Source organism: Chlamydia abortus (genome assembly GCF_002895085.1).
In the GTDB taxonomy this organism is placed as follows: domain Bacteria; phylum Chlamydiota; class Chlamydiia; order Chlamydiales; family Chlamydiaceae; genus Chlamydia; species Chlamydia abortus.
Window position 1 is genome coordinate 230,687 of the sequence record NZ_CP024084.1, and the last position, 57,671, is coordinate 288,357.

Consider the following 57,671-nt stretch of genomic DNA (forward strand, 5'->3'; position numbering starts at 1 on the left):
CTGGTTCCACATCGATATTTGCTGCAAAGTGCGGAGCCAAGGTTTGTCACGTAGATGCTTCGAAACCCGCGATAAAGTGGGCGCAAAAGAATGTGGAAAATAATGCTTTGCCCGAGAAAAGGATATTTTGGGTTGTTGAAGATGTGTTTTCTTTTTTGCAAAAAGAAATACGTAAAGGGAAAAAGTACGATATCATCCTACTTGATCCTCCAACCTATGCTCGTGGACCTAATGGAGAGATTTTCAAAATAGATAAGGATTTCTTTTCCTTATTAGTTTTGTGCTCAAAATTACTTTCAGATTGTTCTTCTTATGTTTTGATCACGTCGCATACTCCCGGTCATACGCCTGCTTTTTTGCAGAGTTTAGCTATGCGTGCCTTTGCTTTAGATAAACAGTTTTGGTCCTCAGGAGAAAGTTTTTGTGGCTTAGGAGATCAAGCTCTACCCTCAGGAGTGTTTGCTAAATGGAGTTTATAGGAAAAAATAACCCTAAGGTAAAAGAAGCTGTCGCGTTAAAACATAACCGCTCTCGTAAAGGCCCGGTCTTTCTTTTAGAGGGGTTTCGAGAGATTCAAAAAGCTCTAGCCTCGGGATATGAGTGTGAACGGATTTTTTGTGGAACACGTATTTCAGAAAAAGAACAAGCTTTTTTGCATACTATCCAAAAATTACCTTTAGAAAAGGTCTACTGCACAGAAGAAACGCTTTCTAAACTTTCCTATAAAGAACATCACGACAATTTTATTGCTGTAATGAAGAAACGGTGGTGGTCTCGAAAAGAGTTTTTAGCTCAAAAGAGAAATCCTCTGCCGTTTTATTTGATTATAGAACAGGTAGAAAAACCTGGCAATGTCGGGGCCATACTTAGAATAGCCGATGGGGTAGGGGCGGATGGCGTGATTCTATGCGATCCTATCGTCGATGTCTATAATCCTAATGTTATTCGTTCTTCCTTAGGTACCGTATTTACCTTACCTATTTGGTCGGCCACTTTGGATCAGGTACAGCAAGTCATTCTTGAGGAAAAATGGCATGCCTTTGTTACCTCTCCTAGAGCACATACCATGTATTTTTGTGAAAATTACAATCAACCGCTAGTTTTGGTTTTTGGTTCTGAAAAAGATGGACTCACCGCATCTTGGCTCAGGGGAAATTTTTCAAAAATATCCTTACCCATGCTAGGTCAAGCGGATTCTTTAAATTTATCTACGGCTGTATCCGCAGTGGCTTACGAAGTGGTTCGGCAGCGTTGGGAAGCCTAGTCGAGTAGATCATCGGAAGAAAATATCGTTTACAAAATCAAAAATAGTTTATTTTGTTTATCACCAGAAAAGGATTAAATTAAAAAATATATGTGATTTTTATATATAAAATTTTTTTAATTTTTCTATGTAAACTTGATTCTTAATGTTTTTTATGAGATGCTTGGTGGCTCCAGGATGCGGCGGAGATTGTGGTTTTAAACAATCATAATTTTCTGAGTGGATAATCAGTGAGTTATAGAAGTTCGATGAAAACGCGCTTTCCTTCGCCCTTTTTTATTTTTTATCGCCGCTTAACCGTAGCTATTAGCTTGGGGAAAATCCTGGGTTGGGGGTGTTTTGGGAAACTACTTTCTTGGATATTCGCCGCCACCGTAAGCTTTCGACGAAAAGTATTGTCTTCAGCTCCCCATCGCGTGTCTTCTACCGTAATTAGTGTGGGGAATATTGTTCTCGGTGGTTCAGGTAAGACACCCACAGTATTGTGGTTGGCTGAAGTTCTAAAAGCGCGAGGATATTCCTGTGCTATTCTTTCTCGCGGATATAAAGGAAAATGTAGTGGTCAGAGAAAGTTGACTATAGTCGATCCTGAGATACATGACGCTGCTTATGTAGGAGATGAACCGTTGCTTATGGCGGGGAAACTCTCCAAGGGTGCTGTTTTTGTACACAAAGATCGTCGGCTCGCGGCTAAGGAAGTCGCTAAGAATTTTGACATTTTGCTTTTGGATGATGGTTTCCAAAATAACAAACTACACAAAGACGTGGAAATTGTCGTAGTTAACGGTCAAGATCCTTTAGGAGGAGGAGCTTTTTTCCCTCGAGGGCGACTTCGAGATTCCCCTAAAAGATTGCAGGAGGCCGATTTTATCATAGTTAATGGTTCTTGCGGTTTAGAGAACCAGAAGCTTTTGCATACTTGGTGTACGTCACCAAAAATTTTTGTTGAACCACGCATTTCTCAAGTACTTTGGGATTCGCGAGGGGAGAAACTTCCTTTGGATAGTCTGTCTGGGCTAGCCGCCGGTGTGTTCTGTGGTCTAGGATTCCCGCAGGGCTTTCTTGATATGTTAAAACGTGCCGGAGTGAAAATCGTAGGAACGTATTTGTTACCTGACCACGCAGGAATAACGAAAAAAGAATTGCACTACTTCTCTTCAATGACAGCGATGCGTCAGGGAGAGGGGATATTGTGCACAGAAAAGGACGGCATAAAACTCGGAAATTTGATTCACGAGCCGGGGATTCTTCCGATAGGTAAAGTGCAAATGGAATTTGATTTTACCCATCAAGAGGATGCTACAGCCGCCTTACTGGATAAAATAGATCGGATACATAATGGTAAGAGGTAACTAATGAAACTATGGATGAAAATCTTTATAGGATTATTTGTTGGGGTTACCCTAGGTTTAATTTTAGAAGATAAAGCCATCTTTTTTAAACCTATAGGAGATATTTTCTTAAACCTATTGAGCATGGTTGTCTACCCTCTGGTATTTTGTTCCATGGTGTTGGGTATCGCTTCTATTAGTGATATGAAGAAGCTAGGACGCATAGGAGTGAAAAGCGTCGCCTTATATTTAGGGACAACATGTCTAGCTATTGTTATAGGCTTATGTTTTGCTCAATTTTTCAGTCCTGGAGAGGGCTGTGACTTGTCTCAAAATGTCACGGAAACGCAGATCGTGGCTCCTGAGAGAAGTAGTACGTATTTCTTGTCTTTGATTTCTCAAATTTTTCCTTCAAATCCTGTGAGATCTTTCGTTGAGGGAAATATTTTACAAATCATAGTTTTTGCTATTTTCTTAGGAATCGCTATGCGTCTTTCTGGAGAACAGGGACGTCCAGTAGCTAAATTTATTGAGGGTTTTTCTGAAATCATGTTGCGCATGATCAATATGATCATGACCTTTGCGCCTTACGGTGTCGGGGCGAGTATGGCATGGATTTCTGGAAGTCACGGTTTGGTTATTCTCTGGCAATTAGGGAAATTTGTTTTCGCCTACTATCTTGCATGTCTATTTCATGCTGTGCTGGTTTTTGGTGGTATCATCCGCATGGGCTGTAGGATGTCCTTCTCTAAATTCCTTTCTGCCATGATGGATGCCATATCTTGTGCAATATCCACTTCTAGTAGTTCGGCAACACTGCCTGTGACTATGCGTTGCGTATCTAAAAATCTTGGAGTTTCTTCGGAAGTTTCTGGTTTTGTTTTGCCTTTAGGTGCTACTGTCAATATGAATGGTACGGCGATATTTCAAGGTATGGCGGCAGTATTTATTGCTCAGGCCTATAACTGTCCATTACCCTTCAGCAGTTTGTTGTTAATCGTGATCGCAGCGACTTTCTCTGCGGTCGGTAGTGCGGGAGTCCCTGGAGGAGGCATGATTACTCTGGGATCTGTATTAGCCTCTGTAGGGTTGCCTATTCAAGGCATTGCTGTTTTAGCAGGCATTGATAGGTTGCGAGACATCATAGGAACGCCTATGAACATCCTTGGAGATGCTGTAGTCGCTGTTTATGTGGCTTCCGGAGAAGGTGAGTTGTCCACACCTTTGGAAGAGAAAAAGGTACTTTTGAAAGATGAGAGTACAGAGACAGTGTAGGAGAGTTTGCACATGTTTGAATTTCGATTTCCGAAAATAGGCGAGTCTGGTTCTGGAGGGTTGGTAGTTCGTTGGCTCAAGCAGGTGGGAGAGAACATTGCAAAAGATGAGCCGGTAATTGAAGTATCTACTGACAAGATTGCTACAGAGTTAGCCTCCCCTAAAGCAGGGAAATTAATGCGTTGTCTCGTCAAAGAAGGTGATGAAGTTGCTTCCGGAGAGATTATAGCCTTAATAGATACGGAATGTGCTGTCGAGGAAGAGGTAGTTGTAGAAGAACCGTCACCTCATGCTTCTTGTCCTCAAGATTCTGGGAAGAATGCGGCATGGTTTTCTCCGGCAGTTCTGAGTTTAGCACACCGTGAAGGTATTTCTATCCAGCAACTACAGCAGATTTCTGGAACAGGAAATGACGGTCGTGTCACGCGTAGGGATTTAGAAAACTACATTCTTGAAATGCGTCAACCTTCGTGCCCACATATTGCGAATGCGAATGAAAATCGTATTCCTATGTCTCCGCTACGTAGAGCTATAGCTTCCTCGTTATCTAAATCTTCAGATGAAGTGCCTCATGCTTCTCTTATTGTGGATATTGATGTCACAGATTTGATGAATTTAATTGCTGAAGAGAAGGATAGATTTTTTGCCACGCATGGTGTGAAACTGACAATTACGAGTTTCATTATCCAGTGTTTAGCAAAAGCTTTGGAGCAATTCCCGCTATTGAATGGGTCTTTAGACGGCGATACGATTGTTGTGAAGAAATCCATCAATGTGGGTGTGGCTGTGAATTTGAATAAAGAGGGCGTTGTTGTTCCTGTTATTCATAATTGTCAGGATCGTGGTTTAGTAAGTATTGCGAAAACTCTTGCTGATCTTTCTGCAAGATCTCGGGCAAATAAACTTGATCCTTCAGAAACGCAAGATGGTAGTGTTACGGTGACCAATTTTGGTATGACAGGAGCTTTAATTGGCATGCCGATCATTCGTTATCCTGAAGTCGCTATTTTAGGCATAGGAACGATACAAAAACGTGTGGTTGTGCGTGATGACGATTCTTTAGCTATTCGCAAAATGGTGTATGTTACCCTAACATTTGACCACCGGGTACTTGATGGTATTTACGGTAGTGAATTTTTAACCTCATTGAAAAATCGGTTAGAGTCTGTTACGATGAGCTAACACACAACGATTTTTCTGAGGACTCAAGGGATGCGCTCTCCCACAACATCTATTGATCTATGCCAAGATATTGTCAGTAAGCAAAGGGAATCTTTAGAACGTTTTTTTGGTGCTTTTCAGTGTGAGGATACTTGGGTATTAGCTGAGAAGATATTACATCACCAGGGTTCGATATTTTTTTCTGGTGTAGGAAAAAGTGGTTGTATCGCAAGGAAAATCGTCGCTACTTTACAGTCTTTTGGAGAGCACGCTCTTTTCCTAGCTTCTGGCGATCTCCTACACGGGGATCTTGGCGTTGTTCGTCCTGGAGATATCGTCTGTCTTTTTTCTAAGAGTGGAGAAACTCGCGAGCTTTTAGAATGTATCCCTTATTTAAAGGAGCGAGGCGTATTTATTGCAGGAATTACCTCAGCGACTTATTCGAGTTTAGCCGTTCTTTGTGATCACGTCGTTATCTTACCTATGATCGAAGAATTAGATCCTTTTAATCTTGTGCCTACAACATCAACGACATGCCAACTACTTTTTGGTGATCTTTTAGCGATTACTTTATTGCGTAGTCGGCAAATCTCTCTCGCTGATTACGGGAAGAACCATCCAGGCGGTCAGATTGGTCTTAAGGTTATTGGTAAAATTCGGGATTATATGTTCCTAAAAACAGAAGTTCCTTTTTGTTCTCCTGAAGACACCATCGCAGATTCTTTGGACATCTTTTCTTCTTATGGTTGTGGCTGTGTGTGTATAGTGAACGAGAAGTTTGAAATATTAGGGATCTTCACAGATGGAGATTTACGCAGAGCATTAGCGCGTCATGGAGGCGATATTCTCTCTCAGAGACTTCAAGATGTCATGACACCAAATCCTCGAGTGATTAGTGAAGATGCTGATGTGCTTCTTGGCTTACAAATGATGGAAACAGGGAGTCCTGTGACCATTTTACCCGTAGTAGATGCTAAGGATCAGAAGTATGTGGTAGGATTGCTTCAGATGCATACCTTGGCAAAAGCAGGTCTCATCTAAAAAATAAAAATATCGGAAGAGAGGGTAAGCTGGATTCTGTCTACAAGATGAGAAAACTCATCTTGAGGGCAACCATTCATCTAGGGGATATATTACTATATCCCTCAAGCGATTATGAAAAAGTTCATGAGGGATACCCTCCCTCTCATTATGCAGAAACAAAAACTTTTTCTCTTGCTTCAGATAGGGTTTGCATGTCTACTAAGTCACCTTAATAGCTCCTATTCTTAAAATAGGAATTTTCAGCCTGTCTATAAAAAGACCCTTTTATAGCGGAATGTTTTCTGTTGCACTTTCCGTAGCCTTACGGCCCCTGGAGTTTCTCCAGTATCTTTTCTTATGAAGTCCAGACTTTCCTCTTAATCTACCTTAGTTAAGGTACAAAAAGCGGTTGCCTTTCTCTTCCGATGAACTTGTTTATACAGCAGCACGTCTGCGACGACGTTTAGCTGCAGAGCTGTCGTTAGCAAGAGCGTCTGCTTCTCGCCAGTATAAAATTCTAGAACAATGTTCGCAGAAAATCAGTCGATCTTTCTTACGGACTAAGTTTTCGTGCTGGGGAGGAAGAACAATATGACAACCGCTGCAAACACGATTATCTATCGGAACAACAACACGATCTTTTTTGTTGTTTAATAAACGTTCGTAAATAAGGAACATTTCTGGATCCGTAGTTTCTTTTAATTCACTACGTTGCTGTAATAAGGCTCTGCCTTCTTCGTTAATCTTTTTAATACTTTCGCAGATCTCTTTTTCAATAGCGAAACTACTGTTCTCTGTTGAGGTGAGACTTTCTTTTAAAGAGACAATCAGATCCTCACTTCCCGCCTGCTTATCCATAAGGTCACTCAGTTGGTGCTCTAACGCACGGCGCTCCTTATTTGCTGCTGTCATTTCTTGAGTGAGTGCATTAAACTCATCCATCTTTTTCACAGCTGCTTGTTGACCTTCTAATTTGTTAATTTGATCAGAAATCTCTTGAATCCGATTCTCGCCTTCTTTAATCTGATTCTTTAAGTTTTCCATCTCCAACTCTTTCTCCTGAACTTTTCGACGAATGTCAGATTTAAGAGATTGGACTTTAGCGAGCTCTTTCTGATGCTCTTTCTTGACTCGCATTAAGCGAATCATTTTAATATCGAGCTCTTGAATGGCTAAAATACTCTGGAGTGCTTCATGCATGAAAACTATTCCTTGCTTGGCTTAGTGGTTTCTAAATACGGATGCGAAATCATAGAATTTAGGAATGAATACATCTGAAGAAGAAAGCAAGTTTACTGCTTTTTTAGCAAGAAGTAAAGAACGTTTTTTTCAATAAAAGAAATTCCTAAGGAACAGCAACTTAAGAAGGGCGAAAAGTTTCACCACCGTGACGAGTATGTAAATGAATTTTTACCAGTCCTAGCTCAAGAACGAGTTTGAAAGATGATTTACATTTGTCCGCTGATCATAAGGTAATTCCCTACTTCAAAACTCTCACACTTTTCTTTCCTAAATACGGAGTTCACAAGGTTGTTGTATTCAAATCTAACAGTAGGTTAATGACGTTAGAAAAAAAATAAAAGGTTCTTTTTAAAAATAATGTATTTACATAGAAGAGGAGAGGATCCTGATAGGGAAGTCTCCTCTTTTTACTCTCTACTTTAAGCCAGCGGGGCAAAGGGATCTTGTAAGAGTACGAGGAGTCTTAAAGAATGGGGATTAGAGCGAGCGGTTTTATCAACAGCTTTAATCAATGCTTTCTTACACAGCTGATGACAATCCAAAATCCATGAATAATTTCTATTGGGTGTTGGCTGTTCGTTTCTATGCTCTAATTCATAAACCGAGGAGAACAGAGGAACGGAAACAATAGAGCAGCCTTGGTTGATCGCCTCTTCTAAACAGTTCTCGTAGGCAAAAAGTGCTCGGTTATAATAGTCGTGTGCGACTTCGTCATCTTCCCCAGAGAACTCTTCAAGCCGTGGCCCACGAACATGTCCTATGTATTCTGGGAAACTTTCTTTTTTAGGATGTGTCATAGTCGGGCTGTCTTTGATGCTTAATTTTGTCGAGCGCACTTCAGTAGGCCCGAAGGGGAGCTTAACGATGTGTCTCCTTGGTACTGAGCGGCACTCCATTTGCCCAAGACTTACGAGTTCTCTAAAGAATAGTCGAGATTGATTTGAGTTTTGGGAGATTAACGTCTGTGCAGCAGGAAGGAGAGCATTGAATGCGATTCCGCTTTGACTTGTGACTGTTTTGAACGTGTTGGATCTGGGGAGCGCAAGGAATTTGATGGTAAATCCTGGTGTAGTGCTCTCCTGAATACCGAGTTTTACCCCGGGATTGTGCTTGTTTTGATGGAAAGATAGGCGGGCTCCCGGACTGACTAAGAAGTTCGCTTGTGCTGATGGCTCTGGGAGTGTTCTGAAGGATTGGTCTAGAGCTCCAGACCAATCCCCATCGGCTTTTTGTTGGAAGTATTTGTACGCCCCTACGGTAACTATAGCTAACAGTACTGAGGAGACCGCTAGTAAAGCCAGGACGGGCATGCCCAAAACAATAGCTAAGGTAATCCCTGCTACTCCGGTCCCAATCGTTAGTGTACCGAGAATAGATAAAGAAGTGATTTTCAATATCTTATCCCATTTTTTTGTGGAGACTTCTCTTGGTGAGAATAGGGGACTTACCTCTGTGGTACTTTGGTTGTGTAAGGGGTTCGTGTTAGCCATAAATTATAATTATCTTTAGTTTTGATAATTAATTTTATAAAAAATATATGGCTTTTTCTAGACGTTTTATTCTTCTTCTTTTTTACTTTGTAACATAGTTATATTAAGAAGCTGATTTTCAGCGGGATAAACCCGAAGGGTGATAAATAATTCCCTAAGTTTAACACCACCTAAGAGCCTAAGGGAGACATATACTGGCGTAATGGCTAATAGAAAAACAAAAAACAGAGGGTGGACGCAGCAGCCTACAACCGTGATCCCGGTAATTAGCATGATGAGAATGATGACTTGCATGATGCAGTGGACAACAACATGCGTAAGTTGGCTTCTCCTAACACTTCCTTTAGAAAATAAGTTCAGAGGTTCTTGGCATGTGGAACTTTGTGCTGTTGTTGCTGAAATTAGCATGCAGGATACTGTAGAATAAAAGCTTAAACTCCGAAAGATTTTACTTGTAGAAACAGTTTTTTGTCATCAGCTTTCGGTAAGGCTGTCTTTTTGCAGAAGTTCCCCAGGATGATTGTACATTTTCTTAAATTCTTTAAGTGTGATGGGGCCTTGGCAGATGTGTATTCTCCTTGGGAGCTCGGGGAAGAGCTTAGCATACGCCCTAACTCCAGAGGGACTGGTTAAAATGACACGGCTGCATTGCTTGAATACAGAGAGGGGAAATTGACGTTCTCGAATGGTATAGTGGGCATAGGCAAAAAAGCTTCGGTGCTCTTTTTGTAAAAAATCTTTAATTACAGGACGCGACAAGGCGGAGTGTGGGTAGAGGATACGAGCGTGTTTAGGTAAAGAGGCGATCAGGGGGATGACACCTTCTCCTGTTTCCACGGTCGCTAAGGAATAATGGGCTTTGGGGAGAAGCTTTGTAAGGCGACGTGCTGTGATTTCTCCTAAACACAGGTAATGTTTGGTAGATAATGTCTTTTTGGAATTTTTTTTACGCATTCTAGAGATAAATAGTGATGTTGACGAGGGGCTGGTGAGCAGAACATGAGAAGTTTTCTCTAGGTAACGCTGAGCGTAGCGTAGTTGAGGTGAGCTTCTTGCAAAGGGAACAATCTCAAGAATCGGAACAAAGCGGGCGTGGTATCTGTTTGCTGTTTCTTGATTTAATCCTAGGTATAGGGTCATCGCATCCTCTTTTTCTAGAATGTATCCCATAAGTGTAGTTTAAATAGGGGGAGTTTGTTTCGCATCTAGAAAATCGTTCCGATAATTACAGAGTCCACATCAACGTATACTACTTGTTTTTAGCCGTATTTAGGTTGTATGAGGAGCTGATTGACATTTTTCGATGTGCAAGCTAGGATGTCCATTTTTGGATCTTAGCTTTTTCCCTAATGAAAAAATCGTAAGAGTTTTTGACTTTTCTTAGGTTAGACGCAGAGAGCTTCGCTTTGTATTATAGTTTTTCATTCGTAGAGTTGATAATAGAGGTTCGGCAATGGTTTCATTGTTGCATAAATTTTTAGAAAATGCTTCGGGGAAGAAGGGGCAGGATCTAGCTTCTACCGCATACTTAGCTGCATTAGATCATCTTTTACATTCTTTTCCTTCGATTGGGAAAAGCATTATCGATGAATTGAAGAGTCAGCGTTCACGCTTAAAGATGATTGCTTCTGAGAATTATGCTTCTATTTCAGTTCAGCTTGCTATGGGGAACTTGCTTACAGATAAGTATTGCGAGGGGAGCCCCTTTAAGCGGTTCTATTCTTGTTGTGAGAATGTAGATGCTATCGAGTGGGAATGTGTGGAAACGGCTAAAGAACTTTTCGGAGCGGAAAGTGCTTTTGTACAACCACATTCGGGTGCAGATGCGAATTTATTAGCCATCATGGCAATTATTACGCAGAAAATTCAAGGGCCTGCCGTTAAGCGTTTGGGATATAAAACGATTAATGATCTTACGGATAAAGAATATACGGAATTAAAAGCTGAGATAGGTTCTCACGTCTGTTTAGGACCTTCGCTGAACTCCGGAGGGCATTTAACCCATGGAACTGTACGTTTAAATATCATGTCCAAGTTGATGCGTTGTGTGCCTTATGAAGTGAATAAAAAGACGGAGTGTTTCGATTATTCGGAGATCGCACGTTTAGTACGAACATATAAACCTACAGTACTCATTGCTGGGTATTCTTCATATTCCAGAAGATTGAATTTTTCCACCCTAAAACAAATAGCTGATGATTGTGGAGCTGTTTTATGGGTAGATATGGCGCATTTTGCTGGTCTGGTTGCTGGCGGTGTATTTATCGAAGAGGAAAATCCGATTCCGTTTGCCGACATTATTACTACGACAACTCATAAGACTTTGCGAGGACCTCGTGGAGGTTTAGTTTTAGCATCCAAAGAATATGATGCAGTGATTAATCGCGCTTGTCCTTTGATGATGGGAGGGCCTTTGCCGCATGTTATTGCAGCCAAGGCTGTTGCGTTAAAAGAAGCGCTAACTGTCGACTTTAAAAAGTACGCGCATCAGGTTGTGGACAACGCGAGAACTTTAGCTGAGCATTTTCAAAAACAGGGATTACGCTTGCTTACTGGCGGTACAGATAACCACATGTTAATTATAGATCTAACTTCTCTAGGGATATCTGGACGCATTGCTGAGGACATATTAAGTTCTGTAGGTATTGCTGTGAATCGCAATACCATACCATCGGATGCTGTAGGGAAGTGGGATACCTCAGGGATACGTTTGGGAACACCTGCTTTAACAACTCTCGGTATGGGCAGTGATGAGATGGAAGAAGTTGCGAATATTATTGTGAAAGTATTGCGAAATATTACTTTGAGACGTAATGCTGATGATAGTTTTAGTAAAAGTGAAGGAGAGCTTCCAGAAAACATTGCTGAAGAAGCAAGAGCTCGAGTCGCAGGCTTATTATCGCGGTTCCCGCTTTATCCTGAAATCGATCTGGAAACTTTAGTTTAGTTAGGAGATATGTTGTTCTATGGCTGATGGGGAAGTAGAGAATAAGTTACGAGATGTTATAGAGAGAAAAATCTTAGATGCCCGTCGGGTATTTTTTTCTGAGCCTGTAACGGATAAGAGCGCAGCAGATGCTATTAAGAAGTTATGGTATTTAGAACTTACCAATCCTGGTCAACCTATAGTATTCGTAATTAATAGCCCTGGAGGTTCGGTAGACGCAGGATTTGCAGTGTGGGATCAGATAAAAATGATGACATCCCCAGTGACTACTGTAGTTACAGGATTAGCTGCTTCTATGGGATCGGTATTAAGTTTATGTGCAGCTCCAGGACGTCGTTTCGCCACTCCTCATTCGCGTATCATGATTCACCAGCCATCTATAGGCGGGCCAATCACTGGACAAGCTACCGATTTAGATATTCATGCTCGTGAAATCTTAAAAACAAAGAAACGTATAGTTGATGTGTATTTAGAGGCGACCGGGCAGTCTCGAGAAGTGATTGAAAAGGCCATCGATCGAGACACTTGGATGACAGCAGACGAAGCCAAAGATTTTGGTTTATTAGATGGCATCCTCTTCTCATTCAATGATTTATAAGCCTAGCTTATATTCTGGGGCAGGGAATCGCTTTATCCTAAGTGAAACTTGTCCCGATATGACAATACTTCCTAGTCTATGTAAGGAATATCAAGTAGATGGGTTTTTACTTGTTCTCCCTTCTTCTGTTGCTGATGCTAAACTGATTATTTTTAATGATAACGGTTCTCGCCCTCCGATGTGTGGGAACGGTTTGCGTTGTGTTATCGCTCATGTCTCTCAGGTAGGGAAAAAAGACCACATCTTTGTAGAGACAGATTCGGGTATATATTCTGGGAGGTTTGAGTCTTGGGAGCGGGTTATTGTAGATATGACTCTTCCGGATTGGCACTACACTCGTCACCTCCTTTCACACACACTTCCGGGAGTTCCTAAAGAAGTGTTTAGTATCAATACAGGGGTGCCGCATCTTGTTGTTTTTGTCGAAGATGTCTCATGTGTTCCTGTAGATTTGTGGGGGAGTTTTCTACGGTATCATGAAGACTTTGTGCCCCAAGGGACTAATGTCAACTTTATCCAGGAGATATCAACTGGAGAATTTCGCATACGCACGTATGAACGTGGCTTGGAAAGAGAGTCTTTAGCTTGTGGTACGGGAGCTACGGCAGCGGCGTTAGTTGTAGCTCGACGTTACGGTTTATCCAATACCCAAATACGTATACGGACCTGGAGTGACGTGTTGATGAAAATTTCTTTAGATAGTGATCGAGTGTATCTTGAGGGCCATGTGGATAAGGAAATGCCCGACTAGAGCATATCGAATTTTTTATTGAATTTGAATAAAAATAGATTCAAAAATCCTTAAAGGAAGGAAAGGGATTGGAGGTTTTTTAAGGATAGACCTCTTGCCCTCTAACTCCAATTCTTTTATAATCTTGATTTATGACTACGTATCCTGTACCACAAAATCCTCTTTTATTACGCGCTTTGCGTCTTATGGATGCATTCTCTAAGTCGGATGACGAGAGAGATTTTTATTTAGACCGAGTTGAAGGGTTCATTCTCTACATTGATTTGGATAAGGACCAAGAAGATCTAGATAAGATCTATGAAGAATTAGAGGTGAATGCAGAACGCTATTGTCTCATTCCGAAGTTGACGTTCTATGAAGTAAAGAAAATCATGGAAACGTTCATCAATGAAAAAATTTATGATATTGATACAAAGGAAAAATTTCTTGAAATTTTGCAATCCAAAAATGCCCGTGAGCAGTTTTTGGAGTGTATCTATGATCATGAATCTGAGTTAGAGAAGTGGCAGCAATTTTATGTAGAGCGTTCTCGTATACGTATTATTGAGTGGTTACGTAATAATAAATTTCATTTTGTTTTCGAAGAGGATTTAGACTTTTCAAAGCATATTTTAGAGCAATTTAAAATACATCTTTTTGATACTAAAGTATCCAAAGAACTTGCACAAGCGCGTCAGTTGCTGGTGAACAAGGCTAAAGTCTATTACTCTAATGAAGCATTGAATCCTCGTCCTAAGCGGGGGCGTCCTCCGAAACAGTCAGCGAAAGTGGAATCCGAGACTACAATATCGAGTGATATTTATACTAAGGTACCGGCGGTAGCGCGACGTTTCCTTTTCCTTCCGGAGATTACTTCGGCATCTTCGATTACATTTTCTGAGAAATTTGACACTGAAGAAGAATTCTTAGCTCATTTGCGTGGTTCAGGTCGTGTTGAAGATCAGTTAAATCTTGCAAATCTTTCTGAGAGATTTGCTTCGTTGAAAGAACTTTCGGCGAAGTTGGGTTATGACTCCCTATCTACAGGGGACTTCTTCGGAGATGACGACGACGATAGTGATGATGAGAAGCCGGCACCGAAGAGTAGTAAAACTTCGGCTAAACGTGGTCGTAAGAAATCCTAACGGTCTAGATCTTTTTCAGTATCCAAATAGTCGCGGCTCCGAAAGCGAGCTTTCGTTTTTTCCTTACTTGGAATTTAGCGCTACTGAAGAGTTGTTCCAGGTAGTGATCGCTAGGTAGTTGTCTAATGCTTTCTGCTAGGTAGGCATAAGCTTGTCGATTTTTAGAGTAAAGTTTTCCTATCCAGGGAATGATAAATTTCAAGTATAGTCGGTGTAGTTGGTATAGGGGATGATTATGGGGAGGAGAGGTCAGCTCCAAAATGCCTAAAGTCCCTTGGTGTTTTAATATACGATGGATGTTTTCTAGGGTATCTTTAGGGGTAGGGAGATTTCTTAATCCATAGGCCATAGATACGAGTGTTTGCGATTCTTCACGTATAGGAAGTTGAGCAATATCCCCTTCGATAAAAGTAAAAGGAGCTGTAGGGTAGCGTTGTTTGGCTATATGAAGCATGTTTGCTGAAAAATCAACGAGAGTGGCTGTCGCTCCCGGGTAATCACGGATATACCTATAGGCAACTTTTCCTGTGCCAGAACAAAGATCGATCAGATGATCAGACTTTCCCAACATTTTTGAAAACGTACGGTTCCATACATGATGCATGCCGAAAGATAAGATAGAATTTATCTTATCGTATTTCAGGGCTAGAGAATCAAACATCTCCTGCAGGTTAGGCTTATGGGTAGAGGGTAGCATGATATTCTCGGAATTTTTCTATGCCTTCGTAATCTTCTTCTCTTAGGCGATAACGGCATAAAGAATAGTAGTCCTTAAGTAAAACTTCAGAAAGCTGGGTACGTTCTACAGCTTTTGCTATGGCTGCTTCGGGATGGGCTTCAAAATGGCTTAGAGAGTTTTCTAGAGCTTCTTGGATGGTATGGCTGCCTTCAGGATGATTAGAAAGAACAACAGCAAAGACAAAAGGCAGTTGGGTAAGTTCATACCATCCTTGAGCAAGATCGTACGTTGCAAACCCGCGAATATGAGGATGATGTAAGGCTGTATCACCGATTAAGAGTAGCCCGTCATAATTTTCTGCTTTTTCTATAACATCATCAGAAGAGAGTTGGATAATTTCCGGCATAGGAGTATTCCATAAATGTCGGCAGAGGATATGGAGTAGCATGATCGAAGAGCGACTTTCTTTTGTCGCGGCGATGCGGAGTTTTTCAGCGGTGAAAAATGTCGGGGCTGCGTAAAGATTTACACTGAGGATTTTCTTATATGCGGCTATACCAAATCCAGGAACTGTACCGAAGGGATGGGTGAATAACCCTACGGCAGAGGTAAGAGCAAATTGTAAGTCTCCATGGAGAAGACATCCGAGTAAATCTGAGGGTGGTGCAGTGTGAAGAAGAATATCGTCTCTTTTTGCAAGCTCTAAAGAAAAAGGGAAAGCATTGATGTAGCTTACACAACCTAAAGTTAAACGTCTTTCGAATTTGTCAGACATGGTATGCGTCCTAGTTTCGTTATGAGGCTTGCCATGCCCTCAATATCCATTTTTATACTTTGGTTAGAAGAGGCCATTTGAAATACCTTTTCTCCAAGGTGTGTGGAGGATAAATCGTTAGCTCCACAAGATAGCAAGTGTAAAGCTTGCTCGATTCCTAAGTAATTCCACAAGGCTTTTATGTTTCTGAAGTTATCCAGGAAGAGTCTGGCAACCGCAATGATCGATGCGGGTGGGATATGATGAGAAGTTCCTAATTTGCGTAGTCTTTTCCCTAGAGCATTATTTTCTGTTGCGAACTTCAATAATATAAAGTTTTTAAAGCCTAAAGTATCATCTTGAAGGTTCCGTAATTTATCCATATGTGTGACGATATCTTCGGGACGTTCCCTATGGTAGCATAACATTGTACTGTTAGTGGGGATATCCAGACCATGTGCGGTTCTATGAATTTCTAAGAACTCTTGAGAAGATAAACGCCCTGGAGCGAGTTTTTGACGTATTTCATCCACCAGAATATCGAATCCTCCTCCGGGAATGGAATCTAATCCTGCATTTTTTAGGGTTTGTAATACCTCAACAACAGGAATATTGTGAAGGTTAGCCAAGTAGGCATATTCTATTCCTGTGAGTGCTTTGACATGGAGGTGAGGGAAGTGAGCTTTAATTTTGCTAAATAGTTCTGTGTAGTAGTCTAAATCGCAGTCTGGAAAGCATCCTCCAACAATATGTGTTTCTGTAATCGGGACGTCTAATTCCTGGATTTTTTCTATGAGTTGGTCTGGTGTATGAAACCATCCCTTAGGATCTCCAGGCTTCGCGTAAAAAGCACAAAATGTGCAGTTAAATTCACAGAAGTTGGTAGGATATAAATAAAATGTGGAGGAGTAGTAGACAACATCTCCGACATACTTTTGGCGTACTAGATCAGCAAAAGCCCATAAAGCACGCTGGTCAACTTCATCTTCTAAGAGGAGTAGACGCAGGGCATCTTCTTTAGAAAGACGAACTCTTTCCATGTACTTATCGAATACATGTTTCATCCAAGAATTTTTAGGCAGAATGCGAGGGGGTGTTATCGTCATGGGGTGATGCCTTGGTTGTAGAGTCCGGTGGGGTTTGTTTATCGCATGCTTTTTTACGGCAACAGTCTGATTTTCCACAACCTTTAGATAAAGGTCTTCCTAAGAGATAAGAACCTATGAGTAAAATGACTATGCCTACTCCCAATAATGCCGTAGCACAACAAATAACAAGAAAAAAAGTCATCATAAGAAGATCAGCCTAAGAGAAAAAGGGTAATATTAATGAAGATCTACCCAAATAGGCGAACTCCATGCCATAGCTTGGTCTACTTGAGTTACTCTTAGGTAATAGAAGGCAAAAGGAATCTTTCCTTTAGGATCTTTAAGAATGACTTCAGATAGAGGGTCCATATCATCGTATTCATAATCTAGGTTACTACTCTCAGGGAAGAAGGTTTTGATGACTTCCCCATTACGGATAATCTCAACAGTTTTGAGTTGAGCTGTTCCTGCAACGTATCCTGAGATATGACGATTTACGGCAAGGCCAGGTTTCGTAGTTGTTGATAACTCAGAACCCATAGGAGCTGAGGTAATGTTAAAGCTAACGATAATTCTTGGTCCTGTAGTTGCATAGCAATGACGTTGATATAACGCTTCTATGAGAGATTCCCGACTATATTTATTACATATAATCGCGGTCAGACCTGGAGTATATTGCTGTTGGTTAGCATCGAAGAACTTGCTATAGATACCGCGATCGTCCAAACCTCCAGCAACAAAACCAAAGCGGAGGTTACGTTTTAACGCTTCGACTAATGTGCCGGATTCTACTTCAGAATCACTTCCTTTGATAGGGAAAAGATTCCCTTCTTTTTCTGTTCTTTCTGAACAACCCCAAGAGTTATAAATTTCAACAACACGTTCAAATTCCGGATAGAAGTTGTTGAAATTGAAACCGTAATGTTTTGAAGCAGTGAAACAAGGTATCGAAATAATCTCGTGACTAGAAGCACTTTTATAGAGTTTCGATAAAGAAGAAATCTTGCAGTCTTTGTGTTTAGAACATGCTTTATTTTCTTTGATGTAGAGAATTTGTCGAATGCCTTCTTCTCCAGGTTCTCCACAGTACTGCACCCCTGATAAGGAAACGAAACGATCTTCTTCGTTAAAATCTCCAATTGTTTGGGTAATCATTTTCCAAAGATCAGGAGTTAGTCCTTCCTGATTTTCGAAAGATGACGATGCATAAAAGTTTAATGCGCAATCGTCTCTGAAGTGTCGCAAACAAGCTTCAATATTTTCTTCAGAATCCACGCGTTCTGATTCTCCGTGCAGTAGACCCCACATGAGGTTGGGCGCAGTGTCAGAAAAACATTTTATAGGGGCGGAGACGAAGAGCTCATTAGTTAAAAGATTTTTTAGTTGGATTCTATAGATCCCAGGTTCATTGAAATAGAGATTGGGAAGAATAACGAACCCGGTTTCAGGAATGAACAATTGCCAATTCAGGTTTTCTCTTAGGTGTTCGTAAGAGAGTTCGATACGTGTATTTTCTGGGGAGAAGTTTGTGAGATTGTTAAACTCATCTTCAAAGCGTACGGTAATATCAAAACGTTTGTTTTTTACAACGTAGGAGGGGGTAAAAATTTGAATATGTTTAAGAACGTTACCACGAATATCCATGGAAAAGACATCGGGTTCATCATAGTTCCCCTTGCCTTCAGGATCTACATAGAGATAGAAGGGCTTACGGCGTTGCGTAAATAGTTGTGCTCCATTTCCGGCTTCATCTGTTTGTGGGTAATCGGGGGAGGGCCCGAGCACAATCGTGAGGGTTTCTCCAGCTTCTAATTCGTAGGGGAGGGTAAATTCATACTGTGGCACAGGACTATGGGGAATAGGAATGGCTACAGCAGAAAAAACATCTCCTTTAGGTGTTTCCAAGTAGATTGTATTCCGTGGTTGTTGGAGATCTGTGGAAGGAATTTCCCAGTCTATAGGTCTACCTTGACAGCCTAAGTCAAATTTCAGTTTTGTTCCTTCGGGGAGGTAGTCGACTAAAGAGTAAAGAAACTTCCATGTGGATATTTGCCCAGCTCTAGCTACGGAAGGATTAACATAACAAACAGATCTGCGCATAGTACATACAACATAGCGGGTTGGAATCAACTAAAGGCATTAGCATACACGAGGAAAATGTTTTTCTCAATCTTCGTCTTTGCTTAATGCTTGTAATGCTTCCTGCACTGTATTGAACATTTTGAAATATGAGAGGAATCCTGTAACATATAGAGTTTGTTCTATAGTTTTAGGAACGCAAGTAAGGACGATTTTCCCTGCGTGTTTGCCGACTTGATGGTAACTTTGTAAAAGGACACGAATGCCCGCACTGGACATATAATCCAAGTTCGTGCAATCAAGAACGATATTTTTGATTCCCGAAGATAGGGATTGTGAGATGTTTTCTTGTACTTCCGGAGAAGAGATCCCGTCAAGTTTTCCTTGAAGATGTAAGACAGCAGTGATTCCGTGCTCTTCTTTTTGGATGTTATTCATTATCAATAATGCTCCCAAACCTATGATGATTTCTCAAGACCTAACTCTGGTAAATCTATAGGTTTTTTGCAAAGAGATTTTTCTATTCTTTTGTTTCTCTGTATGTTGTAGGGGTTTACGAAGGAGATAACTTCTTTTTTCTTGGGGTGATTTTGAGTTTACCTACGCTGCGTTCTGAGCAGGTGATAATCTCGATATCAAAGTTTTCGTGATGGATTTTCATCCCTTTTTGTGGAACAGCACCGACTTTATGAAAAACGTGTCCTCCTAGTGTGTCGTAGCTATTTTCATGGTGGATCTTGAGATTAAAGTATTCTTCGGCATCGGAGATGTTCATACGTCCATCTACGATCCAAGAGTTCCCTACTTTTTTATAGGGAATATCTTCTTGCACATCATATTCATCGGCAATTTCTCCGAAAATTTCTTCAATGATATCTTCCATGCTGACGATGCCCTCAGTGATACCGTATTCGTTGACGATGATGGCGAGGTGGCGATGTTTCTGACGAAATTCTTGGAGTAATGAGGACACCTTTTTAATTTCCGGGGCATAGAGGGGAGGTTTAGCAACTGAAGAAACAGGGAGTGAAGAGTTTACGGATTTAGGGTAGATGGCGAGTAGATCTTTGACTAGGAGGACTCCGGTGATATTATCAATGTTTTTCTTGTATAGAGGAATGCGGCTATACCCTTCTTCTATGATTGCGGGAAAAGCGTTACGGATGGGGGTGTCTTCTTGAATGGCGAAGATATCTACCTTAGGGATCATGATTTCTCGAACAATCAACTTATCAAATGACGATACGGCCTCAGAGAGTTGATTTTCCATTTCTGAGTTGCCTGTTTTAGACTGCTCATCCCTGCGGTGCATATAGCGTTGGAGGGGTAGAAAAAACGCCTGAAGTAACGAGGAGATAAAACAGAGAGCTGAATGTGTTCCTTTGTGAAGTTTGATACAATAGGGAAGACAGCCGTAAGCCAAGGGGGCAGCGAGTATATATGTTGCCCAAAAAACCAAAGATAGACTTTTGGTTTTCCATGTGTATTGGGAGTAGAGGGCAACGCCTAGAATTCCATAAAAACTGAGTAGTACGGCAGCGAGAAGAGCGGGGGTATGCGACTGTTTAGGTTCTCGCTGAGGTGTGTCAGTATTTTCTTGTGAGGTGTTTGTCTTCTGAGACAGTGCCGTGGAGAACAAAAGAAAGAGGAGAGTAATGGCGAGTAGGGAATAAAGCATTTTAATCTGATAAAAGCGCGTGTTTTTCTCTCAACATACATAGCGCTTGATTTTCTTTACCTCTCATTTTTTTTCTTTCCTCGGGAGTTTGATCATCATATCCGAGCATGTGTAAGAGAGAATGGACAACGTAGCGAGAAATTTCTTCGTATAGTAGGTCGGTATCTTCAGCACGGTCTTGTAAAAAACGTATGGCTGCTTTAGGACTGATGAAAGCTTCGCCAAGAATGTGTGGGTGCGCAGTACTTTCTGGAGAATCTATAGGTAGTGTAATCGTATCTGTTAATGAAGGATCTGCAAACACCTCATCGTGAAGCTGGGCCAGAGCTTCGTCATCTAAAAAGTACACATACACTTGATCTGTGGAAACTTTCCAGCACTGCAAGCAGCAAAGAACCAACTTTTTTACTGATTGTATCCGAATAGGAACATCACATTGCTTGTTAGAAACACAAACTTGTAAAGGAACCTTTTTCAAGATGAGAGCGCAAACTTTTTATTTTATTACAGGAGTTTTAGGAAGCCCGGTAGCTTTTTTTGCTGTAGTATCATTCCAACGGCTTAACTTACGCAAAAGATCTATCCGTTCAAAACGCTTGAGAACGTTTCTTTTCGTTTCTCCTTTAATGGATTTACCGTAACTACGATGTCGTGACATAACTAATACTCTAGTAATTAACTAATTTGCGGAATAAAAACACTTTCGCTGTTTAAAGCGTTTTTGTGTGCTTTATAGGCGATTTTTGGAGCAGGTTTTGGATGAGTAATCGCATAAATAGGTTTGCGTTTTTTGGGACTCATTGCTCTTCGACGAGCTTGTTTACTCATGCGTGTCATAAGATCACTCGATATTTAACTTTTTAATTCTCCGCAGTGTTTGAGAAGAAGGTCGGAGAGTTATAATTAAGAGAAAGAATAATCAAAGAAGCGTTTTTTTTCAATAGAATGACCCATTTATTCCTGGGGATTCTGTTTTCAGGCTTCGGTAATCGGGGAGCAGGAGGTTGTCGATCCTGAAGTTAGCACGCCACAGGAGATAATATATTTGAAAGCGTCTTCGATTTTCATATCCAAAAAAGTGATATCAGATTTTTTAAACAGGGTGAGAAAACCGGAAGTGGGGTTAGGTGTTGTGGGGATGAACACGGTGATCATAGGGTTGTGGGGATCATCGGAGCAAATATGGGGAGCGTCTCCTGCGACTAGGCCGATGCAGCGTGTTTCTGCGTTAGGGAAGGGGACCATAACCACTTGTTTAAAGGATCCAGATTGGGATCCAAAGATCGTTGTCATGACTTGTTGAGCAGCTTTATACACAGTTTTTATGATAGGGATTTTGTGAAGGACTTTGTCATAGATTGAGAGTAGGGATTTAAAGATCATCAAGCGGGCAAGAAAGCCTAAAAGGACGGTAGCGAAGAATAATCCAAATAGCAAGATGATTTGTAAAACGAATTTAAGCAGAGCTTTATGTTTGGAATAAAAGCTAATACGTTCGAAAAATCCTGAGACAAGACCAACGAAGGGTTGTGTGAGGAAATTCATGATCATCCCGACAACAGCCAGAGTGATTGCTAAGGGGAGGAGAATAACCAAGCCTGTAATAAAGTGTTTTTTCATAAATCGCTATTGTTGTGTTAGGGAATTGCTAGTTAGTTGAATCTAACATACACGTAGAGTTTACGGTAGGACTCCTGAGTATCTTAGTAGATTTTTTTGTAATTTCAGTAACTAGAGTGCTTATACTCCTTATTTTTAATTTTTTTAACTATTTGCCGTGCTTTTTTCTAAAAAACATTTTTAATTTTTTATGTGGAGTAAGAACCTCCAAGGAAGATCGCGGTATTCTTGAGCATAGTCTATGCCTATACGTGGTTTTTGGGTAATTGTTCCTGAAAATTTCTTTTTGCTAATGTGGATTTGGGGAGAGGAAAGGGAATGCGTGTTGTATTCTAGGGTGAGGTTGAGAGCTTGGCAGACTTTTCCCGGTCCGTTAGTGAGGAGGTGTTTGGGTTTATTTTGCCATTGGCGTCTTAGGACCATGATATCTTCGCCTTCGTAGGGAAGGATAGCGCGAATCAGTACGGCATGGGGAAGATCTTGATGTCCGGTTACGACATTAAACAGGGAATGCATGCCATAGCAGCGGTAGATATACGCGATACCCCCACGGCTATACATAGGGAGGTTTCTTTGTGTTTTTCTATAGTTGTAGGCATGACAGGCTTTATCCTCGGGCCCGCGATAAGCTTCGGTTTCTATGATAATTCCTGATGTTCTTTGTCCTTCTAGGTGAGTGACGAGAACATGACCTAGGAGTTCTTTGGCTAAATACAGAACATCATCGTTTAAGAAGAAGCTCTCTGGAAGCATTATTCTGTATTCCTTTTTCTGCGAGTTCTTGGTTTCTTATTTTGAGTTTTTTTCGTACTCGTGGGTTGTTTTTTTACTGTGTTTGGTGTTTTCGTTACCAATGACCAAGTAATCACTTGATTGAGGAGATTGACTTCGGAGAGTTTGACTTGTATGGGGGCTCCTGGGCGCATTTTAGGAGGTAGATCATTGGGGGATGTTTTCTTTTTCAACGAGAATTCTTTAGGTAACTGTGCGGAGGGAATAAAGCCTTCTTGGCAGAATTCCGGAACGGTAAATGAGAGACCTTCGGGAGTGATTGTGATGATGTAACCTTGATAAATTGTGTCTGGTTGTTCTTTTAAGAACTTATGTAAAAAACGGTTTTTTTTAAGGTTTTCAAAAGCAAATTCAGCTTTTGCGGCTATACGCTCTTGAGTAGAGCACGCTCTTACAATATGTTCTAGGCGTGTTTCTTCTATAGACATAGGGTGGAAAAGGAGTCGGTGAACAATAAGATCGATATAGCGACGGATTGGGCTAGTGAAGTGGGTGTAGAAATCCAATTTGAGACCATAGTGACCTTTATTTTCGGTTGAGTACGAGGCGGTTTTCATACTACGAACAAATTGTGAATGTAGAATGGGTTCTAGAGGATGTCCTGCGGAGCTCTCTTGTAATAGATATTGGAAATCCGGTTCTTGAGCTGGGGTCATGATAATATCAAAACCCATAGCTTTGGCGATCTCTTGGAAGGAGAGCAAACTCTCATCATTCGGAGATTCGTGGATTCTAAATGGAAGAGAAACGCCTTGGTGGGAAATATGGTAAGCAACGACTTCATTAGCTTTGAGCATAAACTCTTCGATGAGTTTATGTGATAGTGTTTGTCGTGTTTCTATAAGGGTAACAGGTTCTTGTAGGTTATCTAGAGACATGGTGAATAAAGGAAGAACAAGACGTATGCACCCACGTTGTTCTCGGATATCGGAGAATTTTTCGCTGAGTTCTGCCATAGCGAGAAGAGTTTTTGCTATGGGGTGGGGTTGTTTATTTTCTACAATCTCGTCCACTTCATCATAGGTCATGCGGTATTTACTACGGATGACACTACGGAATATTTCATAATCGGATAAGTGACCGGATTTTGTAAAGGTCATGAACACAGAAACGGCGAGTCGATCGACGTTAGGTTTTAAGCTGCAGAGATTATCCGAAAGAGCGGGGGGAAGCATAGGAATCACTTTCCCGGGAAAGTAGATAGAGTTGCACCGTTTACTTGCTTCTTGGTCTAGAGCAGAGTGGGGTGTGACGTAGTGGGAGACATCGGCAATATGGACACCCAGGATGTAATTGTCGTTATTGTCATAGGTTAAGGATACGGCATCATCGAAGTCTTTTGCAGTTATGGAGTCGATAGTAAAGCATAAGAGATCGCGAAGATCTTTTCGTGATCGTAGTGCTTGGCTAATGTGTTTTTGTGAGAAATGGTGAGTTTCTTCGATAACGGCTTCTGGGAATTCTTCGTTAATTCCGTATTCAGCTTTTATACAGGGAAAATCGGACTTAGCGTTGGAGATATTCCCGATAAATTCGAGCATTTCTAATGGAGGAGGTTCTTTGGATTCAGGTTTTGCGTTCCATACAGGAGTGCTGAGGAGTAAACGATCGCCGATTTTATACGTTCGTTTAGGAATAAGTTTGGCTTTTACGGGGATTTCTGGGCCTAAAGCATTAACACAGACGAATGCCGTTGAGGTGTCAGTGAGCGAGGTTATTGTTCCTACAAGAACAGTTTTTCCTCGAGAGATGACTTGGTGAATACCACCTTTTCTTTTTTCTCCTTCTTTAGAATTGGGGAAAAGAGAGACGACAACGTGATCTCCATCTAAGGCTCCTTTAAGGTCTCTTGCGGGAATAAAAATATCAAAAGGATATTCTTCTGGGTGGTCGGGTGTTACAAACCCGAAACCTTTTTTCGCATGAACAAATAGGACGCCGGAAATGAATATTTGTTTCGAGTTTCTTCTAAAGCTTTGCGGTCGTTTTTTTCTGATTCTCTTCACCAACTCTGATCCACCTCTGGTATTATGATTTTCATGGGTTCACTTAGCCTTTGTTGGATGTTTTTAATTTAAAGATATTTTTATGGATAGGATTAAAAAGGAAATTCCCTATCCCTCTTAGAGAAATAGGGAACCAAAGATAAGATTTTCAGGATATTAATCGTTAGGTTTATCTACGATTTCCACATCGGCCTCTTCAATGTTTTCGTTGTTAGCGCTTGAAGAAGAGTTTCCTGTTGGTGGTTTCGTACTGAAACTATGTTTTTTCAGATCTTCTGTATTGATGTTTGGCCCATCTTGAGCGTTTGCTGCAGCTGATGCGGATTGCGACTGCATAGCTTCTCCGATCTTTTGCATATGACGACTCAGTTCGTCAGAAGCTTCTTTGATTTTCTCTGTAGGCGCATCTTCTTTAAGAGCTGAGCGTACTTTTTCTATGCGCTCTTCGATTTCTTTTGTTAGAGATTCGGGTATATTCTCTTTGTAATCGCTGATCGCTTTTTCCGCTCTGAAGATCATACTGTCAGCTTCGTTTCTTACGTCAGAAGCTTCGCGGCGTTTTTTATCTTCTTCTTTATTTTTCTCCGCATCGTTGATCATTCTTTGGATTTCATCTTCTTTTAATCCAGAGCTTGCTTCGATACGAATTTTTTGCTCACGGCCACTAGCAGCATCTTTTGCAGATACGTGAAGAATACCATTCGCATCGATATCAAAGGTCACTTCGATTTGAGGATGTCCTCGAGGTGCGGGTGGGATATCTGTAAGATCAAATCTTCCAATTTCTTTGTTGTCTTTTGCCATAGGACGTTCCCCTTGTAAGACAACAATAGTTACTGCGGGTTGGTTATCGGCAGCTGTGGAGAAAATTTGTTTTTTCTGTGTAGGGATCGTGGTATTTCTCTCTACAAGGGGAGTCATAACACCTCCGAGAGTTTCGATACCTAAGGAAAGAGGAATTACGTCGAGTAGTAAAACGTCTTTCACTTCGCCGCCGAGCACACCCCCTTGAATTGCTGCTCCAATAGCAACAACCTCATCAGGGTTGACTCCTTTATTTGGTTCTTTACCGAAAATAGATTTTACCACTTCTTGTACTGCAGGCATTCTGGACATACCTCCAACGAGCAATACGTCATCGATATCGCTTGCGGCAAGTTTAGCGTCTGCCAAAGCTTTTTGGCATGGAGCTTTTGTACGTTCAATGAGGTTAGATGCGAGCTTTTCAAAGTGGGCACGTGTGAGTGTTAAGGTTAAGTGTTTAGGTCCGTTAGCATCCATAGTGATGAACGGTTGGTTAATTTCTGTGGAAGACATGCCAGAAAGTTCGATTTTTGCTTTTTCAGCAGCATCTTTGAGTCTTTGAAGAGCCATGTTGTCTTTGCTGAGATCGATGCCTTCTTGTTTTTGGAATTCTTCGATCATCCATTTAATGATGACTTCATCAAAGTCGTCTCCGCCTAGGTGGGTATCCCCATTTGTAGAGAGCACTTCGAACACGCCATCGCCAATTTCTAAAATAGAGATATCAAAAGTTCCTCCTCCAAGATCGAAAACGGCGATTTTTTTATCCCCGGCTTTATCAATCCCGTAGGCAAGAGCTGCAGCTGTAGGTTCAGGAATGATACGTTTGACATCTAGGCCGGCGATACGCCCAGCATCTTTTGTAGAAGCTCTTTGTGAGTCATTGAAGTAGGCGGGAACAGTAATCACTGCTTCTGTGACAGGCTCTCCTAGATAAGCTTCTGCGGTCTCTTTCATTTTTATAAGAACTTGAGCACCGATTTCTTCGGGTGTGAACTGTTTCCCATCAATAGGGAAGACAACATCACCATTAGATCCTGAAGCCACTTGGTAGGGAACTGTTTTAATTTCTGATTCCACTTCAGAATATTTTCTTCCGATGAAACGTTTTGTAGAAGCGAGGGTTTTGGCAGGATTGGTGACTGCTTGTCTTTTTGCAGGAATTCCGACTAAGGTTTCGTTTCCTTTGAATGCCACGATCGATGGTGTTGTACGTGTTCCTTCTGAAGAGACGATGACTTTCGCTTGCCCACCTTCCATTACGGATACGCAGGAGTTTGTGGTTCCTAAGTCTATCCCTATAATTTTACTAGATTTTTTTTGTTCGCTCATAATTCTTACCTAATTTCTAGGGGGTTTATTCGTTGTTGTTTTCTATTTCTGCTTCTGTCCCTTGGGGTGCGGGTGCTTTGGATACTTTGACTTTCGCAACGCGTATAGGACGATCTCCGATTTTGTAGCCTTTAGAAAATTCCTCTACGATGGTACCCTCAGGGACTTTTGTCGTCTCTTCTGTTTCTACTGCTTCATGTAAAAATGGATTAAATTTTTGTCCTACAGAAGAGTATTCTACGATGCCTTTCTCTTCAAATACCTGTTTAAATTGTTGTAGGATCATATTAAATCCTAGGGCCCAATTTTTAACCTCATCTGACATCTGTGAGGCAAAACCTAAAGCTTTTTCCATACTTTCGATAGGAACCAAAAAATCTATGAGAGCATTTTCTACAGCATATTGCATCATCTCCTGACGTTCTTTCTGCATGCGTTTTCGGGCATTTTCTGATTCCGCAAGAACCATTAAGTATTTATCATTTTTTTCTTTTAGTTCAGCTTTTAGTGTAGCGATTTCTTGTTGGAGATCCTGAATCTCGTTATCGGGGGTAGGAACTGTTGGATTTTCTGCCTCGTGTGCGTTAGAGGAATCTGTCATGACGTCTCCTTAGGGGGTAAGAGTTTTATAGAAGAGTACCTTGCTAACAACGTAGGTTCTTTGGAGAGTTTAGGATCGGAAGGGCAAGGTCTCCTGAAGGATAATTTAAATTTATAAAAACTTTGCGTCAGGCTTTCTTTAACTTTATCTGCAAATATGGTGAGGGTTTTATAAATCTCCCTATAGGGAAGATTTATGGGTCCCAACACGCCAAAAGCCCCTAATGGAGTGCGATTCATGTAGTAAGGAGTCGTGATAACAGCACAATGGGGATTAGGAGTACCAAAAATGTCGGAAAGCTCGCTTCCAATAAATGCCGTAGGGCGGTCTCTGTGCATACCAATATCTAAAAGTTTGCACATATGGCAACGACTCTCGAAAAATGATAACCCTAGAGCTAGCATATCGGGGTCTTTGAAGGCGTCGTATTTCAGAAGTTTAGATAATCCTGTTTGGTATAAATCTTCTTCGCTGAAATTGCAGTAACGTGTGAGGTAGCGGACTACGACTTCGTTATAGAGGGTCATCCCAAGATCTTCTTCTTTTTGTGAGAGGGTCTCTGAGGGAGGTTGTTTACGCAGGTAATTTTGAAGAAACGTTTCAATACGCTTTAAAGACGCGTAGTTGGATGTTTCCGCTAACCAGAGGGTATCTGTAAATATCTGCCCAAATTCGGTAGATAGAATAACCACAACGCGTTGTTCGTCTACCAAAGAGAGTTGGATATTGGTTACAGAGTCGTTTTCGAATCTCGGAGAAGAGAAACATGTAGGTAGCTGTAAAGCTTCTCCTAAGAGTTCGGATGCCTTTTGTAAATCTTTGACAATGTTTTGACTTTCTTTAGGGAGTTGGTTTAACAGGTGGATGGTGGTTTCGGGAAGATCATCCTGCAGAAAATCCGCGCGGTGGTCTACATAATAACGAAAGGCTAAATCTGTGGGAATTCTTCCGCCCGAGACGTGATTTTTCTTTAGGAAACCTTCAGCTTCTAATTCTGCGAAATAATTGCGGATAGTTGCAGTGCTTAAATTTGAACACTCGTATTCTTTCAGAGTTTTTGATCCGACGGGTTGACCTGTTTTTAAATACAGCTCTGTCGTTGTTAAGAGAATGTAAAGAAGCTTAGATTCTCGTTTCGAGATCCACGACTTAGACATACCTGATTTCCAATATAAGTACTATGTTCGCTGGAGACCATTATAGAGAAATGGTTTCCAGAGGTCAAGGATATTTGGCACTCAACCTCAAAGAATGCTAACTTATCTCTAGGGAATAGGGGAAAAAACCCGAGGGCTGGGAAGATGTCTCTTGCACCAATGGACAAAATCTTTCGGTTCAACAGAAAACTTTTCTATGGATCGAGATTCGATTTCTAACATCCCTGAGTTAAGGAAAGTTTTTCCGAGAATGAGTTTATATGGAATCCCAATAAGATCGCTATCTTTTAATTTAAACCCAAGTCTTTCATTGCGATCATCTAATAGGGGAGCGTAGCCGTAGCCTTGTAATTCTTTATAGATTTTTTCGGCGGCTTCTTCGCAGGCGGTATCGCCTCCATTGTAGAGAATGGAGATGTCGAAAGGAGCGATAGCTTTAGGCCAGACGATACCCCGATCATCCGCAAGTTGTTCTATGCATGCCGCTAAGGTTCTACCGATACCAATACCGTAAGTTCCCATCCAACAGGATTGTGGTTTGCCTTGCTCATCCTGGAAGACAACGTCAAAGCCCTCTGTATAGCGTGTGCCTAGGTTGAAAATATGGGCTACTTCTACTCCCTCAAAAATTTCGTAGGGGGCGTGATTGTTTGTTGGGCAGAGATCCCCGGCTTCAGCAAGGAGAAAGTCTGCATATTCGGGGCGAGGAATATCGCGATCCCAATTGACGTTTTTGTAATGTTTGTCTTTGACATTTCCTGCGCAGATGAAGTTCGTCATGCATTGCGTTGTTTCATCAGCATAGAAGTCTATAGGACAGTTTAAAGGACCGATAAATCCTTTTTCTACTCCCAGATGTTTCTGTATTTCCTCATCTGAAGCGAGAGAACAGGCATCCGCATTAAGTTTGGAACCTATTTTAGTGAGGTTGATTTGTCGATCCCCGCGGATGCCTATAGCTGTGAATTTCTCTTTTTCTCCATAGGAGAGTTTCACTACGAGAGTTTTCATGATCCGGTAGGGGGGAACGGAGAAAAAGTCTTGGAGATTTTCTATTGTGCGTACATCAGGTGTGTCTACTTCTTCTATAGGTAGGTAGTCTTTATCGTAAGTATATTGCGGAGGCTGGGCAACTGCGGCTTCGATATTCGCTCCGTAATGACCACTAACGCAAAGGGTGTCTTCTCCTAAAGAGCTGAGAACATGAAACTCTTCAGACTTTCCTTTACCGATTTTTCCTCCATCAGCTTCGACAATCACGTATTGGATTTCTAATCTATCGAAGATATTTTGGTAGGCTTGTCTGAGCTTAGCATATTGTTCATTCATTTGTTCGGGGGAATCCGAGAATGTGTAGCTATCCTCCATGAGGAATTCTTTAGCTCGCATTAAGCCGAATCTTGGTCGAATCTCGTCTCGGAATTTTGTCGCAATTTGATACAGGTGGATGGGCAATTGTTTTCTTCCCGATAACCACTGGGAAACAAACATGGAGACGATTTCTTCGTGGGTGGGGGCAAGACAAAATTCCTTATCTTCTCTATCTTTCACGGTATAGAGAAGACCCTCTGAGCGGAAGGCTTCCCAGCGTCCTGTTTTTTGCCAAAGTTCCGCAGGATGCAGGATAGGAAGAACCAGTTCTTGACCGCCAATAGCATTAAGTTCTTCACGAATTATATCCATCATTTTGAGGGCGACGCGCCAAAACAGTGGAGTGTACGTGTATATTCCTTTTGCTGTCTTGAAAATGTAACCAGCTTTTTCCAATAGCTCGTAAGACAAAACGGAGGCTTCTTTATTGGCATTTTTAGAAGTTTTGTAAAAAAGCTGGGAAGTTTTCATAAGGAGTGACAGCCGTGGATTTTTGGTTTTTAACCGGTAGACACCGAAGTAGGTAGTACGTTCTTTACCGAAATATGTTGGTCTTGACGAACCGCCAATCTTAACATAGCGCCTTTTCTTGATCAATTACTAGAGTTAACAGTAACACATTGGCTTTAGTTAAAATTATTTACACTGACCTTTTGTTTTTAAAAAATAAATACGCAATTAGATATAAATATAATTAATTAAAAATAAGATTTTTTTATTTTTGTTTGGTAATTCTATGGCATCAGTAAGTGGAAATCCCAGTCAAAATCCTAATCCCCTCCCGGAAGATCTCCATGCTCGTTTGGGTCAAACGGATACTTCGAAAGAGCAGGAGGAAGCAGAAAGTGGTGTTACTGAGACGGGGTTGAGTATCGAGGTTTTATCTATTGGTGAGTTGGCGAATATAGATGCTGCGATCTCGGATATACAGACTGTTGCTGGTGCCGTCATTGCTGGAGGTGCCCCTTCGAGTTTATCTCCCAATTCACCGGAGGCGGCGGCTTTATCTGCAGAATTAGTCACGGATTTTTATGAAGATAGCCTGGATAGAGAAGATTCTGATAAAATTGACGAAGCTGTGGCCAGCTTATTTACTGGAGTTCAAGATAGTAGGGTGTTAGTTGATGATCTCAAGAAAAGGATCGAGGATTTTCAGAAAGTACAACTGGATGCCAAGCAGGTGTTTAAAAGATCTCAACTTGGTGAAGGTCTGGATTTAGACGAGATGTATCTTGACATGCGTCGTGAACTCGCCTCATTGAATGGTCAGGTAAACGAGTTAGAGAGTTTATCTCATAGGTTATTAGCTACTTTAGGAGACGTACACCATGGGTTGCTGTCTATGTCTTTAGAGAAATTTCATGAGACTTTTGGGGATCAGAGTGATCGTGTACGTGCGTATCTAGAGAAACTAGGATTGATCCGTGGTGACGAAAGTTGGACAATTGATTCCTCGGGTGCGGTGCCGAAGTTAGCTTTAGCAATTCAAAATCAGCGTATTGCTTTAGAAAAACTGGTGATTCCTACGGAAGAAGAGTTTATTCAAGCGGCGACAGAGGCGGGAGCTTCTGGCTTTCAGGCCATAATCAATAGGCTGAAAACGTTATGGAACACCTTAGTACAGATGTTTCACACTCTTTATGACAAATTGCTCTTTTTCCTATTGTGGATTGGCAAGAAACTTCGAGGTGGCCAGAGATCTTCTTCTGTGGCTCAGAATGAGAAAAATCCTCAATTTGAAAATCCCTTCGCATCGACTTCAGGAAGTGTTGTATCTCGTGAAAATACATCTTCTTTAAGAGCTTCGGTTTCCGGAAGGGGGGATTTATCAGATGAGGAGATGATCCGGCGTCCTGAAGACAATACTATAGATACACAAAATGTTCATAATCAAGATGAAAAGAATAATAAAATGTATCTTGATGACTTTTAAAATTAAATAAATGAGGATGATAACAATCTGTTTGAAAGTTGTTTTTTTTGAAATTCTTTAGTATGTTCACCCTTGTTATTATAGATTGTTTAGGACATCTTTATTTATGAATATCCAAAGAAAACGCTCACTGTTAGTGTGTTTCGGGTTCGTGTTTCTGCTCATTACGGGGTGTTGTCCCTTTGCAGATAAACCGACTTCCTGCTGTTCTCCTAAAAAGTATCTTCCCATCGTAAGTCATCTTTTAGAACTTTGTGATTTACCTGAAGTGGAAACTCCCGAGGAATTAGTCGAGGAAACCAAGCATTTATTTTTGACTCGGGAGCAGCGTATGGCTGCCCACTTTGATTCTTTACCCGTAAAGGATGATCATGCTTTTTATAATGATCTTTCTTTATTGCGCATGACACAGGTTGTTCCTGCTTATGCAGCTACTTATGGTAGTGCTGTTGTGTTTGGTGGCACGCTCGCTACGATTCGTCAGCGTTTGGATTTTCTTGTTCGAGAATGGCATCGAGGCGTGCGTTTCCAAAAGATTATTTTCCTATCTGGGAGAAGAGAGCGTTATGCCAAAGTCGAAGATGCGGATCAATTTTACGATCATCGTCACAACCCATTTCCTGTAGAAGAAAGCTGGAATCCTGCCGAGCATAAGCTTCCTTCGTCAGAAGATGAAATTGCTCGCTTTGTTTGGACGCAGATGGTTATTCCTTCTTCTTGGAGAGATCCTTCAGGAGGTATTGAAGTAGAGTTTTTAGTGGCTGAGCCTGCAGAAGGTCAGAAGTATGGAACACGTCATGATACATTAAAAGTACTTCGTGCGTATCATGGAGACGGCTCGGAACGGATTTTATTTGTGAGTAGCCAACCTTTTATTCATTTAGATCGTTGTCGCGTTGCCAAGCATTTTGAAAAGGAAAAGTATGATGTTGCAGGTCCGGGATTTTCCCAAGCAGTGTTAAAGCATGACTGGGCTCCTAGAATTTGTCTACATTCTTTAGCTGCCTGGGCAAGTGAAACTGGCGGCCATCTTGTCATATCTCAGGAGTAACCTTTTGCATCAAGAATATTGGATTTTAGAGGTGAAGGTCACCCCAAAGTCTAAACAAAATACAATTGTGGGATTTGAAGGCGAGGTATTAAAAATACGTGTTACTGAGGTCCCAGAAAAAGGTAAGGCTAACGAAGCAGTTATTGCTTTGTTAGCCAAAGCATTGTCTTTGCCTAAGCGTGACATCACGTTAATTCCTGGAGATACTTCCAGGAAAAAAAGAATCCTCTTACCGAAGTCTACGGAATCGATTGTCTCTCATTGGCGAGAAAAGGGATTTTACGCAGGGCTGTAGTTTTTATCGGTGTCTGGTTTATCGCTTTTTACCGCGGCTTTTTTATCTTTATTATCTTTAAAGATTATAGAACGGAATTGTTTGCGTTCTGTTCTGTTGATTTTCAAACCTAAACGACGGATAACATCTTCATTAAATGTTGTTGTTTGTGGTAGCGGCTCGGCGATAATTTTTTTTAATCCTTCGATATCTTGCTGTTGGTTCAGTAAGTGGTAAACCATTTGAGCCGCTTGTCTGCCGGATTTTTTAAAATCTACGCCACAAGCGACGCAGGCTCCTTCAGCGACTAAAGAGAAGTCATCGGTAATGATAGGGATTTTTTCTTTAAGGATGTCTTCAATGAATGCGGTGCCGAGTTTATGAGCTAGCGACGAGAAAGGAATAAAAATGGCAGAGGGACGTTTGTCGATGGCTTGTTGAATACGAGTTTTGAAATTTGCTGGTATTACGCTAATTTCTGTGACAGAAATCCCTGAAGCGTGGAGTTTTTTCTCAATTTCTTGTTGTAGAGCGGATGGAAAAGGCTCAGCAGGTTGTAGATATACTAATGACTCGGCGTTTGTTCTTACAGCTTGTATAGCAAAACAACATTGGTTGATATCTAAGGAATCGTTAACACCGTAGATATTCGTTTGTTTTTTGGGGAAAGCTAGAGTCTCTCCTTCAGGAACTGCAGCATAGATAATCGGCTTTTTTGTTTCGATTTGGCTCATGATTTTTGTTGCTATCGAGCCTAGGGTAACAATAGCAACGATATTTTGATCGCTGTGCAATGTGCGCGCGAGTTTCCTGGCTTTGACTACACTATCTTCGGCATTAACGACAACCACTTCGGGAGAGTTGTCGAATGTTTTTAAAACCTCTATGCAACTTTGACTACAATCTTCGAGTATGGAGTGAGAGAAAGATAAGAACACGGCGACTTTGGGAGAGCCTTGCTCAGGATTCGGTGAGGAGACAACTACAGAAATAAAGGAGCAGATAATGGAAAGGAAAAAAATATATTGAGCAATTTTACGAAGAATCATAGGGACAACACCATTGTATCATACACAGATGTTAGAGTTAAACGTTGGCAAGCTGCAACAATATCTTCTGTTTTCCCTAAAGAAGAAAAGCGCACATACCCTTTTCCACACGAGCCGAATCCTTTACCGGGAGTAATCGCAATATGATAGTGGTGTAAGAAGAAATCAAAGACATCTTCATCTGGGATATGCCCAGGGACTTCCACCCAGAGGTACGGAGCTTGCTCACCACCGTATACTGAAAAGTCGGCTTTTTGTAGGGCTTCACGTAAAAGAGAACTATTGTAGCGGTAATGTGAGATTGCCTCTAAGTTCGGGAATAGAGAAACTCCTGCGATAGCAGATTCTTGCACTGGTAAACATACCCCATTAAATGTGGTAAATAGCAGACGTTCCCAATCGCGAATTACGGGGAGACCGTCGTTATATTGAAGATCCTTAGGAACGACATTCCATCCCAAACGTACTCCTGCAAAACCTAAAGACTTGGAAAAGGAGTTGACTTCTATAGCACAAGAACGCGCTCCGGGGATGTCAAAAATGCTTGTGGGTAAGGTAGGATCAGAAATAAACGCGCTATAGGCGGCATCGAACAAGATTATGCTCCCCTGAGCATTTGCGTAGTCAACAAGTTCTTTAAGTTGTTCTCTATTCAATACCGTGCCTGTAGGATTATTGGGAGAGCATATACAGAAAATATCTATCGCTTCGTCTTGAGGAATTTCAGGAAAAAAATGCGTTTCTTTTGTACAGGGAAGCTTGATGATTTTACGGCTTCCTGTGAGCAGAGCAGTATCAATATAGACAGGGTACGAGGGGTCTTGCACGGCGATAGTTTTCCCCGGACCAAATAAAGAAAATATACGGAAAATATCCATTTTGGCTCCCTCAGAGATAAAAATCTCTTCGGGGGAAACTTGACCATGATAAAACACTTCTGAGAGTTTTTCCCTCAACGCAGGCAACCCCAATTCTGGACCGTATCCACGATACGTTTTCGGATTTCCTAACTTCTCTACAGACTGCGTAAAGGTGTGAATAACTGATGTGTGTAGTGGGTAGGAGGTATCCCCTATAGATAGGTCTATAATAGAAGCTTCGGGATGTTGTTTACGGAAAGCTTGGATTTTTTGACGAATACCAGAGAACAGATAGTTGGCTTCTAAATTGGAAAAGTTTGTATTTCTTCGCATTGCGGTTGTTTCGTTATCTGTAGCATATGGTAGACATCTTAAGAAAGGCCCTGCTTTTTTTATATACCTTTCTTTTCTTTCTATACAAAAGCTGGTGGTCTCCTAGGGCGCTCTAGTGCAGAAGTTCCCTCCACCTTTTACAAAACAATAAAGGTTTCTTTATTTTAATATAAATGCAGTCTTGTTTATATCTTTTAGTTTGAGTTTATTTTCAAATAAAGTTTTATAATTAATTAAAAGGAATTAATTATTTTAGGTTAAATTATGAATCCGATTAACCCTTACGGGAGTTCAGTTCCTGGACCATCACAAGGTCCTGCAGAAGGAGGAGCCAAGAGTGATTCTCTCCGTGGCGTGGGGGGAAAGTTCACAAGAAGAGGAGCGATTCGCGGCCGTAAAGGTGTGCGTGGGTATCAAGGATATCTCGAATCCAAGGTAAGTAAGCAGGGCAGTGAAAAAGCTCAGAAGGCTGCGAGTCGAGTGGGACACATTGGTGAAAGAATTAAAGCCGGCGGAGCTAAAGCTAGCCAGGCGATCAGTCAAGTTGCCTCCAAAGCTGGAAAAATTCTTGCACAAACGGCAAGCCAAGTCAAAAGCAAGATCCAAAATAAGATAGGGGGGCAGAAAGGAGCTGTCAAGGGCAAGAAAGAGTCCCAGGGAACTCCACAGAAGTCACAGATGAAAGTTTTAGCTAAAGAAGCTGTGGCGAGAGTCGGGAAGATAGCTTCTGGAGGTAAGAGGGGCCTAGGTGCCGGTAAATTGGATGTTACAGAAAGTCCTTTGAAACGGGCGAAAACTGAGGTACCCTCTGCTGAGGATCGGGGTACTTTTAGCCCAGATTTAGGGGCAATAGCTGGTAGAGATCGGATGAAACTTCCTCGGGCGAGTTCTCCAGAGGGGGAGAGAAAATCTCAACGTATAGCCGACCAAAAGACCAAGGGAATCCTGAAACAACCTGGAGCTCCTAAAACCGGTAAGAAGGGAGGCGTTCGTTGGGCAGACCAGGAAGGGAAGAATCTCGAACAATAGATTTTCGGTTTGCTCTGATGCTTTATTTTGCAGAGAAGAACTGCATCTTCATATTGTAAGGTGCAGTTTTTTTTATATTAAAAAGGTCCCACCCAGTTCACTGGGGTAACTAGATGGGAAAGGGAAAGTTTTCTTTTTACGTGACGACTAAATTGACATTTAGAATCACAAGCTTAGGAGTGATAGAGGGTTCGCAGGCGGGCTTTTCCTACGATGTAAGTATTCCAAACTCGTACTTCTCTTTATAATTATTCCTCTATTTTTGTCCTTCTGTTTTTTTAATTTAATGAATTTGTGTTCTGATATTTCTGGTTATTAAGCATATATTCTTCTCAAGGTATTTCGGAAGAAAACGTGTATCTACAGGGATTTTTCTTAATCTATGTGTGAGGTGTTGCTAAATAAATCATCTCTTTCTATAGATTGTGGATACCATGGGAAGACTGTTACGATATGGCTGCTGTCTATGCAGTTTAGTATTTATTGGCTATTTTTCATCTTGTGTAACTGCAGGAGCTCAGGAAGCTGGGCGTTGTCCTGATTGTGAGAGCTTTAAAAAAGCTGTTCATCGCTCGGATCAACTACCTGAAAATATTCAAGAATCCGAAAATGGTTGTTATCTTACGGGGTATGTACAAGCCCTCGTAGATATGCATTTTTTAGATAGCTGCACCCAAGTGGTTGTTGAGGATAACGTTGCTTATGTATTCTCCCTTCCTGTCGATACGGTACTTTCTCATGCGATTATAGATTTTATCAAAGATTTACCGTTTATTGCTTCTGTAGAGATTTGTACTCGCTCCTATCAAGAGTGTTGTAAGGGATATAGAGAAGATCGTCCTATATTACCCAAGCAGAAGGCCTTAGGAACGGAAATTGTCTGTGGTAAAGAAGGTCTCTGGTTACCACAAAATACCATACTCTTTGCACCGTTAATTGCCGATCCTCGCCAAGTGACAAATAGTGCCGGCATTCGTTTTAATGAGAAGGTTATCGGGAACCGCGTAGGTTCTGCGATTTTTGGTGGCGACTTTATTTTGCTACGCCTTTTCGATGTTTCTCGTTTCCATGGGGATTTAGATATTGGCCTTCAAGGGGGAGTTTTTTCCGTTTTTGATTTAGATCATCCGGATTCCTGCATGGTCAACTCGGACTTTTTCGTCGCCGGTTTGTTGGGATTCGCTGTTGATAAATGGAGTTTTCGTTTACGCCTTTGGCATTTGTCTTCACATTTGGGAGATGAATTTCTTTTAACGCATCCGGATTTCCCAAGATTTAACCTCAGTGACGAGGGTATCGATGTGTTTGCTTCCTTGCACTATAACCCGCAGATACGTCTGTACGGGGGAGTCGGTTACATTATCAGTAGAGATTTGACTTTTCCTGAACGCCCTTTATACATAGAAGCAGGAGCAGAATTACGTCCTTTTGGATTGCGCGAGGGGAATTTACATGCTCAGCCGATTTTTGCTATGCATTTTCGTTTCTGGGAAGAACAGCATTTTGGCATAGATCAGACCTATATCTTAGGTATGGAGTGGTCAAAATTTCGTGATGTAGGCAGAAAAATCCGTGCATTTGTCGAATACCATCAAGGGTTTTCTAAAGAAGGACAGTTTGTGCGAGAGCCGTGTAATTACTACGGCTTTCGCTTAACCTATGGCTTCTAATCATACCTCTAAAAATCCCTCGGGATAAGGAGGATATTCGGGACCTATAGGCAACGTGTTGTCGATATATCTTTGGAAAATTTCTATACCAGCTTGAGGGGAAGAAATACAAAATACGCAATTGCTTACCCACTCCGAACCTCGGTTCGTTCCCGTTGTGCAATTGGTTTGGTAGATGGGGGTCACTTTCTCTCTCCAATAGGCAGCAGGACCGATTAAAAATATAGGAACAGGAGGTTTTTTCCCTGTTTTTATACTGACAAGCTCAAGACAAAACTCAAAATCTGTTCCCATACCTCCTGTGACAAATAAAGCGAGATCCACATGGAAGTGCTCTTGACGTTGAATTAAAGAGGAGAGCCTGTAGGTCATTTTCGCTTGTATGTAGGGATTGCTATCTTGGTATTTCATTGGGGACTGTTCGAAATCTATAATGTTGCCACAAGAAAGAAGGTTGAGCTCTGTGGCCACCTCGTTGCCTATCGCCATGGCTCCGGGTCCGCCTCCGGTGATGATGGCTAAGGGGGTAGGAGGAGTAAATCCAGGAATAGGGAGGGTTTGGATAAGATTGTGTATGCCTTGTAATAATTCCTTGAGATCTTCTTTATACCCCTCTGCAATCATGCAAGAGCCATGGATGCCAATAAAGTAAGCAGAGCGAAATTCTTGGGTGCGGGTTATAGGCACGAACATTCCTGAATCTTTTCCACGACGTTTGACGTATTGTAATACGTGTTTAGAGACTTGGTCTACCCAGAACGTAGGGATCCCAGCAAAGTATAAATCCATAAGTAAAGTGCGGTCATGCTCAGAAAAATACTCGCCATAATTGTAGGAGGGTATTTGGAAATAGATTTGTTTCAGACAGTAGTTGACATGATAGGAAAGTAACATCCCTTTGAGACACGAAGAAGGGAAATAACGAGAGAACAGTACGCCCTGGCTGGTAATGTGTCCTGTTTCCATAGCTTGTAGGAAGGGGAAGCAGGGTTGTTCTTCGATGTATTCTTGTAGGTTTTCGGGATAAGGATGTTTTTTGTCATGTAGGGATTTGGCGGATCCTATCAACCAAGAGTTGTGTGATAACTCGAGAATTTCACTACCTTTGGAAATAAATGTGGCTGCTTTTTCTTGGGTACCTGGTGCCGTCTCAAAAATGTTGAAAAGACATTGCTCGGATTCTAGGGAGGATTGTAGGAAATCTCGATAACAGAAGAAAGAGTGTTCTTTATACGGTTCTATAGTGAAGAATTCTAAAGGAATCGTCTCGACGGGAACTGTGGAAGATCCATAAAATTCGTAAATATCTCCGGATTCTTGTGTGGTAGGCTCTAAAATATTTGCTGCCGTATGTTGTATTCCCTGGGGAAGGAGGGAGTCGACAACACGAGCAAATACCGTACGGATATGTAAAGGCTCCGTTTTTATCAGTAAAATACGATCACGTAGGGGCAGCTTCTCACGTTCTATTTTATGTTGGTACAGGGATAGGAAATTGCGTACTCTCATGTTTGGCTGGCCTAAGGCTTTTCCTATTAAAGGAAGGAGGCCGTAGATCTTATGATCATAGTGAATGACACCAGGAAGAGTCGGCAGGGTCACGACTAGACGGTCATCAATAACATCTAAAGAAATGAGATGTTCTAATTTTTTCCCAAAACATAACAAAGGCATTCCTGCTTTATCGGTATGTTTGAGCATTCTTTCTAGGTATTGGGGGGAGCGTACGAGTCGACGGTCATCGGCAGCGAATAATTTTGCAATGTAATCCCCAGGTTCTAATAGGGTGAGCATCACAGAAGCGACAGGGTCATGACTGCTAATTTGTAAAAGTAAACGTGCTCGGGAACATTCTTTACTTAATTCTATTTCTTTAATTTTTGCATCCACTCCCAGTTGTGCTAGTGAGCTTTTTAGATTGAGATGTAAGCAATGCTTAGGTAAATGGAAACCCAAGAAGTACTCGGGGATATGTAGTATTTCTATTTCCCCCTCGTATGTATTCGGCGATAGCATATGCAAGGGAGACGTAAGGTACCCATCAGGAGAAATGGCGTCGTGGTTCCTGTGGAATAAGTTATACATATATCCTCCAAAAAAAATAGGCTTTTATAGCTTGAGAGTCTTGTTTTAGATGAAAAAGATTTTTAAGAAAATGCAAAGAAATGTCTTTGCGATTGAGAATTATTTTTCTCTGGATACAATGGAGGGTTTTTAAGAAGGATGGGAAATATGCGAATTCCAAGAAGCGTTGGTACACACGACGGTTCTTTTCATGCTGATGAGGTTACGGCGTGTGCTTTACTTATTTTGTTCGACCTTGTTGATGAAGATAAGATCGTCCGTACGCGAAATCCTGAAAAGCTCGCCGAGTGCGAATATGTATGTGATGTCGGTGGAGTCTATTCTCCAGAGCAAAAAAGATTCGATCATCACCAGGTAGCCTATGAAGGACCCTGGAGTAGCGCAGGAATGGTATTGGATTATCTTAGGGAACAACGACTTATCGATCTAGAAGAATATCATTTTCTAAATCATACGTTAATTCATGGTATCGATGAACAAGATAATGGAAGGTTTTTTTCGAAAGAAGGCTTTTGTTCTTTTTCTGATATCATTAAAATCTACAATCCTGAAGAAGGGAGAAATGCTTCGGATGCGGATTTCTTTTTCTCTTTAAAATTTACGATCGACTTATTGAAGCGTTTGAGAAATAAGTTTCGCTACGATCGCATGTGTAGAGATGTTGTCCGATCTGCCATGGAAAAAGATGAATTTTGTTTATTTTTTGATCGTCCGTTGGCATGGCAAGAAAATTTCTTTTTTTTAGGTGGCGAGCAACACCCTGCAGCATTTGTGTGTTTCCCTGCTTGTGATCAATGGATTCTTAGGGGAATCCCTCCCACTTTAGATAGGCGCATGGAAGTGCGTGTGCCCTTCCCAGAAAGTTGGGCAGGACTTCTGGGCAAAGAGCTCGAAGAAATCAGTGGTATTCCTGGAGCCATTTTTTGCCATAAGGGATTGTTTTTGTCTGTTTGGGATAGCAAAGAACACTGTCGGCGCGCCTTGCAGTTGGTGTTAGAAAATCGAGGATTAGTATGACCATTTTTGAAAAGATTATCGAAGGCGCGATAGATTGCGAAAAAGTTTTTGAAAATGAGAATTTTATCGCTATAAAAGATCGTTTCCCCCAGGCTCCTGTTCATCTCTTGATTATTCCTAAAAAGCACATAGAAAAATTACAAGATATGCAGGATGAGGATTTTTCTTTACTTGCTGAAGCAGGAAAAATTATTCAGCAATTAGCGGAAGCTTTTGGTATTGCTGAGGGATATCGTGTTGTAATCAATAATGGTGTTGACGGGGGACAGAGCGTATTCCATTTACATATTCATCTTTTAGGTGGAAGCTCTTTGGGGGCTATTGCCTAATTTTTTTTTACTCTTTCGCTCATGTAGCTCATGGATCGCAATCTTTGCGTCAGCATTTGCTTATTGGTGATTTCCCTCGAGCTATTCAGGAAGCTCAGGCCCTTTTGTCCTCTTCCGAATGTTCGCTCTCCACAACCCGACTTGCCCTAAAAGCCTTAGCCCGAGGGAAGGATTACGACTCCTGGAATCGAGGGTTTACTAAAGCTCGTCAATGCTACCCGCAACTAGCTAAAGATCGCGATACCTTAGAAGATTTTGCTCAACAAGTGCTTTCGGATGGTATGCGCCATCCTTCAATGACGGTACGCGCAGTGAGTATACTGTCTATAGGCTTAGCTAGAGACTTTCGTTTAGTCCCTCTTGTTTTAGCGAGTCTGTCTGATGATAGCGTGATTGTGCGTACCCTGGGCCTACAGGTCGTCTTGCAGTATGGATCTCAGAGTTTAAAAGATGCTGTCTGTAAAATTGCGCGCCACGATGATTCTATGCAAGTGCGTATGATAGCCTACCAAATTGCTGCGATTTTAGATATTGAAGAACTCCTTCCTTATCTTCAAGAACGTGCAAATAACAAACTTGTCGATGGTGAGGAACGTCGGGAGGCGTGGAAAGCTTCTCTCATGCTGACCCCACATGGGCTGTCTAAATCTAGAGTACACGAAGATATGGATCAGGCTTTATTTGCCTGCGAACTCTTGCATCATTTGGGAGAAGAAAAAGAGGAGAGTGTGCTCCTAGATTTATTATCTATTCAGTACCCGGAAGTTCAAGAAGCAGCATTACGCGCAGCCTTGTCTTGTGGACGTGAGGTGAGCTGTGAATCAAAAAAAATTGCTGATCAAGTGCACGCCATGGCTCAAACGTCTCCCTTCCCTAAAGTCCGTCTACAGGCAGCAGCTCTTCTCTATCTTCAAGGAGATCCTTTAGGGGAAGATTTGCTAGTGCAAGGTTTACTTTCTCCTCTCGCCTCGATTTGTGAGTCAGCATCTGCTGCCGTATGTTCTTTAGGTATAGGCGGAAAAGATCTTGCTGATAAGTATCTGCATCGTGTGGTCTCCAGGAAGGCCGCAGCAAATCTCGCGATTTTACTGCTTGTCAGTCGTACGCACGTGGAAAGAGCTGGTGATGTTATAGCGGATTTTATCAGTGATCCTGAGATGTGCTGGGCGATCGAACAGTTTCTTTGGAGTTCACAATGGAACCCTAAAAGTGCTTCTCTGCCTCTCTATTTTGATATGGTAAAAAGAGAGATAGGGAGAAAGCTGATCCGTTTGCTTGCGGTAGCAAAATATAGTAAAGTCAAAAAAGTGACGGGAGATTTTCTTTCTAATCGGCAACAACATGGCTGGAGTTTTTTTTCAGGAGTATTCTGGGAAGAAGGGGATGAACACACGGCGCAGATATGGACTGCAGATAAAAGTTTTGCTTCTAAGTTAGAGTCCACGTTAGCTAGGTTGTGTCAGAAAAAAAATAGCGAATCTTTGCATCAAGCTATAGAGCTCTATCCTGAAAGTCGTTGGCAAGATAAACTTGCTATTTTAGAAGGTATCGCTTTTTCGGAAAATCTCGAGGGCGTGGATTTCCTTCTGGAATGTTGTTCCCATGAAACCCCTTCGCTGCGTTGTGCAGCCGCAGGGGCTGTATTTGCTCTATTTAAGTAGATCCGTTTCCTTGAGTTTGACTAAATTGTTGAGTGGATGCTCTGGGTCTATCCACCAGCTGATCTAAATGCATTTTGTACTTTTCTAATTCTTCAATGAGTGCAGATAGGGCTTCCTCCCATTCCTCTTTAGACAATAAAGATGAAGAATGTGTCTCCAAGGCGGCGAAAAATTCATCAACAACGTGGACCAGGCTATAAATAAATTTTTTAAATAGATAATAGACTTCTTTTCAATATTTTTATTTGTCATAGTTAATTTATTTTGTTTGTTAGTTTCTTTTTAAAATAAAAAGGAGTTTTTTCAATAATTTTTAATATAAAAAAAGAAACTTGGTGGTTTTTATAGATTTTTAAGAGGACTTATTTTAGCCTAGCAGGAAAGTCTAAAGCGCAGGGATGTTTTCACTATGCTCACACAACCTTTGTCTTTGAAAATGCTTCGCGCTTCCTTGTTCTCTTTAAGTTTCCGTTATTCTGGTCGCTATCTCCATCGAATCTCACTGTTTTCCAAGTAAATTTTTTGCCGAGGATAGGGGTTAACGCTGTCTTCCCTGAGAGTTTTTCTTCGGCCTAGGTATGTTTACAGTTAAGAGTTTCGCAATGAATTTTGGATTATTTTTATGTTGTTTGCTTGGCATTCAGGCCTTGTGTTTATGTGTAGGTCGTCGAGGCGGCTCTACAGTTCAGGATTGTGAGGGGTATTTTCTCGCAGGAAGGAGCTTAAAAACGTTTTCTTTAACGATGACGTTTATCGCTACACAAATTGGCGGTGGGGTACTACTTGGCGCAGCTGAAGAAGCTGCACGTTACGGTTATGGAGTGATCTTGTATCCTTTGGGAGTGGCTTCAGGTTTGATATTTCTTGGTGTCGGGCCAGGAAAGAAATTAGCGTCGGGATCGATTGCTACCGTAGTGACGCTTTTCGAAAGCGTGTATAAATCAAAAAAGCTACGGAAAATGGCTTTTCTTCTTTCCGCTCTATCTTTGTTTTTTATTCTTGTAGCGCAGATAGTTGCTTTGGATAAGCTATTCGGTGTGTTCACTTATGGCAAATATCTCACCGCCATTTTTTGGATCACCCTAGTATTCTATACTTCTACAGGAGGATTTCGTGGTGTTGTCAGAACAGATATCGTACAGGCGGGATTTCTCCTGATTGCTGTGCTGACTTGTGCTGTTTCTGTTTGGTACGGCGCATCTCAGTTTACCCCCATCTTATCGAACTCTGTTTTTGAGCCCCTACCCACAAGCAAGCTTCCCGGATGGATTTTCATGCCTATGGTCTTTATGATTGTCGAGCAGGATATGGCACAACGTTGTGTCGCGGCCTCATCACTGCGCAGACTCCAATGGGCAGCCATCCTTGCCGGGATCGTCATCCTTTTGTTTAATCTTATCCCCTTATTTTTAGGTTCTCTAGGAGCAAAATTGGGAGTTTCTCCCGGCTGTGTCCTTATCGATACCGTAGCTTATGTCAGCGGACCATCATTAGCCGCTATTATGGCAGCAGCCATTGGTGTGGCCATATTGTCGACAGCAGATTCTTTGATTAGTGCTGTTGCTCATCTAATTAGTGAAGAAGTGCCTCAACTATCTTCGTTAAACTACCGTTACCTGATTGGGATGATTGCGGTACTCGCTCCCGTCGCTGCTTTAGGCTTTAGCAATATAGTGGATTTGCTGATGCTAAGCTATGGCCTATCCGTGTGTTGCCTTTCCGTTCCTCTAGGCGCAGCTCTTCTCACTCGCTATCAAGCTAGCACTCCTGCAGCTTGGGCAGCAGTGCTCACCGGAGGCAGCGTGTATATCAGTGGGTATTTCATCACCGTGCCTTTCTCTAGGGATGTCATCGCTTGGTTAAGCTCTCTTACAGCGTTTATTTTTATCGAAATAGTATACGTGTACATCGGGAAGCTTGCTGAAGAGAAAGTCTAATTCTCTGTTTTCTATTTCGATGATCTTTTTCTGCACACATGTTGTCTGTGCTCACCTTCTTGTTTGCACAAGAAGGTGAGTTTCGTCGCTAAGGTTGTCTTGAATCAGGATGCGGAAGGTGTTTTAAACTAGAAAGGAGTTCTATAAAAGAAGATAGGAAAGCTTGGAATACAGGTTCGTCGGGGTGGTTAGGGATGCCTTGGAGTATTTTTCTACAATAATAAATTAGCCAGTATAAAGCATAAAATAGATATTGTAAAAGGTAGAGTTTGCATGTTTGTTTTACCATATACCTCCATGAAGAAAATACTCTTATTCCTTCATTGTTATTTGATAATCAAATAGTTAAACATACAAAACTTTGCAATAATTTTTTTAAGAAACTCAACAAATCGTTATTTAGTATTTTTATATTTTTAGTGATTGAAGTATTTTTAATTATACAACGGCACTGACCACTCAACTGTACGTGATTTGCCTGGTGGTGGTTGTGCCTGGGAAAATTCCTATCTACCGATTTCTTGGCAGATAGCGTCTTTCCCTCTTATCGAGGAGAATAGCTCACTCAGTTCTTCAGGGGTGATGTGTTGTTTCCCATCACAGAGAGCTTTTTCTGGGGACTCATGTATTTCTATCATTAAGCCATCAGCACCCGCGGCCATAGCAGCTTTTGCTAGAGGCGACACTAAAGAGCGTTTCCCCGCGGCATGAGAAGGATCTACAATTACGGGAAGAGGACTCACTTCTTTAAGTAAAGCCACGGTGTTCAGGTCTAGGGTATACCGTGTGGACATTTCAAAAGTGCGTATACCACGTTCGCAAAGAATGACACCGGGACATGTGGGAGAGTTCAGAAGGTATTCTGCAGAGCATAACCACTCTTCTATCGTTGCGGAAGGATGACGTTTCAGAATCACCGGGCGATGACTTTGGCTGACTTCTTGAAGCAGAACAAAGTTTTGCATATTCCTTGCTCCGATACGGAGAAAATCCACGTTTTCTGCGGTAATTTCTACATCACGAACATCCAAAACTTCTGTTTCCGTAAGTAGGCCGTGAATACGCTGAGCTTCTTTATGCCAAATCACCTTTTCTTTTTCCCAGCCTTGAAAGGTGAACGGGCTGGTTCTAGGTTTTCTTATAGATCCTCGCAGTACTGTAGCGCCTGCTGCTTTGGCAGCAAGGCCGATAGCTACAGTATGCTCGTAGCTTTCTAGAGTGCAGGGACCCGCTATGAGCAGAGGATCTCCTTTCCCTACGACGACACCAGAAGATAGGGAGAGAAGAAAATTCGGATCCTGAGCAGAGTGTTTTAACGCGTTTGGTAGAGGATAAGTAGTCGTAAGAATAAGAAAGCGTCCTTTAAGTTAGGGTTGATTTTGCGTAGTTCCTCGGTTGGTTACTCTTGACGTATCATGAGCATCTTTAGGTAACAAACAGTTGTAATGGTTGTTTGTACGTAAGACAAAAATTTTAGCCCGTTGCTCTGGAACATGGTCCGTTTGGAAGAATCCATGAGTCGCCGCCAACGCACTGAGTTGTCTTACCGTTTGTGTTAAACTCGCATCGCCTAGGTATTGGCAAAGAGCTAATGAGCCTAAAGCTGACGAAATCGCACTCACATGCTCATCTTCTGCCTGAGTGTTTACGGAGTTAAATGTACGCATAAGCTCGTGGATATCCATAGTATTTAAATCATGAATAAAGGACTGGTATGCCTCAGGATATGGGTTATTGTTACGTACTAAAGAGAAGAGGAAAACTCGTTGTAGGTTGTTATAAGTAGTCAGTCTGTCAACATTTATCCAGAATAATGTAGTCCACGTATTGAGATTTTCTGTGATGTCCGTTTTCATGCGGATAGTTTGCGTTATTGCATAGGTCTTTAGCCTACTTGCCAACTCCGTATTCCCATCTAACAGCTGTGAGTGCGTTTGCAAAAAGCTGTAAAGTAGAACGTCGTTGGGAACGGATTGACTAAATGGCAGACTCGTTCTTTGCGGGGTGGTTTTATGGCCTACTGTATCCAGTTGATAAATAAATGCTTCCCATAAAATAGGGTAGGCTGTTCGTGCCTCCTGCAGTAACGCGGCCGTTTCCTCGGCATTTCCTGAATCCATGGTTTGGAAGAACTGGGTTCTCATATTGGGACAAAGAGACAAAGCACAAGGATCTCTAGATAGGAAGGATAATAAGGACTCAATCGTTTGTGTGGTTACTCGATCTCCACATGCAGGGGGTTGCCAGCAAAAAGCCCCAAAAATACTGCCTCCCAAAGACAATACACGGTAAGTGTTCAGTTGATTCCTCAAAGCTTGTTGTAAATGCGGTTGGTACAACAAGAGGATTTTCTTTGCCGCATGCGCTGTGACTCGATTTGTTAGTAAGGAAGGATATTGTAAAAGGAAGAAGAACATTTTTATTCCTTCCGCATAAATTTTATCCTTAGTACTTGTAGAAGCTTCTAATTGCAATCCACGAAATATTTCAGAAGACATCATTTCTGTATAGGACGCTGCTTGACTAGGATGATTTTGGATATGAGATAAAATTGTGTCTAAAGCGCTGCGTAATTCTGCTTCGGGGGTGCTTTGTGGTGTGCTTTGCATCAATTTAGCGATGAGCCTGTAGGTGTGACCTAATTGTAAAATCATATTCGAAGATCTAAACCCATCACACAGAGAGAGAGCCACTTCAATCAAACTTCCCGCTTGTTTTTGCGCCCAAGAGGCTTGCAGTTTTGCATTAAGAATGTCAGCGGCTTCTCCCTGCCAATGTAAAGCGTCCGCTAATGCTAAGTTATTTCCTATAATCCCTGCGAGTGTGGTTTTTGCCTTTGTTAGGAAATCTTGACATACCGCATGGTTTGTTGCGCAGGAAGGATGAGAGAGTAGGAAAGAAAGGAAAATGACAGGGGTAGGTAGGTGTTGTCCCGGCCTAGCTCGCCTTAGGGATTGAGTGAATTTTTGGTAATGTCCTTGAATTTCTTGAGGGAGCGAGGTGAGGATGGAGGCAGTGCTTTCCTCAGTAAGATCTCCGGCAGTCAGGGTAGCACTCACTGTATTGAGTAACTCATCCAGCGTCGTTTGGAAAAGACTTTCCTCCTGCTGTTTTTCCTGAGGCAGCTGTTGGATTTTTTGATTGCTGAGGAGTATTTGCGATAAGAACTCTAAAACTAGCTCTAATTGACTTGCAGCTCCAGTTATAGGTAAGACATCACCTCGGAAGATATGGTGTAAAATCGGACTAGACGGTTCTGTTTGAATAATCTTTTTCAGAGCTTCCGCTAACATCTCCGGAGCATCAATCATCTGACCTAAGATTAAAGCCCGAACGTTCTGTTCCCCTCCCATATTGGTTAAACGTGCTTCATCTAAAGTGTAAAGAGCCAGGTTACGTAAATAAGCAATGGCTCTAGGCGTGTGTATCGGGGAAAGAAGAACGTTATCGTAAAGATCTTTTACATTTCTTTGGGTTTGGCAGTGCCGTATCACTGTAACCATCTGTTCCGTCAGTAAACGATTTCTCGGCGATGACTGGGCAAAAGGTAATCGCATAATACGCTGAGCTTCCTTCTCGAAGGCTTGCGGATCCCCCGAACGCATTAACGAACACATCCAACCTATGTGGAAAGAACGGTAAAAGCAGTTTCCATCTCCGGGAACATCCACAGAGTAATAGTTGTTATTCAAGTAAGTTAATTGTGATAACAGTAAACGAGAGACGCGAGTGTTTTCATCTTGAGGATTGCCCGTGCGGCTAATGGTTTCAAGATCTTGCATCATTAAATGGAACGTCGAGCGAATGCTTTTAGGATAGGTAGCAATGAATAGAGGGTTCAGGATTTGCGCAGATGTGAGCGTTAAACACGCATTGTTAGGAGCTAACCCTTGTTCATTAAAACACGCCATAGCTTCTAAAGATTTATTATCCACACCTTGGGGTAACACCCCTAAGCTTTGTATGCGCTCCATAATTTCAGATAGACTGGGTAATCCGGGGAGTATAGGTTGTCGTTGCGGTTGAGGTGGGCGTAGAGTTTTTGTTTTGGGCTGAGGAAGTTGGGTAGGTGCAACAGGAGGAGGAATGGTCGGTTGTTGATGCGGTTGTTGTGTAACTGGTGGCGGGGGTGTGGTTGGAGGAAGATCTAATGCACTCTTGGTCATCGGCTGTTGACTTGGAGGGAGGCTGGGGCTTTCTGGCTGCGGTGGGCGCGGCGTGTCTGTTTCGGGCTGAGAGAGTTGGTTAGGTGCACTAGGGGGAGGAGTCATCGGCTGTGGACGAGGTTGTGTTGTCACTGTGGGCTGAGGGGTAGCCGCAGGGAGCCCTACAGAAGTGCGGGTAGTAGGACGTGGTGGCGGTTGTAATGAGCCTCTTCTTCGTGAAGCCTCAAGATATGCAGGTGAGCCCGCTGAAGGTGTGCTAGGCAATTGTGGTAAAGGGAGTCGGGAACTGGGCGTCTGGGGTACAACGGGAATGATAGGGGGTGGGGTCGCTTGTGTTGTGTGGCGAGTACAGTAGTGGAAGAGTAGCAGGAGACCCAAGGTCACAATATGCAAGAGCACATAGGCAACTAACCTCAAAACTCGAATACACAAGGGATCCTGTGGATTGACTTGGAGATGATAAAGATTATTTCTCCCTGGAGTAGGGCAGGAAGGGGGGGTAAAAGAAGATGAGCTCATAATTGAATTTTTTTTATATAGTCACATACCTACTCGCTTTCGATGTCAGTTAATTTAAAAGCATATTTCGAGTTTGAGATTTATTGTGTATGTAAAGTATACCATAATTTTAGTTATTATAGCATAGTTTTTATGAAACAGTGGATTTCTTGCCTTAGAATCTTGTTTTTCGGGTGTTGTTTACTCTTAGTTGGTTGCAATTCTTCTGTTAAGAGAGATAAAATTTGGCTAGTAGGTACGAATGCGACTTACCCCCCCTTTGAATTTATTGATAAACATGGAAACACCATTGGTTTTGATATAGATCTTGCCGAAGCCATTAGCCAAAGACTTGGTAAAGAATTGAAGGTGGTGGAGTTCTCTTTTGACGCGTTGATTCTCAATTTAAAGAAACATCGCATAGATGCGGTTCTAGCAGGGATGTCCATTACACCCTCGCGTCAAAAAGAAATTGCTATGCTTCCCTATCATGGAGAGGGCATCCATGAGCTCACGATTGTATCTAGACAGCCTATAAGTAAAGATGATGTTCTTCCTTTGTCTAAGTATTCTTCAGTAGCTGTACAAACGGGGACTTTCCAAGAGGATTACCTGCTGTCTTTACCCGGAGTCTGTGTCCGTTCTTTTGATAGCACTTTAGAGGTTCTAATGGAGGTGGGGTGTAAGAAGTCCCCAATCGCTGTGCTTGAGCCTTCTGTGGCGCATGTGGTACTGAAAGAGTTTCCAGATGTATATACAACAACCGTAGACTTACCTGAAGATCAGTGGGTTTTAGGGTGCGGCTTAGGTATAGCAAAAGATCGCCCTGAGCACGTGAAAGAAGTCCAAAACGTGTTGGAGGAACTGCGAGCAGACGGAACCCTCCTAAAATTAGAAAAAAAATGGGGATTACATTAACAAGACGTTTCTCATCTTTGTATTAAGCAGGCCCTTTTATCTATTTTTTCGATCGGTATTTTTTTAAACAGGTGAGATTACTTTCTGTTATATAAGAATAGATTTGTTTTTATAAACTTTTATAATTTGATCTTTTCTATTCCTTTTGTTATTTTCTTTCTAATGATTTTAAGGTGCCGGATATGTTTGGATCGTCTCCCTGTTGCCCTGGTTTCAAGGATAACCCGGACTATGTAAATATCCATTTTTATTGTTCTTGTTGCAAAGGGGTCGTGCAACCCAAAGAAGTTTCTGTGCTTGTTGTGGGTAGTGATGGGAAGGCGAGTGGTATAGCTCCTATTTTGCGATGTCAGAGTCATTTGATCGACGGCATGTGTTGTTCGGGGCCAATAACCACGTTATCGGGTTTGTACCCTAAAGATGAAGAGGCTGTGCGTATACGTGAAAAGATGAAAAGCGTATATTTTCGGGTCCGCAACCTAGATCTATGCGCATTGTTGCATTTTATCGGCGCAGGCGTACTATGCTTTTCAGGAGTGATTCTTGGGGTCATTGTTGCTTCCCCGGTAATCCCCGGTATGCACCAGTGGTTTTTCTCAGCAATTTTATTAGGCGTGGGTTTCATCCTATGTTTGATAGGAGCCATCTTCAGCTACTTTTCAAAGACGCGTGTACGGGAATGGTTAGATCTTTCACAGCATTATGTGGAACATTGTGAGCTTGTGCATGTACAAGCAGGTACAGAAAAATATGTGGTGCTGACAGAATTTCCCCCTTCGTGTCACTTGTTAGATCCTATATTAGCATCTCCGCCTCTGCATCCCACCGTTCTTCCCTTATTCTGAACTTATTCCCGCAGAATCTGCTTCTTCTTTTTCTTAATTTTCAAGATAGTTACAATTTCATTTTTACGCATATTTTAGGACTGTTTGTGGTAAACGATGTATGCCGAGATACTTCATCAGGTAAATTAACCTTTTTGGGTTCAGGAAATCCTGAAGGGATCCCTGTGGCTTTTTGCTCCTGTGCGATGTGCACAGGAAGACAGATACGACGTTTACGTTCTTCCGTGCTGATTACCTGGGCGGGAAAGCATTTTCTTATTGATTCCGGTCCCGATTTTCGTCAGCAAATGCTGGAAAATCATATTGAGAAACTTGATGGTGTATTTCTCACCCATCCTCATTACGATCATATAGGCGGTATTGATGATTTGCGTGTTTGGTATGTACTCCATCAACAGTCTCTCCCTGTGGTTCTTTCAGCTTCCACCTATAAATATCTTTGTCAATATCGTAAGCATATTGTTTTCCCTCAAGGCCAAGATTCTGCTCTTTCTGCAGTTTTAGATTTTACTATTTTAAATGAAAGGTACGGTGAGAGTACATTTCTAGGACTTCCTTTTACCTATGTTACCTATTATCAGAAGTCTTGTGAGGTTATGGGCTACCGGTTTGGGAATCTTGCGTATCTCACGGATATGAGTAGATATGATCATGAGATTGTGAGTTATCTTTCTGGAGTCGACACGCTGATTCTTTCCGTGACTTGTCAGCAATTGCCTAAAGTCTTTTCTCGACAAGGTTACGCGCATTTGACTATCAGTCAGGCTGAGGATTTTGCTGCGCTCATAGGCGTAAAGAAAGTAATTTTTACGCATATCAATCATAGCTTACAAAAAGAGTTGGCAAATTATTCCGATAAGTTGTGGGCTTATGACGGTATGGAAGTTTCTTGGTCGTTCGTTAGGTAGACAGTGAAAAAAAAGAGAAAAGAAGAGAAAAAGAGTCGAGAGAGTGCTTTAGGATGGCGTTTTTCTCTTCCTCGTGAAGAGCAAGATCCTTCCCAAGCTTTGGCGGTTTCTTGTTATTCAGGGAAAGAGGACCAACGGCGTGTGGAAGAACATAGTGAAGAGCTAGTTTCTCTTGCAGAATCTTGTGAGATTACCGTGTTAGAAACACGTTCATGGATTTTGCGATCTCCTTCTTCTTCGACATATTTAAATGAAGGCAAGCTTTTAGAAATCGAAGAGGTTTTAAAAGTATTTCCTACGATAGGTGCCTTGATTATTGATGAAGAAATCACCGCTTCACAGCAGAGGAATTTAGAAAAGCGTTTAGGCGTCGTGGTTTTAGATCGTACGGAGTTAATCTTAGAGATTTTTGCTAACCGAGCTTTTACTGCAGAAGCAGGACTTCAGGTAGAATTAGCACGCGCACGCTACCTGCTCCCTCGTTTAAAAAGGATGTGGGGTCACCTATCACGTCAAAAATCCGGAGGTGGCAGTGGCGGAGGATTTGTTAAGGGCGAAGGGGAGAAGCAAATCGAACTAGATAGAAGGATGATTCGTGAAAGAATTCACAAATTAACTTTGGATCTTAAATCCGTAGAAAAGCAAAGAAAAGAGCAGCGCAAGGCTAAAGAAAAACGGGGCATTCCTTCGTTTGCTTTGATTGGTTATACCAATTCTGGGAAAAGTACTTTGTTGAATCTTTTAACTTCTGCGGAAACTTACGTTGAGGACAAACTTTTTGCGACTTTAGATCCGAAAACACGTAGGTGTGTTCTTCCTAGTGGGCAACGTGTTCTTGTTACAGATACCGTAGGGTTTATCCGGAAATTGCCCCATACTCTTGTGGCAGCATTTAAAAGTACCTTAGAAGCTGCGTTACATGAGGATGTTTTACTTCATGTTGTGGACGCTTCGCATCCCTTAGCTTTTGAGCATATAGAAACCACACAAGAGATCTTAAAAGAATTAGGAGTCGACCATCCGAAAATCATCACAGTGTTAAATAAGATCGATGAGCTTCCCGAGGGTAAGGCGCCTACCAAGTTGCGTTTGCTCTCACCACGTGCTGTCGTCATCTCGGCAAAAACCGGAGAGGGAATTCAAAATCTTCTTGAGGCGATGACTGACATCATTACGGAAGGCTTTCCTCAAGTTACATTAAAATTTTCCTATAAGGATTATGGCAAATTTACCGAGCTGTATGATGCAGGTTTGGTCTTAGCGCATCGTCGTAAAGAGGATATTTTAATTGTAGACGCTTATCTACCCGAAGAGCTCGGGAAAAAATACCAACAGTTTATTATGCGTAAACGTCCTTCTCCAAAGCCCATAGAAGATGAGTTTTGCGTTTAGGGAGTTCCTTTACAAGCGAATAAGAAAAAAGAGAATCTTTATTAGTGAGGAAAAGTAGGGATACTTTAGAATACTGTCTTTGTGTTTTTTCAGATTTCATTAGCAACCTATGACAGTAATAGAAGTAAAGGGAACATTTAAACTTGTTTGTTTAGGGTGTCGTGTAAATCAATATGAAATTCAGAGTTACCGGGATCAGTTAAACTTCTTAGGGTACCGCGAAATCACAGATCCTGAGATTCCCTGTGATCTGTGTATTGTGAATACCTGTGCAGTTACCGGATCGGCGGAAAGCTCTGGACGTCACGCCGTACGTCAAGTTTGTCGACAAAATCCCGATGCTTTGTTAGTGGTGACGGGGTGTTTGGGAGAGGCTGATAAGGAATTTTTCTATTCTTTAGACAGACAATGTCTTCTTGTTTCTAACAAAGACAAGCATCAGTTGATGGAAAAGATCTTTCCCTCGATTCAAGATCTTCCAGAATTTCGCATTCGTAGTTTTTCAGGGAAATCGCGAGCGTTTATCAAAGTTCAGGATGGGTGCAACTCGTTTTGTTCCTATTGTATTATCCCGTATTTACGTGGTCGGTCGCGTTCACGTCCTGTTCAGGAAATTCTTGAGGAGATATCGGGTCTTGTTTCGCAGGGGTATCGTGAAGTTGTGATTGCGGGGATTAATGTTGGCGATTATCAAGATCAGGGAAAATCCTTAGCTTATCTGATCAGTCAGGTAGACGAGATCCCAGGTATAGAAAGAATACGGATTTCTTCTATAGATCCCGAGGATGTGCAGGACGACCTGCGAGATGTCTTATTATCAGGCAAGCATACGTGTCACTCTTCGCATCTGGTTTTGCAATCGGGTTCTAATGCGATTTTAAAAAGGATGAACCGGAAGTACTCCCGGGGAGATTTTTTAGATTGTGTAGAGGCTTTACGTTCTGCGGATCCGCAATATACTTTCACGACAGATGTCATCGTGGGCTTCCCCGGGGAAACAGATCAGGATTTTGAAGAGACTTTGCGCATTGTAGAAGACGTGGGTTTTATTAAAGTCCATATTTTTCCTTTTAGCCCTAGAGAACGAACAAAAGCCTACACCTTTTCTTCTCAACTGCCCGTATCTGTAATTAACGAACGGAAGAAGCATCTTGCTCATGTAGCACGAGAGGTGGCTTATAGAGAGCAGAGGCGACGTATAGGCGATACACTTTCGGTACTTGTGGAAAGGGTGGATGAAGGCATCGCCTATGGCCATTCTTCCTACTTTGATATGGTAGGTTTCCCTGCCGATCCTGATGTTTCTGTGAATACATTAATCGATGTCCGTATCGAGAGTGTCGAAGAAGATATTCTCAAAGGAAAACGTGTATGATTAAAATAACACAGAGTTTTAGACCGTATACGTTAATTCCTGGCATGTGCCTCCCCATTCCGGGATCGGCATGGTATGCTCAGGTATTTCCTACAGTATGGCGCATATTTTCGCCTACACATGAACTTCTGGATGAGGGTTATGTCAACGCTCAGGGACCTTTAAAGCGCTTTGCTGTATTTCAAGATTTGCATCGTGGAGGTCTTGCCGTTGTTTGTGAACAATACAAATACTACATCCTTCCCTCTGGGGAAAAAGTCGATTCTTTGAAAGGTCAATTACCTTGTGCAGATTCTGCCGAGCCGTTACTTTCTCTAGGCGTGCATAAACATGCAGATTTGCATAAAATACGTTATCGTAGAGATTTAAAAGAGATCCTTCCTTTATGGTTGCGGTTAGGTGCTCTTATCCCCACAGATGTACAAGATGAAGAATGCCTGAAACGGGGGAGTGGAAAACTTCTCGTTACCGCATACCAAAAAATTCAAGAAAGAAAAAAAACAGAAATTTACTCTGCGCTATCTTCGTTATATTTTGCAGGATTTTCCGAGAACCTCTTACCTAGGATTTACGATACAGAATACCAGGGGATTCTTAAAGAGATGCCAAACAAAGAAGGGCGAGAAAAGGTACCGTTTTCTTTATTGAGTTACAGTTTAGCGATGTTGCGCGATCTCTTTATTATGCGGGATAAAGAGATTGTGGAGATTCTTCCTTCATTACCTCCAGAGTTTCCTTGTGGGAGGTTGATCCATGTCCACCTGAAGGGAATGGGAAAAATTTCAGTAGAATGGAGTAAGAAGACAGTACGGCGTGTCTGTTTACACGCTGAGGAAAACACCGAGCTTCTTTTATGTGTTTCTTCAGAGTTATCTAGTTGTCGTTTACGCCAATGGGAAAAGAAACAGTTGGTGGGGTCGTCTACAGTTTCTTTAGGAGAAAGTATGGAGATAAAAAACCAAACTACGTATTTATGGGATTGTTTCCGTAAATAAGATAGTTTTTCCATGGTCGAGAGGATTGTAAACTCTGAAGACGTCTCCTTATTAGTTTCTGGAAGGCAGAGCAATCCTCATAAGTTTTTAGGGATTGTTTCTGAAAACTCCTCACAAGATAGAATCATTCTTTTTCGTCCTGGGGCCCATTCTGTAGTTGTAGAACTTCAGGGAAATATAGCGCACGCACAACACCATCATTCGGGAATATTTTCTCTCACTGCTCCTAAGGGGACTCTCCCTCAGGATTACCGTATCTATCATCAAAATGGCCTATTAGCTCACGATCCTTATGCGTTTCCTCCTTTGTGGGGAGAAGTCGATTCTTTTTTATTTCATCAAGGTACGCATTATAAGATTTATGAATGTATGGGAGCGATTCCCTATAATGTTCAGGGAATTTCCGGGGTGCTTTTTGTTGTTTGGGCTCCGCATGCACAACGTGTATCTGTTGTCGGCGATTTCAATTTTTGGAATGGTCTTGTGAATCCTTTACGCAAAGTCTCCGATTTAGGAATTTGGGAGTTATTTATCCCCGGTCTTGAAGAAGGAACTCTGTATAAATGGGAAATTGTTAGCGCTTCTGGAGAGGTACTGATCAAAACTGACCCTTATGGGAAACGTTTTGATGTTCCTCCTCATGCGCCATCTCGCGTTGTGGATAGTGATCGCTATACATGGCATGACGCCGCGTGGATGGAAAAGCGTAAACACAGAGGCGATCAGCCCTTGGCCATTTATGAGGTGCATGTAGGTTCGTGGCAGTGGCATGAGGGTAAACCCTTAGGATATCGGGAGTTGGCAAAGAAACTCGCTGCCTATTGCAAAGAGATGCATTATACGCATGTGGAGCTGTTGCCAGTTACAGAACATCCTTTAAATGAATCTTGGGGATATCAAGTCACAGGATACTACGCACCTACGTGTCGGTATGGAACACCCGAAGATTTCCAGTTTTTTGTGGACCACCTCCATAGGGAAAATATCGGGGTGATTTTAGATTGGGTGCCCGGACACTTCCCTACGGATGGCTTTGCTTTAGCTCATTTCGACGGAGAAGCTCTGTATGAATCTATAGAAAATCACGAGCCATTACACCCCCATTGGCGTACGTATACTTTTGATTATCGCTGCAATGAAGTCGTGAATTTCCTTTTAGGCAGCGCTCTATTTTGGTTA

General features: G+C 41.8%; 52 protein-coding genes, 1 other RNA gene and 2 pseudogenes (2 of these 55 running past the window's edge). 27 read left to right on the top strand and 28 right to left on the bottom strand.

Going from position 1 to position 57,671, the window contains the following annotated elements; genetic code table 11:
• The 6 genes from CHAB577_RS01150 to CHAB577_RS01175 form a co-directional block, all read left to right on the top strand.
• A protein-coding gene (locus CHAB577_RS01150) for an RsmD family RNA methyltransferase (protein ID WP_011096900.1) crosses the window boundary here: on the top strand, positions 1-479 show its 3' portion. 346 nt of this gene lie to the left of the window's left edge; the window shows 479 of its 825 coding nt (coding positions 347-825); the start codon falls outside the window, past its left edge; its stop codon occupies positions 477-479.
• Positions 467-1,264 carry an RNA methyltransferase gene (locus CHAB577_RS01155; RefSeq protein ID WP_011096901.1) on the top strand — a complete coding sequence of 266 codons (798 nt, stop codon included), beginning with the start codon at positions 467-469 and terminating at the stop codon, positions 1,262-1,264. The genes CHAB577_RS01150 and CHAB577_RS01155 overlap by 13 nt, the downstream gene beginning before the upstream one ends.
• 248 nt (positions 1,265-1,512) lie before the next feature.
• Positions 1,513-2,616, top strand: coding sequence for a tetraacyldisaccharide 4'-kinase (gene lpxK / locus CHAB577_RS01160; RefSeq protein ID WP_041461312.1), 1,104 nt, complete (start codon positions 1,513-1,515; stop codon positions 2,614-2,616).
• A 3-nt stretch (positions 2,617-2,619) separates the two neighbouring features.
• Positions 2,620-3,870 carry a dicarboxylate/amino acid:cation symporter gene (locus tag CHAB577_RS01165; RefSeq protein ID WP_011096903.1) on the top strand — a complete coding sequence of 417 codons (1,251 nt, stop codon included), beginning with the start codon at positions 2,620-2,622 and terminating at the stop codon, positions 3,868-3,870.
• 12 nt (positions 3,871-3,882) lie between these two features.
• A complete protein-coding gene (locus CHAB577_RS01170; RefSeq protein WP_011096904.1) occupies positions 3,883-5,052 on the top strand; it encodes a dihydrolipoamide acetyltransferase family protein in 1,170 nt (389 codons plus the stop codon).
• Between the two features lie 30 nt (positions 5,053-5,082).
• Entirely contained in the window at positions 5,083-6,072 is a 990-nt protein-coding gene (locus CHAB577_RS01175; RefSeq protein WP_011096905.1) for a KpsF/GutQ family sugar-phosphate isomerase, read from the top strand.
• 9 nt (positions 6,073-6,081) lie between these two features.
• On the opposite strand, the gene rnpB is transcribed toward CHAB577_RS01175, so the two are convergent.
• The 3 genes and pseudogenes from rnpB to CHAB577_RS01190 form a co-directional block, all read right to left on the bottom strand.
• Positions 6,082-6,479, bottom strand: an RNA gene (rnpB, locus tag CHAB577_RS01180) — RNase P RNA component class A.
• 10 nt (positions 6,480-6,489) lie between these two features.
• On the bottom strand, positions 6,490-7,254 hold the full coding sequence (cdsZ, locus tag CHAB577_RS01185) for a zinc ribbon domain regulatory protein CdsZ (RefSeq protein ID WP_011096906.1): 765 nt from the start codon (positions 7,252-7,254) through the stop codon (positions 6,490-6,492).
• Between the two features lie 461 nt (positions 7,255-7,715).
• Positions 7,716-8,786, bottom strand: a pseudogene (locus tag CHAB577_RS01190) (hypothetical protein).
• Positions 8,787-8,988: 202 nt separating this feature from the next.
• On the opposite strand from CHAB577_RS01190, the gene CHAB577_RS05185 reads away from it, so the two are divergent.
• On the top strand, positions 8,989-9,213 hold the full coding sequence (locus tag CHAB577_RS05185; protein ID WP_173024150.1) for a hypothetical protein: 225 nt from the start codon (positions 8,989-8,991) through the stop codon (positions 9,211-9,213).
• A gap of 47 nt (positions 9,214-9,260) precedes the next feature.
• Here CHAB577_RS05185 and CHAB577_RS01200 read toward each other — a convergent pair whose 3' ends face one another.
• Positions 9,261-9,926 carry a uroporphyrinogen-III synthase gene (locus CHAB577_RS01200; protein WP_011096909.1) on the bottom strand — a complete coding sequence of 222 codons (666 nt, stop codon included), beginning with the start codon at positions 9,924-9,926 and terminating at the stop codon, positions 9,261-9,263.
• 313 nt (positions 9,927-10,239) lie between these two features.
• Here CHAB577_RS01200 and CHAB577_RS01205 point away from each other — a divergent pair, with 313 nt between their 5' ends.
• The 4 genes from CHAB577_RS01205 to CHAB577_RS01220 all read left to right on the top strand — a co-directional run bounded on the left by CHAB577_RS01205 (position 10,240) and on the right by CHAB577_RS01220 (position 14,206).
• The gene (locus CHAB577_RS01205; protein WP_011096910.1) at positions 10,240-11,733 is read left to right on the top strand and encodes a glycine hydroxymethyltransferase; all 1,494 of its coding nucleotides are present in this window, start codon (positions 10,240-10,242) and stop codon (positions 11,731-11,733) included.
• A gap of 19 nt (positions 11,734-11,752) precedes the next feature.
• On the top strand, positions 11,753-12,331 hold the full coding sequence (locus tag CHAB577_RS01210; protein WP_006343884.1) for an ATP-dependent Clp protease proteolytic subunit: 579 nt from the start codon (positions 11,753-11,755) through the stop codon (positions 12,329-12,331).
• Positions 12,300-13,082, top strand: a complete 783-nt coding sequence (dapF, locus tag CHAB577_RS01215; protein ID WP_011096911.1) for a bifunctional diaminopimelate epimerase/glutamate racemase — start codon at positions 12,300-12,302, stop codon at positions 13,080-13,082. The genes CHAB577_RS01210 and dapF overlap by 32 nt, the downstream gene beginning before the upstream one ends.
• A gap of 131 nt (positions 13,083-13,213) precedes the next feature.
• Positions 13,214-14,206 carry a UPF0158 family protein gene (locus CHAB577_RS01220; protein WP_006343886.1) on the top strand — a complete coding sequence of 331 codons (993 nt, stop codon included), beginning with the start codon at positions 13,214-13,216 and terminating at the stop codon, positions 14,204-14,206.
• Between the two features lie 4 nt (positions 14,207-14,210).
• Here the strand turns inward: CHAB577_RS01220 and ubiE are convergent, their stop codons facing one another.
• The 17 genes from ubiE to CHAB577_RS01305 form a co-directional block, all read right to left on the bottom strand.
• Positions 14,211-14,903: a bifunctional demethylmenaquinone methyltransferase/2-methoxy-6-polyprenyl-1,4-benzoquinol methylase UbiE gene (gene ubiE / locus CHAB577_RS01225; RefSeq protein ID WP_011096912.1), complete on the bottom strand. Its 693-nt coding sequence runs from the start codon at positions 14,901-14,903 to the stop codon at positions 14,211-14,213.
• Positions 14,884-15,660, bottom strand: coding sequence for a menaquinone biosynthesis protein (locus tag CHAB577_RS01230; RefSeq protein WP_011096913.1), 777 nt, complete (start codon positions 15,658-15,660; stop codon positions 14,884-14,886). The genes ubiE and CHAB577_RS01230 overlap by 20 nt, the downstream gene beginning before the upstream one ends.
• On the bottom strand, positions 15,633-16,745 hold the full coding sequence (locus CHAB577_RS01235; protein WP_011096914.1) for a CofH family radical SAM protein: 1,113 nt from the start codon (positions 16,743-16,745) through the stop codon (positions 15,633-15,635). The genes CHAB577_RS01230 and CHAB577_RS01235 overlap by 28 nt, the downstream gene beginning before the upstream one ends.
• Positions 16,714-16,932 carry a hypothetical protein gene (locus CHAB577_RS01240; protein WP_006343890.1) on the bottom strand — a complete coding sequence of 73 codons (219 nt, stop codon included), beginning with the start codon at positions 16,930-16,932 and terminating at the stop codon, positions 16,714-16,716. Before CHAB577_RS01240 ends, CHAB577_RS01235 begins: the two co-directional genes overlap by 32 nt.
• Before the next feature lie 32 nt (positions 16,933-16,964).
• Complete coding sequence (locus tag CHAB577_RS01245; RefSeq protein ID WP_011096915.1) at positions 16,965-18,827, bottom strand: DUF3604 domain-containing protein; 1,863 nt, start codon at positions 18,825-18,827, stop codon at positions 16,965-16,967.
• A gap of 66 nt (positions 18,828-18,893) precedes the next feature.
• On the bottom strand, positions 18,894-19,244 hold the full coding sequence (locus tag CHAB577_RS01250) for an anti-sigma factor antagonist (protein ID WP_041461313.1): 351 nt from the start codon (positions 19,242-19,244) through the stop codon (positions 18,894-18,896).
• Positions 19,245-19,359: 115 nt separating this feature from the next.
• Positions 19,360-20,484 carry a hemolysin family protein gene (locus CHAB577_RS01255; protein ID WP_011096917.1) on the bottom strand — a complete coding sequence of 375 codons (1,125 nt, stop codon included), beginning with the start codon at positions 20,482-20,484 and terminating at the stop codon, positions 19,360-19,362.
• Between the two features lies 1 nt (position 20,485).
• A complete protein-coding gene (gene ybeY, locus CHAB577_RS01260; RefSeq protein WP_011096918.1) occupies positions 20,486-20,962 on the bottom strand; it encodes an rRNA maturation RNase YbeY in 477 nt (158 codons plus the stop codon).
• Between the two features lie 18 nt (positions 20,963-20,980).
• Positions 20,981-21,142, bottom strand: a complete 162-nt coding sequence (locus CHAB577_RS01265; protein WP_011096919.1) for a small basic protein — start codon at positions 21,140-21,142, stop codon at positions 20,981-20,983.
• A 17-nt stretch (positions 21,143-21,159) separates the two neighbouring features.
• The gene (locus CHAB577_RS01270) at positions 21,160-21,321 is read right to left on the bottom strand and encodes a hypothetical protein (RefSeq protein WP_011096920.1); all 162 of its coding nucleotides are present in this window, start codon (positions 21,319-21,321) and stop codon (positions 21,160-21,162) included.
• 138 nt (positions 21,322-21,459) lie between these two features.
• A complete protein-coding gene (locus CHAB577_RS01275) occupies positions 21,460-22,104 on the bottom strand; it encodes a DUF502 domain-containing protein (protein ID WP_011096921.1) in 645 nt (214 codons plus the stop codon).
• A 180-nt stretch (positions 22,105-22,284) separates the two neighbouring features.
• Positions 22,285-22,857, bottom strand: coding sequence for a DNA-3-methyladenine glycosylase (locus CHAB577_RS01280; protein ID WP_006343897.1), 573 nt, complete (start codon positions 22,855-22,857; stop codon positions 22,285-22,287).
• A complete protein-coding gene (locus CHAB577_RS01285; RefSeq protein WP_370737481.1) occupies positions 22,857-24,893 on the bottom strand; it encodes a ribonuclease R family protein in 2,037 nt (678 codons plus the stop codon). The genes CHAB577_RS01280 and CHAB577_RS01285 overlap by 1 nt, the downstream gene beginning before the upstream one ends.
• A gap of 165 nt (positions 24,894-25,058) precedes the next feature.
• Positions 25,059-27,038, bottom strand: coding sequence for a molecular chaperone DnaK (dnaK, locus tag CHAB577_RS01290; RefSeq protein WP_011096923.1), 1,980 nt, complete (start codon positions 27,036-27,038; stop codon positions 25,059-25,061).
• A gap of 25 nt (positions 27,039-27,063) precedes the next feature.
• Positions 27,064-27,639 carry a nucleotide exchange factor GrpE gene (locus CHAB577_RS01295; protein ID WP_011096924.1) on the bottom strand — a complete coding sequence of 192 codons (576 nt, stop codon included), beginning with the start codon at positions 27,637-27,639 and terminating at the stop codon, positions 27,064-27,066.
• Positions 27,636-28,796, bottom strand: coding sequence for a heat-inducible transcriptional repressor HrcA (gene hrcA, locus CHAB577_RS01300; protein ID WP_011096925.1), 1,161 nt, complete (start codon positions 28,794-28,796; stop codon positions 27,636-27,638). Before hrcA ends, CHAB577_RS01295 begins: the two co-directional genes overlap by 4 nt.
• Before the next feature lie 108 nt (positions 28,797-28,904).
• The gene (locus CHAB577_RS01305; RefSeq protein ID WP_011096926.1) at positions 28,905-30,638 is read right to left on the bottom strand and encodes a proline--tRNA ligase; all 1,734 of its coding nucleotides are present in this window, start codon (positions 30,636-30,638) and stop codon (positions 28,905-28,907) included.
• A 265-nt stretch (positions 30,639-30,903) separates the two neighbouring features.
• Between CHAB577_RS01305 and CHAB577_RS01310 the strand changes: the two genes are divergently transcribed.
• The 3 genes from CHAB577_RS01310 to CHAB577_RS01320 all read left to right on the top strand — a co-directional run bounded on the left by CHAB577_RS01310 (position 30,904) and on the right by CHAB577_RS01320 (position 33,446).
• Positions 30,904-32,100, top strand: coding sequence for a CT392 family protein (locus CHAB577_RS01310; protein WP_011096927.1), 1,197 nt, complete (start codon positions 30,904-30,906; stop codon positions 32,098-32,100).
• Positions 32,101-32,206: 106 nt separating this feature from the next.
• Positions 32,207-33,151 (top strand): hypothetical protein, encoded by a 945-nt coding sequence (locus CHAB577_RS01315; RefSeq protein WP_011096928.1) that lies wholly within the window; start codon positions 32,207-32,209, stop codon positions 33,149-33,151.
• 4 nt (positions 33,152-33,155) lie between these two features.
• Positions 33,156-33,446, top strand: a complete 291-nt coding sequence (locus CHAB577_RS01320) for a DUF167 domain-containing protein (protein WP_011096929.1) — start codon at positions 33,156-33,158, stop codon at positions 33,444-33,446.
• On the opposite strand, the gene CHAB577_RS01325 is transcribed toward CHAB577_RS01320, so the two are convergent.
• Positions 33,431-34,474, bottom strand: coding sequence for an ABC transporter substrate-binding protein (locus CHAB577_RS01325; RefSeq protein WP_011096930.1), 1,044 nt, complete (start codon positions 34,472-34,474; stop codon positions 33,431-33,433). The genes CHAB577_RS01320 and CHAB577_RS01325 overlap by 16 nt on opposite strands.
• Positions 34,471-35,667 carry an LL-diaminopimelate aminotransferase gene (locus tag CHAB577_RS01330; RefSeq protein WP_011096931.1) on the bottom strand — a complete coding sequence of 399 codons (1,197 nt, stop codon included), beginning with the start codon at positions 35,665-35,667 and terminating at the stop codon, positions 34,471-34,473. Before CHAB577_RS01330 ends, CHAB577_RS01325 begins: the two co-directional genes overlap by 4 nt.
• Positions 35,668-35,931: 264 nt before the next feature.
• Between CHAB577_RS01330 and CHAB577_RS01335 the strand changes: the two genes are divergently transcribed.
• Together CHAB577_RS01335 and CHAB577_RS01340 are read left to right on the top strand one after the other, a co-directional pair.
• On the top strand, positions 35,932-36,696 hold the full coding sequence (locus tag CHAB577_RS01335; protein ID WP_011096932.1) for a hypothetical protein: 765 nt from the start codon (positions 35,932-35,934) through the stop codon (positions 36,694-36,696).
• Between the two features lie 434 nt (positions 36,697-37,130).
• Positions 37,131-38,366 (top strand): DUF1207 domain-containing protein, encoded by a 1,236-nt coding sequence (locus CHAB577_RS01340; protein ID WP_080126205.1) that lies wholly within the window; start codon positions 37,131-37,133, stop codon positions 38,364-38,366.
• On the opposite strand, the gene CHAB577_RS01345 is transcribed toward CHAB577_RS01340, so the two are convergent.
• Positions 38,367-40,451 carry an LOG family protein gene (locus CHAB577_RS01345; protein ID WP_011096933.1) on the bottom strand — a complete coding sequence of 695 codons (2,085 nt, stop codon included), beginning with the start codon at positions 40,449-40,451 and terminating at the stop codon, positions 38,367-38,369. It lies immediately after the preceding gene.
• A 147-nt stretch (positions 40,452-40,598) separates the two neighbouring features.
• Here CHAB577_RS01345 and CHAB577_RS01355 point away from each other — a divergent pair, with 147 nt between their 5' ends.
• Genes CHAB577_RS01355 through CHAB577_RS01365 form a run of 3 tightly spaced genes read left to right on the top strand, consistent with a single transcriptional unit; the run spans position 40,599 to position 43,458 of the window.
• Positions 40,599-41,468 (top strand): MYG1 family protein, encoded by an 870-nt coding sequence (locus CHAB577_RS01355; RefSeq protein ID WP_011096934.1) that lies wholly within the window; start codon positions 40,599-40,601, stop codon positions 41,466-41,468.
• Complete coding sequence (locus CHAB577_RS01360; protein ID WP_006343912.1) at positions 41,465-41,797, top strand: histidine triad nucleotide-binding protein; 333 nt, start codon at positions 41,465-41,467, stop codon at positions 41,795-41,797. The genes CHAB577_RS01355 and CHAB577_RS01360 overlap by 4 nt, the downstream gene beginning before the upstream one ends.
• 44 nt (positions 41,798-41,841) lie before the next feature.
• The gene (locus CHAB577_RS01365) at positions 41,842-43,458 is read left to right on the top strand and encodes a HEAT repeat domain-containing protein (RefSeq protein WP_045071769.1); all 1,617 of its coding nucleotides are present in this window, start codon (positions 41,842-41,844) and stop codon (positions 43,456-43,458) included.
• Here the strand turns inward: CHAB577_RS01365 and CHAB577_RS05190 are convergent.
• Positions 43,451-43,618 (bottom strand): hypothetical protein, encoded by a 168-nt coding sequence (locus CHAB577_RS05190; protein WP_231908344.1) that lies wholly within the window; start codon positions 43,616-43,618, stop codon positions 43,451-43,453. The genes CHAB577_RS01365 and CHAB577_RS05190 overlap by 8 nt on opposite strands.
• A gap of 442 nt (positions 43,619-44,060) precedes the next feature.
• On the opposite strand from CHAB577_RS05190, the gene CHAB577_RS01375 reads away from it, so the two are divergent.
• Positions 44,061-45,395, top strand: a complete 1,335-nt coding sequence (locus CHAB577_RS01375) for a sodium:solute symporter family protein (RefSeq protein ID WP_011096936.1) — start codon at positions 44,061-44,063, stop codon at positions 45,393-45,395.
• An 88-nt stretch (positions 45,396-45,483) separates the two neighbouring features.
• On the opposite strand, the gene CHAB577_RS01380 is transcribed toward CHAB577_RS01375, so the two are convergent.
• The 3 genes from CHAB577_RS01380 to CHAB577_RS01390 form a co-directional block, all read right to left on the bottom strand.
• Positions 45,484-45,684, bottom strand: coding sequence for a hypothetical protein (locus tag CHAB577_RS01380; RefSeq protein WP_011096937.1), 201 nt, complete (start codon positions 45,682-45,684; stop codon positions 45,484-45,486).
• A gap of 217 nt (positions 45,685-45,901) precedes the next feature.
• Positions 45,902-46,744: a 3-deoxy-7-phosphoheptulonate synthase gene (gene aroF, locus CHAB577_RS01385; RefSeq protein WP_035395266.1), complete on the bottom strand. Its 843-nt coding sequence runs from the start codon at positions 46,742-46,744 to the stop codon at positions 45,902-45,904.
• 18 nt (positions 46,745-46,762) lie between these two features.
• Positions 46,763-50,080, bottom strand: a complete 3,318-nt coding sequence (locus tag CHAB577_RS01390; protein WP_011096938.1) for an OTU domain-containing protein — start codon at positions 50,078-50,080, stop codon at positions 46,763-46,765.
• Positions 50,081-50,212: 132 nt separating this feature from the next.
• Here CHAB577_RS01390 and CHAB577_RS01395 point away from each other — a divergent pair, with 132 nt between their 5' ends.
• The 7 genes and pseudogenes from CHAB577_RS01395 to glgB all read left to right on the top strand — a co-directional run.
• Positions 50,213-50,977 (top strand): transporter substrate-binding domain-containing protein, encoded by a 765-nt coding sequence (locus CHAB577_RS01395; RefSeq protein WP_006343918.1) that lies wholly within the window; start codon positions 50,213-50,215, stop codon positions 50,975-50,977.
• Between the two features lie 182 nt (positions 50,978-51,159).
• Positions 51,160-51,859: pseudogene (locus tag CHAB577_RS01400) on the top strand (hypothetical protein).
• A gap of 49 nt (positions 51,860-51,908) precedes the next feature.
• Complete coding sequence (locus CHAB577_RS01405) at positions 51,909-52,730, top strand: MBL fold metallo-hydrolase (RefSeq protein ID WP_006343920.1); 822 nt, start codon at positions 51,909-51,911, stop codon at positions 52,728-52,730.
• A gap of 3 nt (positions 52,731-52,733) precedes the next feature.
• Positions 52,734-54,122, top strand: coding sequence for a GTPase HflX (hflX, locus tag CHAB577_RS01410; protein WP_006343921.1), 1,389 nt, complete (start codon positions 52,734-52,736; stop codon positions 54,120-54,122).
• 109 nt (positions 54,123-54,231) lie between these two features.
• Positions 54,232-55,497, top strand: coding sequence for a tRNA (N(6)-L-threonylcarbamoyladenosine(37)-C(2))-methylthiotransferase MtaB (gene mtaB, locus CHAB577_RS01415; protein ID WP_011096940.1), 1,266 nt, complete (start codon positions 54,232-54,234; stop codon positions 55,495-55,497).
• Positions 55,494-56,492 carry a hypothetical protein gene (locus tag CHAB577_RS01420; protein ID WP_011096941.1) on the top strand — a complete coding sequence of 333 codons (999 nt, stop codon included), beginning with the start codon at positions 55,494-55,496 and terminating at the stop codon, positions 56,490-56,492. The genes mtaB and CHAB577_RS01420 overlap by 4 nt, the downstream gene beginning before the upstream one ends.
• 12 nt (positions 56,493-56,504) lie before the next feature.
• Positions 56,505-57,671 carry the 5' portion of a 1,4-alpha-glucan branching protein GlgB gene (glgB, locus tag CHAB577_RS01425; protein WP_086393196.1) on the top strand. Its footprint extends 999 nt past the window's final position, so the window shows 1,167 of its 2,166 coding nt (coding positions 1-1,167); its start codon is at positions 56,505-56,507; its stop codon lies beyond the right edge, outside the window.

Excerpts from the sequence above, each read along its gene's own strand:
- CHAB577_RS01325 (WP_011096930.1), bottom strand. The coding sequence starts at position 34,474 with ATGATTCTTCGTAAAATTGCTCAATATATTTTTTTCCTTTCCATTATC.
- CHAB577_RS01250 (WP_041461313.1), bottom strand. The coding sequence starts at position 19,244 with ATGAATAACATCCAAAAAGAAGAGCACGGAATCACTGCTGTCTTACAT.
- CHAB577_RS01310 (WP_011096927.1), top strand. The coding sequence starts at position 30,904 with ATGGCATCAGTAAGTGGAAATCCCAGTCAAAATCCTAATCCCCTCCCG.
- CHAB577_RS01245 (WP_011096915.1), bottom strand. The coding sequence starts at position 18,827 with ATGCGCAGATCTGTTTGTTATGTTAATCCTTCCGTAGCTAGAGCTGGG.
- CHAB577_RS01355 (WP_011096934.1), top strand. The coding sequence starts at position 40,599 with ATGCGAATTCCAAGAAGCGTTGGTACACACGACGGTTCTTTTCATGCT.
- CHAB577_RS01220 (WP_006343886.1), top strand. The coding sequence starts at position 13,214 with ATGACTACGTATCCTGTACCACAAAATCCTCTTTTATTACGCGCTTTG.
- CHAB577_RS01390 (WP_011096938.1), bottom strand. The coding sequence starts at position 50,080 with ATGAGCTCATCTTCTTTTACCCCCCCTTCCTGCCCTACTCCAGGGAGA.
- CHAB577_RS01200 (WP_011096909.1), bottom strand. The coding sequence starts at position 9,926 with ATGACCCTATACCTAGGATTAAATCAAGAAACAGCAAACAGATACCAC.
- CHAB577_RS01305 (WP_011096926.1), bottom strand. The coding sequence starts at position 30,638 with ATGAAAACTTCCCAGCTTTTTTACAAAACTTCTAAAAATGCCAATAAA.
- CHAB577_RS01315 (WP_011096928.1), top strand. The coding sequence starts at position 32,207 with ATGAATATCCAAAGAAAACGCTCACTGTTAGTGTGTTTCGGGTTCGTG.
- CHAB577_RS01340 (WP_080126205.1), top strand. The coding sequence starts at position 37,131 with ATGGGAAGACTGTTACGATATGGCTGCTGTCTATGCAGTTTAGTATTT.
- CHAB577_RS01205 (WP_011096910.1), top strand. The coding sequence starts at position 10,240 with ATGGTTTCATTGTTGCATAAATTTTTAGAAAATGCTTCGGGGAAGAAG.
- ubiE (WP_011096912.1), bottom strand. The coding sequence starts at position 14,903 with ATGCTACCCTCTACCCATAAGCCTAACCTGCAGGAGATGTTTGATTCT.
- CHAB577_RS01395 (WP_006343918.1), top strand. The coding sequence starts at position 50,213 with ATGAAACAGTGGATTTCTTGCCTTAGAATCTTGTTTTTCGGGTGTTGT.
- CHAB577_RS01240 (WP_006343890.1), bottom strand. The coding sequence starts at position 16,932 with ATGATGACTTTTTTTCTTGTTATTTGTTGTGCTACGGCATTATTGGGA.
- CHAB577_RS01270 (WP_011096920.1), bottom strand. The coding sequence starts at position 21,321 with ATGACACGCATGAGTAAACAAGCTCGTCGAAGAGCAATGAGTCCCAAA.
- CHAB577_RS05185 (WP_173024150.1), top strand. The coding sequence starts at position 8,989 with ATGGCTAATAGAAAAACAAAAAACAGAGGGTGGACGCAGCAGCCTACA.
- CHAB577_RS01155 (WP_011096901.1), top strand. The coding sequence starts at position 467 with ATGGAGTTTATAGGAAAAAATAACCCTAAGGTAAAAGAAGCTGTCGCG.
- CHAB577_RS01335 (WP_011096932.1), top strand. The coding sequence starts at position 35,932 with ATGAATCCGATTAACCCTTACGGGAGTTCAGTTCCTGGACCATCACAA.
- CHAB577_RS01375 (WP_011096936.1), top strand. The coding sequence starts at position 44,061 with ATGAATTTTGGATTATTTTTATGTTGTTTGCTTGGCATTCAGGCCTTG.
- CHAB577_RS01235 (WP_011096914.1), bottom strand. The coding sequence starts at position 16,745 with ATGACGATAACACCCCCTCGCATTCTGCCTAAAAATTCTTGGATGAAA.
- dapF (WP_011096911.1), top strand. The coding sequence starts at position 12,300 with ATGGCATCCTCTTCTCATTCAATGATTTATAAGCCTAGCTTATATTCT.
- CHAB577_RS01420 (WP_011096941.1), top strand. The coding sequence starts at position 55,494 with ATGATTAAAATAACACAGAGTTTTAGACCGTATACGTTAATTCCTGGC.
- lpxK (WP_041461312.1), top strand. The coding sequence starts at position 1,513 with ATGAAAACGCGCTTTCCTTCGCCCTTTTTTATTTTTTATCGCCGCTTA.
- CHAB577_RS01345 (WP_011096933.1), bottom strand. The coding sequence starts at position 40,451 with ATGTATAACTTATTCCACAGGAACCACGACGCCATTTCTCCTGATGGG.
- CHAB577_RS01360 (WP_006343912.1), top strand. The coding sequence starts at position 41,465 with ATGACCATTTTTGAAAAGATTATCGAAGGCGCGATAGATTGCGAAAAA.
- CHAB577_RS01175 (WP_011096905.1), top strand. The coding sequence starts at position 5,083 with ATGCGCTCTCCCACAACATCTATTGATCTATGCCAAGATATTGTCAGT.
- CHAB577_RS01380 (WP_011096937.1), bottom strand. The coding sequence starts at position 45,684 with ATGGTAAAACAAACATGCAAACTCTACCTTTTACAATATCTATTTTAT.
- hrcA (WP_011096925.1), bottom strand. The coding sequence starts at position 28,796 with ATGTCTAAGTCGTGGATCTCGAAACGAGAATCTAAGCTTCTTTACATT.
- mtaB (WP_011096940.1), top strand. The coding sequence starts at position 54,232 with ATGACAGTAATAGAAGTAAAGGGAACATTTAAACTTGTTTGTTTAGGG.
- CHAB577_RS01165 (WP_011096903.1), top strand. The coding sequence starts at position 2,620 with ATGAAACTATGGATGAAAATCTTTATAGGATTATTTGTTGGGGTTACC.
- CHAB577_RS01170 (WP_011096904.1), top strand. The coding sequence starts at position 3,883 with ATGTTTGAATTTCGATTTCCGAAAATAGGCGAGTCTGGTTCTGGAGGG.
- CHAB577_RS01265 (WP_011096919.1), bottom strand. The coding sequence starts at position 21,142 with ATGTCACGACATCGTAGTTACGGTAAATCCATTAAAGGAGAAACGAAA.
- CHAB577_RS01295 (WP_011096924.1), bottom strand. The coding sequence starts at position 27,639 with ATGACAGATTCCTCTAACGCACACGAGGCAGAAAATCCAACAGTTCCT.
- CHAB577_RS01230 (WP_011096913.1), bottom strand. The coding sequence starts at position 15,660 with ATGTCTGACAAATTCGAAAGACGTTTAACTTTAGGTTGTGTAAGCTAC.
- CHAB577_RS01275 (WP_011096921.1), bottom strand. The coding sequence starts at position 22,104 with ATGAAAAAACACTTTATTACAGGCTTGGTTATTCTCCTCCCCTTAGCA.
- CHAB577_RS01255 (WP_011096917.1), bottom strand. The coding sequence starts at position 20,484 with ATGCTTTATTCCCTACTCGCCATTACTCTCCTCTTTCTTTTGTTCTCC.
- dnaK (WP_011096923.1), bottom strand. The coding sequence starts at position 27,038 with ATGAGCGAACAAAAAAAATCTAGTAAAATTATAGGGATAGACTTAGGA.
- CHAB577_RS01280 (WP_006343897.1), bottom strand. The coding sequence starts at position 22,857 with ATGCTTCCAGAGAGCTTCTTCTTAAACGATGATGTTCTGTATTTAGCC.
- cdsZ (WP_011096906.1), bottom strand. The coding sequence starts at position 7,254 with ATGCATGAAGCACTCCAGAGTATTTTAGCCATTCAAGAGCTCGATATT.
- CHAB577_RS01210 (WP_006343884.1), top strand. The coding sequence starts at position 11,753 with ATGGCTGATGGGGAAGTAGAGAATAAGTTACGAGATGTTATAGAGAGA.
- CHAB577_RS01330 (WP_011096931.1), bottom strand. The coding sequence starts at position 35,667 with ATGCGAAGAAATACAAACTTTTCCAATTTAGAAGCCAACTATCTGTTC.